The 57,671-nt window shown below is 69.4% G+C and carries 45 protein-coding genes, 1 tRNA gene and 2 pseudogenes (2 of these 48 only partly in view); 27 read left to right on the top strand and 21 right to left on the bottom strand.

Features of this window, described 5'->3' with window-relative positions; all coding sequences use genetic code 11:
- A protein-coding gene (locus ACIRBX_RS12905; protein WP_402296057.1) for an MFS transporter crosses the window boundary here: on the top strand, positions 1 to 58 show its 3' portion. It extends 1,583 nt beyond the left edge of the window; the window shows 58 of its 1,641 coding nt (coding positions 1,584-1,641); its start codon lies beyond the left edge, outside the window; the stop codon is at positions 56 to 58.
- A gap of 66 nt (positions 59 to 124) precedes the next feature.
- Here the strand turns inward: ACIRBX_RS12905 and ACIRBX_RS12900 are convergent, their stop codons facing one another.
- Complete coding sequence (locus ACIRBX_RS12900; protein WP_402296055.1) at positions 125 to 1,588, bottom strand: PQQ-binding-like beta-propeller repeat protein; 1,464 nt, start codon at positions 1,586 to 1,588, stop codon at positions 125 to 127.
- Between the two features lie 142 nt (positions 1,589 to 1,730).
- Positions 1,731 to 4,481, bottom strand: a complete 2,751-nt coding sequence (gene aceE / locus ACIRBX_RS12895; RefSeq protein WP_402296053.1) for a pyruvate dehydrogenase (acetyl-transferring), homodimeric type — start codon at positions 4,479 to 4,481, stop codon at positions 1,731 to 1,733.
- 529 nt (positions 4,482 to 5,010) lie between these two features.
- Between aceE and ACIRBX_RS12890 the strand changes: the two genes are divergently transcribed.
- The 5 genes from ACIRBX_RS12890 to ACIRBX_RS12870 all read left to right on the top strand — a co-directional run bounded on the left by ACIRBX_RS12890 (position 5,011) and on the right by ACIRBX_RS12870 (position 8,821).
- The gene (locus ACIRBX_RS12890; RefSeq protein WP_402296051.1) at positions 5,011 to 5,448 is read left to right on the top strand and encodes a DUF3052 domain-containing protein; all 438 of its coding nucleotides are present in this window, start codon (positions 5,011 to 5,013) and stop codon (positions 5,446 to 5,448) included.
- A 234-nt stretch (positions 5,449 to 5,682) separates the two neighbouring features.
- Entirely contained in the window at positions 5,683 to 6,141 is a 459-nt protein-coding gene (locus ACIRBX_RS12885; protein ID WP_402296049.1) for a peroxiredoxin, read from the top strand.
- Between the two features lie 142 nt (positions 6,142 to 6,283).
- Positions 6,284 to 6,859 (top strand): TerD family protein, encoded by a 576-nt coding sequence (locus ACIRBX_RS12880; RefSeq protein ID WP_402296047.1) that lies wholly within the window; start codon positions 6,284 to 6,286, stop codon positions 6,857 to 6,859.
- A gap of 267 nt (positions 6,860 to 7,126) precedes the next feature.
- A complete protein-coding gene (locus tag ACIRBX_RS12875) occupies positions 7,127 to 7,702 on the top strand; it encodes a TerD family protein (protein ID WP_402296046.1) in 576 nt (191 codons plus the stop codon).
- A 39-nt stretch (positions 7,703 to 7,741) separates the two neighbouring features.
- The gene (locus tag ACIRBX_RS12870) at positions 7,742 to 8,821 is read left to right on the top strand and encodes a DUF475 domain-containing protein (RefSeq protein ID WP_402296044.1); all 1,080 of its coding nucleotides are present in this window, start codon (positions 7,742 to 7,744) and stop codon (positions 8,819 to 8,821) included.
- Positions 8,822 to 8,933: 112 nt separating this feature from the next.
- Here the strand turns inward: ACIRBX_RS12870 and ACIRBX_RS12865 are convergent, their stop codons facing one another.
- Positions 8,934 to 10,022 (bottom strand): DUF2637 domain-containing protein, encoded by a 1,089-nt coding sequence (locus tag ACIRBX_RS12865; protein ID WP_402296042.1) that lies wholly within the window; start codon positions 10,020 to 10,022, stop codon positions 8,934 to 8,936.
- Positions 10,023 to 10,245: 223 nt separating this feature from the next.
- On the opposite strand from ACIRBX_RS12865, the gene ACIRBX_RS12860 reads away from it, so the two are divergent.
- Positions 10,246 to 10,983, top strand: coding sequence for a Tellurium resistance (locus ACIRBX_RS12860; RefSeq protein ID WP_402296041.1), 738 nt, complete (start codon positions 10,246 to 10,248; stop codon positions 10,981 to 10,983).
- A gap of 98 nt (positions 10,984 to 11,081) precedes the next feature.
- Here the strand turns inward: ACIRBX_RS12860 and ACIRBX_RS12855 are convergent, their stop codons facing one another.
- Positions 11,082 to 11,864, bottom strand: a complete 783-nt coding sequence (locus ACIRBX_RS12855) for a TerD family protein (protein ID WP_402296039.1) — start codon at positions 11,862 to 11,864, stop codon at positions 11,082 to 11,084.
- Between the two features lie 310 nt (positions 11,865 to 12,174).
- On the opposite strand from ACIRBX_RS12855, the gene ACIRBX_RS12850 reads away from it, so the two are divergent.
- Genes ACIRBX_RS12850 through ACIRBX_RS12840 form a run of 3 tightly spaced genes read left to right on the top strand, consistent with a single transcriptional unit; the run spans position 12,175 to position 16,848 of the window.
- Positions 12,175 to 13,347, top strand: coding sequence for an HpcH/HpaI aldolase/citrate lyase family protein (locus tag ACIRBX_RS12850; protein ID WP_402296037.1), 1,173 nt, complete (start codon positions 12,175 to 12,177; stop codon positions 13,345 to 13,347).
- A gap of 41 nt (positions 13,348 to 13,388) precedes the next feature.
- A complete protein-coding gene (locus tag ACIRBX_RS12845; RefSeq protein ID WP_402296036.1) occupies positions 13,389 to 15,917 on the top strand; it encodes a phosphoribosyltransferase in 2,529 nt (842 codons plus the stop codon).
- Between the two features lie 28 nt (positions 15,918 to 15,945).
- Positions 15,946 to 16,848, top strand: coding sequence for an HAD family hydrolase (locus ACIRBX_RS12840; protein ID WP_402296034.1), 903 nt, complete (start codon positions 15,946 to 15,948; stop codon positions 16,846 to 16,848).
- A gap of 101 nt (positions 16,849 to 16,949) precedes the next feature.
- Here ACIRBX_RS12840 and ACIRBX_RS12835 read toward each other — a convergent pair whose 3' ends face one another.
- The 6 genes from ACIRBX_RS12835 to ACIRBX_RS12810 form a co-directional block, all read right to left on the bottom strand.
- Positions 16,950 to 17,168, bottom strand: a complete 219-nt coding sequence (locus ACIRBX_RS12835; RefSeq protein WP_402296032.1) for a zinc ribbon domain-containing protein — start codon at positions 17,166 to 17,168, stop codon at positions 16,950 to 16,952.
- A 184-nt stretch (positions 17,169 to 17,352) separates the two neighbouring features.
- Positions 17,353 to 19,899, bottom strand: a complete 2,547-nt coding sequence (gene lanL / locus ACIRBX_RS12830; protein WP_402296030.1) for a class IV lanthionine synthetase LanL — start codon at positions 19,897 to 19,899, stop codon at positions 17,353 to 17,355.
- A gap of 2 nt (positions 19,900 to 19,901) precedes the next feature.
- On the bottom strand, positions 19,902 to 20,069 hold the full coding sequence (locus tag ACIRBX_RS12825; RefSeq protein ID WP_402296029.1) for an SflA family class IV lanthipeptide: 168 nt from the start codon (positions 20,067 to 20,069) through the stop codon (positions 19,902 to 19,904).
- Between the two features lie 207 nt (positions 20,070 to 20,276).
- Entirely contained in the window at positions 20,277 to 21,188 is a 912-nt protein-coding gene (locus tag ACIRBX_RS12820; RefSeq protein WP_402296027.1) for a PIG-L family deacetylase, read from the bottom strand.
- Between the two features lie 224 nt (positions 21,189 to 21,412).
- Positions 21,413 to 21,886 carry a DUF4442 domain-containing protein gene (locus ACIRBX_RS12815; RefSeq protein ID WP_402296026.1) on the bottom strand — a complete coding sequence of 158 codons (474 nt, stop codon included), beginning with the start codon at positions 21,884 to 21,886 and terminating at the stop codon, positions 21,413 to 21,415.
- Positions 21,887 to 21,948: 62 nt separating this feature from the next.
- Positions 21,949 to 23,190, bottom strand: a complete 1,242-nt coding sequence (locus ACIRBX_RS12810) for a hypothetical protein (protein WP_402296025.1) — start codon at positions 23,188 to 23,190, stop codon at positions 21,949 to 21,951.
- A gap of 172 nt (positions 23,191 to 23,362) precedes the next feature.
- On the opposite strand from ACIRBX_RS12810, the gene ACIRBX_RS12805 reads away from it, so the two are divergent.
- Together ACIRBX_RS12805 and ACIRBX_RS12800 are read left to right on the top strand one after the other, a co-directional pair.
- Positions 23,363 to 23,434: transfer RNA gene (locus ACIRBX_RS12805), tRNA-Val, on the top strand.
- Positions 23,435 to 24,189: 755 nt separating this feature from the next.
- Positions 24,190 to 24,984 (top strand): annotated as a pseudogene (locus ACIRBX_RS12800) (IS5 family transposase); the annotation flags it as partial.
- Between the two features lie 39 nt (positions 24,985 to 25,023).
- On the opposite strand, the pseudogene ACIRBX_RS12795 reads toward ACIRBX_RS12800, so the two are convergent.
- From ACIRBX_RS12795 to ACIRBX_RS12770, 6 genes and pseudogenes are all read right to left on the bottom strand, one after another.
- A pseudogene (locus ACIRBX_RS12795) lies at positions 25,024 to 25,833 on the bottom strand (IS5 family transposase).
- Between the two features lie 971 nt (positions 25,834 to 26,804).
- Positions 26,805 to 27,059, bottom strand: coding sequence for a hypothetical protein (locus tag ACIRBX_RS12790; RefSeq protein WP_402296024.1), 255 nt, complete (start codon positions 27,057 to 27,059; stop codon positions 26,805 to 26,807).
- A 291-nt stretch (positions 27,060 to 27,350) separates the two neighbouring features.
- Positions 27,351 to 27,602 carry a hypothetical protein gene (locus tag ACIRBX_RS12785; RefSeq protein WP_402296023.1) on the bottom strand — a complete coding sequence of 84 codons (252 nt, stop codon included), beginning with the start codon at positions 27,600 to 27,602 and terminating at the stop codon, positions 27,351 to 27,353.
- The gene (locus ACIRBX_RS12780) at positions 27,602 to 27,997 is read right to left on the bottom strand and encodes a hypothetical protein (RefSeq protein WP_402296021.1); all 396 of its coding nucleotides are present in this window, start codon (positions 27,995 to 27,997) and stop codon (positions 27,602 to 27,604) included. Before ACIRBX_RS12780 ends, ACIRBX_RS12785 begins: the two co-directional genes overlap by 1 nt.
- Before the next feature lie 134 nt (positions 27,998 to 28,131).
- Positions 28,132 to 29,379, bottom strand: a complete 1,248-nt coding sequence (locus tag ACIRBX_RS12775) for a helix-turn-helix domain-containing protein (RefSeq protein WP_402296020.1) — start codon at positions 29,377 to 29,379, stop codon at positions 28,132 to 28,134.
- A gap of 714 nt (positions 29,380 to 30,093) precedes the next feature.
- Positions 30,094 to 30,732 carry a GntR family transcriptional regulator gene (locus ACIRBX_RS12770; protein ID WP_402296018.1) on the bottom strand — a complete coding sequence of 213 codons (639 nt, stop codon included), beginning with the start codon at positions 30,730 to 30,732 and terminating at the stop codon, positions 30,094 to 30,096.
- 216 nt (positions 30,733 to 30,948) lie between these two features.
- Here ACIRBX_RS12770 and ACIRBX_RS12765 point away from each other — a divergent pair, with 216 nt between their 5' ends.
- From ACIRBX_RS12765 to ACIRBX_RS12735, 7 genes are all read left to right on the top strand, one after another.
- Positions 30,949 to 31,239 (top strand): hypothetical protein, encoded by a 291-nt coding sequence (locus tag ACIRBX_RS12765; protein ID WP_402296016.1) that lies wholly within the window; start codon positions 30,949 to 30,951, stop codon positions 31,237 to 31,239.
- The gene (locus ACIRBX_RS12760; protein WP_402296015.1) at positions 31,236 to 31,433 is read left to right on the top strand and encodes a hypothetical protein; all 198 of its coding nucleotides are present in this window, start codon (positions 31,236 to 31,238) and stop codon (positions 31,431 to 31,433) included. Before ACIRBX_RS12765 ends, ACIRBX_RS12760 begins: the two co-directional genes overlap by 4 nt.
- Positions 31,434 to 31,438: 5 nt before the next feature.
- Complete coding sequence (locus ACIRBX_RS12755) at positions 31,439 to 32,839, top strand: cell division protein FtsK (RefSeq protein ID WP_402296013.1); 1,401 nt, start codon at positions 31,439 to 31,441, stop codon at positions 32,837 to 32,839.
- A 40-nt stretch (positions 32,840 to 32,879) separates the two neighbouring features.
- Positions 32,880 to 33,623 carry a DUF2637 domain-containing protein gene (locus tag ACIRBX_RS12750; protein WP_402296011.1) on the top strand — a complete coding sequence of 248 codons (744 nt, stop codon included), beginning with the start codon at positions 32,880 to 32,882 and terminating at the stop codon, positions 33,621 to 33,623.
- A gap of 141 nt (positions 33,624 to 33,764) precedes the next feature.
- Entirely contained in the window at positions 33,765 to 35,222 is a 1,458-nt protein-coding gene (locus ACIRBX_RS12745; RefSeq protein WP_402296009.1) for a replication initiator, read from the top strand.
- Positions 35,219 to 35,413, top strand: coding sequence for a helix-turn-helix domain-containing protein (locus ACIRBX_RS12740; RefSeq protein WP_402296007.1), 195 nt, complete (start codon positions 35,219 to 35,221; stop codon positions 35,411 to 35,413). The genes ACIRBX_RS12745 and ACIRBX_RS12740 overlap by 4 nt, the downstream gene beginning before the upstream one ends.
- Positions 35,413 to 36,720, top strand: a complete 1,308-nt coding sequence (locus ACIRBX_RS12735; protein ID WP_402296005.1) for a tyrosine-type recombinase/integrase — start codon at positions 35,413 to 35,415, stop codon at positions 36,718 to 36,720. The genes ACIRBX_RS12740 and ACIRBX_RS12735 overlap by 1 nt, the downstream gene beginning before the upstream one ends.
- Positions 36,721 to 36,816: 96 nt before the next feature.
- Here the strand turns inward: ACIRBX_RS12735 and ACIRBX_RS12730 are convergent, their stop codons facing one another.
- Together ACIRBX_RS12730 and ACIRBX_RS12725 are read right to left on the bottom strand one after the other, a co-directional pair.
- A complete protein-coding gene (locus ACIRBX_RS12730) occupies positions 36,817 to 37,278 on the bottom strand; it encodes a hypothetical protein (RefSeq protein ID WP_402296003.1) in 462 nt (153 codons plus the stop codon).
- A gap of 78 nt (positions 37,279 to 37,356) precedes the next feature.
- Entirely contained in the window at positions 37,357 to 44,517 is a 7,161-nt protein-coding gene (locus tag ACIRBX_RS12725; RefSeq protein WP_402296001.1) for a polymorphic toxin-type HINT domain-containing protein, read from the bottom strand.
- Between the two features lie 608 nt (positions 44,518 to 45,125).
- Here ACIRBX_RS12725 and ACIRBX_RS12720 point away from each other — a divergent pair.
- The gene (locus ACIRBX_RS12720; RefSeq protein ID WP_402296000.1) at positions 45,126 to 48,680 is read left to right on the top strand and encodes a ricin-type beta-trefoil lectin domain protein; all 3,555 of its coding nucleotides are present in this window, start codon (positions 45,126 to 45,128) and stop codon (positions 48,678 to 48,680) included.
- Between the two features lie 93 nt (positions 48,681 to 48,773).
- Here the strand turns inward: ACIRBX_RS12720 and ACIRBX_RS12715 are convergent, their stop codons facing one another.
- Complete coding sequence (locus ACIRBX_RS12715) at positions 48,774 to 49,007, bottom strand: hypothetical protein (RefSeq protein WP_402295999.1); 234 nt, start codon at positions 49,005 to 49,007, stop codon at positions 48,774 to 48,776.
- Positions 49,008 to 49,479: 472 nt separating this feature from the next.
- Positions 49,480 to 50,238 (bottom strand): tyrosine-type recombinase/integrase, encoded by a 759-nt coding sequence (locus tag ACIRBX_RS12710; RefSeq protein WP_402295997.1) that lies wholly within the window; start codon positions 50,236 to 50,238, stop codon positions 49,480 to 49,482.
- A 247-nt stretch (positions 50,239 to 50,485) separates the two neighbouring features.
- Between ACIRBX_RS12710 and ACIRBX_RS12705 the strand changes: the two genes are divergently transcribed.
- Both ACIRBX_RS12705 and ACIRBX_RS12700 read left to right on the top strand, forming a co-directional pair.
- Positions 50,486 to 50,857 (top strand): hypothetical protein, encoded by a 372-nt coding sequence (locus ACIRBX_RS12705; protein ID WP_402295996.1) that lies wholly within the window; start codon positions 50,486 to 50,488, stop codon positions 50,855 to 50,857.
- A 176-nt stretch (positions 50,858 to 51,033) separates the two neighbouring features.
- Positions 51,034 to 51,408 carry a hypothetical protein gene (locus ACIRBX_RS12700; RefSeq protein ID WP_402295995.1) on the top strand — a complete coding sequence of 125 codons (375 nt, stop codon included), beginning with the start codon at positions 51,034 to 51,036 and terminating at the stop codon, positions 51,406 to 51,408.
- Here the strand turns inward: ACIRBX_RS12700 and ACIRBX_RS12695 are convergent.
- The gene (locus ACIRBX_RS12695) at positions 51,399 to 51,980 is read right to left on the bottom strand and encodes a hypothetical protein (RefSeq protein ID WP_402295994.1); all 582 of its coding nucleotides are present in this window, start codon (positions 51,978 to 51,980) and stop codon (positions 51,399 to 51,401) included. The two genes, ACIRBX_RS12700 and ACIRBX_RS12695, sit on opposite strands and share 10 nt — an antisense overlap.
- Before the next feature lie 129 nt (positions 51,981 to 52,109).
- On the opposite strand from ACIRBX_RS12695, the gene ACIRBX_RS12690 reads away from it, so the two are divergent.
- From ACIRBX_RS12690 to ACIRBX_RS12670, 5 genes are all read left to right on the top strand, one after another.
- Positions 52,110 to 52,742, top strand: a complete 633-nt coding sequence (locus ACIRBX_RS12690) for an RNA polymerase sigma factor (protein WP_402296472.1) — start codon at positions 52,110 to 52,112, stop codon at positions 52,740 to 52,742.
- Between the two features lie 113 nt (positions 52,743 to 52,855).
- Positions 52,856 to 53,548: a hypothetical protein gene (locus ACIRBX_RS12685; RefSeq protein ID WP_402295992.1), complete on the top strand. Its 693-nt coding sequence runs from the start codon at positions 52,856 to 52,858 to the stop codon at positions 53,546 to 53,548.
- A gap of 370 nt (positions 53,549 to 53,918) precedes the next feature.
- Positions 53,919 to 54,575, top strand: a complete 657-nt coding sequence (locus ACIRBX_RS12680) for a DUF5701 family protein (protein ID WP_402296471.1) — start codon at positions 53,919 to 53,921, stop codon at positions 54,573 to 54,575.
- Between the two features lie 793 nt (positions 54,576 to 55,368).
- Positions 55,369 to 56,745, top strand: a complete 1,377-nt coding sequence (locus ACIRBX_RS12675; RefSeq protein WP_402295991.1) for a discoidin domain-containing protein — start codon at positions 55,369 to 55,371, stop codon at positions 56,743 to 56,745.
- Between the two features lie 2 nt (positions 56,746 to 56,747).
- Positions 56,748 to 57,671 carry the 5' portion of an MFS transporter gene (locus ACIRBX_RS12670; protein WP_402296469.1) on the top strand. It continues 381 nt past the right edge of the window, so 924 of the gene's 1,305 nt are visible here — the first part of the coding sequence; it begins with the start codon at positions 56,748 to 56,750; its stop codon lies beyond the right edge, outside the window.

Raw genomic sequence — 57,671 nt, 5'->3', positions numbered from 1 at the left:
GCTCGGCCTGCTGACCAAGCGGGGCGCCAACGACGCCGGCCCGGCGGTGCACATCTGACCGGGCGTCGGGAACGACGGAGGGGGTGCCACCGGACCGGTGGCACCCCCTCCGTCGTCCTGGGCGTCAGCGCGGCAGGCCGCGCAGCACCGGTACCGAGCTCTCCTCCGCGCCGTACCCGACCAGGGTGCGGGTCGCGGACCGGCCGAGCCAGGCCGTCGCACTGCTGTGACCGGTCGTCAGGATCTGCCGCGAGCGGGTCGCGCCGGTCCGCGGGTCGATCAGCAGCAGCTGGTCGTCGTAGCCGTAGTCGGTCAGCGCCAGCACCCCGTCCGGCCCGGCCCCGACCCCGTAGGCGCCGCTGCCGGCGTCCACCAGCCAGCTCCGCGAGCCGTCGGCCAGCGAGAAGCCGGCCACCGCCTGGCTGACCGACCCGAGCTTCACCGGGGCGATCAGCTGATCCCCCGTCACCACCGCGCGCAGGCCCGGCGCCCCGGCGACCCGGTTGTCCGGGTCGAGGAGCAGCTGGTGCTCCTTGCCGTCGGTCTTGACCACGGCCCGCAGCGCGCCCTGCTCGGTGAACGAGACCACGCCCCGCACCCCGGTGGAGTCCCGCTCCTCGACCCGGAGCACCGGCGGCCGGACGGAGAGGAAGTCCAGGGCGGAGAGCGAGGTCTCGACGCCCAGGTCGGTGCTCCAGGCCTGCTTCCCGTCGGCCGTGCCCAGCGAGCGCAGGGCGGCCCGCCCCGCCGGGTAGCCGCCCGCGCAGTACTCCACCAGCGCCACGGTGGTGCCGGCCGCTGCCACCGCCTGGTTGTCGCAGCCCTTGCCGGCCGGGCTGCTCCACAGCTCGGTGCCGTCGGCGGCCTTCAGCGCCCGCAGCCGCTCCTCCTCGGCGACCAGCACCGTGCCGCCGGCGACGGCCAGTTGGCGGCCCTGCCGGTCCCGGTCGACCGGGTCGGCCAGCTCGACCACCTTGTCGCCCCAGGCCCACTTCCCGGCCGTCAGGTCGACCGCCCGGACGGCCTTGCAGTCGCCCAGCGAGCGGCTCAGCCCGATCGCGGCCACCGTCCCGGCCGGATCGGTGCCGGCCGCGCAGACCGTCTCCCGGGGCGCGGTGGCGAGCGTCCACAGCCGGCCGCCGTCGGTGGCCCGGTAGGCGGTCAGCCCGTCCTCGCGGACCCGGATCACCGTCTCGCCCTGCTGCCAGATCGCCACCGCCCGGCCGGCGCCGGTCTCCGAGGCGCTCCAGGCCGCCCGCAGCTCGGGGCTGGCAGCGTTGTCCTTCAGCGGGGTGAGCACCCAGCCGGCGATGAAGTAGGCGGGCGCGATGCCCAGCGCGGCGCAGAGCGCCGCCACCAGCCAGCCCTTCGGCCCGTCCCCGTGCAGCCCCCGGGCCAGGGTGACCACCAGGCCGGTGACGGCCATCACGACCATCATCCAGCCGAGGCCGAGCACCCAGCCGATCCCGCCGGTCCACGGCTCGGCGGCGCTGCCCCGCCAGAAGTAGACCGTGGCCATCGCGGTGCAGCAGCCCGCCAGCCCGGCCCAGTAGAGCGTGACGGCGTGCGCGGACGTGTATCTGGGCAAGCGGAGTCCCCCGTTCGGACGTGCGAAATTCAGCGCACTCTACCGGGGGTGATCACCCGTCATCGAGGCCCGGGTACGACGGAGGGCCGGACACCCCGTCAGGAGTGTCCGGCCCTCGGTCAGTTCAGCTCACCGGGAGCGGTCAGGCCTCGCCGCCGGCGGAGCCCGGGTCGGCCGCCGCCACGTCGAGCAGCTGGTAGCGGTCGATCGCGTCCTTCAGCGCGGAGCGGTCGATCTTGCCCTGCTTGGCCAGCTCGGTCAGCACGCCCAGCACGATCGACTCGGTGTCGATGTGGAAGAAGCGGCGGGCCGCACCACGGGTGTCGGCGAAGCCGAAGCCGTCGGCGCCCAGCGACTGGTACTGGCCCGGCACCCAGCGGGAGATCTGGTCCGGCACCGCGCGCATCCAGTCGGAGACGGCGACGAACGGGCCCTCGGCGCCCTGGAGCTTCTGCGTCACGTACGGGACGCGCTGCGGCTCCTCGGGGTGCAGCAGGTTGAACTCCTCGGTCTCCACCGCGTCGCGGCGCAGCTCGTTCCAGGAGGTCGCCGACCACACGGACGCCTTGACGTTCCACTGCTCGGCCAGGATCCGCTGGGCCTCCAGGGCCCACGGCACCGCCACGCCGGAGGCGAGGATCTGCGCCGGGATCTGGCCGGCCTCGCCCTCGTTGAGCTTGTAGAGGCCCTTGAGGATGCCGTCCACGTCCACGTTCTCGGGCTCGGCGGGCATCTTGATCGGCTCGTTGTAGACGGTGACGTAGTAGAACACGTCCTCGCCGTGCGGGTGCTCGGCCGTGGTGCCGTACATCCGCTTGATGCCGTCCTGCATGATGTGCGCGATCTCGTACCCGTAGGCCGGGTCGTAGGCCACCACGCCGGGGTTGGTCGAGGCCAGCAGGTGCGAGTGGCCGTCCGCGTGCTGGAGGCCCTCACCGGTCAGCGTGGTGCGGCCCGCGGTGGCGCCGATCACGAAGCCGCGGGACAGCTGGTCGGCCATCTGCCAGAACTGGTCACCGGTCCGCTGGAACCCGAACATCGAGTAGAAGACGTAGACCGGGATCAGCGGCTCGCCGTGCGTCGCGTACGACGAACCGGCGGCGATCAGGGAGGCGGTGCAGCCCGCCTCGGAGATGCCGTCGTGCAGCATCTGGCCGGTCGGGGACTCCTTGTAGGCCAGCAGCAGCTCGCGGTCGACCGACTCGTAGGTCTGGCCGAGCGGGTTGTAGATCTTGGCGGACGGGAAGAGCGAGTCCATGCCGAAGGTGCGGTACTCGTCCGGCGCGATCGGCACGAAGCGGTTGCCGATGCCCTTGTCCCGCATCAGGTCCTTGAGCACCCGGACGAACGCCATGGTGGTGGCGATGGTCTGGTTGCCCGAACCCTTCTTGACCGCCTTGTAGGCGTCGTCGCCCGGGAGCTCCAGCTGACGCGGGCGCACCTTGCGGGTCGGCACGTAGCCGCCCAGCTCGCGGCGCCGGTCATGCATGTACTGGATCTCTTCGGAGTCCTTGCCCGGGTGGTAGTAGGGCGGGTAGCCCTCGTCGAGCTGCTTGTCCGTGATCGGCAGGTGCAGCCGGTCGCGGAAGCGCTTGAGGTCCTCGACCGTGAGCTTCTTCATCTGGTGGGTCGCGTTGCGGCCCTCGAAGTTCGGCCCCAGGGTCCAGCCCTTGACGGTCTGGGCCAGGATCACGGTCGGCTGGCCCTTGTGCTCGCGGGCCGCCTTGTACGCCGCGTAGACCTTGGCGTGGTCGTGGCCGCCGCGACCCAGGTGCTGGATCTGCTGGTCGGTCATGTTCTCGACCATCTGGCGCAGCCGCAGGTCACCGCCGAAGAAGTGCTCGCGGATGTAGCCGCCGGTCTCGGTGGCGTAGGTCTGGAACTGGCCGTCCACCGTGGTGTTCAGCTTGTTCACCAGCGCGCCGTCGCGGTCCTGGGCCAGCAGCGGGTCCCAGCTGCGGTCCCAGATCAGCTTGATGACGTTCCAGCCGGCGCCGCGGAACTGCGACTCCAGCTCCTGGATGATCTTGCCGTTGCCGCGGACCGGGCCGTCCAGGCGCTGCAGGTTGCAGTTCACCACGAAGGTCAGGTTGTCCAGGCCCTCGCGGGCCGCCAGCGAGAGCTGGCCGAGCGACTCGGGCTCGTCCATCTCGCCGTCGCCCAGGAAGGCGTAGACCTGCGAGGACGAGGTGTCCTTGATGCCCCGGTGCTCCAGGTAGCGGTTCATCCGGGCCTGGTAGATCGCACCGAGCGGGCCGAGGCCCATCGAGACGGTGGGGAACTCCCAGAAGTCCGGCATCAGCCGCGGGTGCGGGTAGCTGGAGAGGCCGTACGGGGCCTTGGACTTCTCCTGGCGGAAGGAGTCCAGCTGACGCTCGGTCAGTCGGTCCAGCAGGAACGCCCGGGCGTAGATGCCGGGGGAGGCGTGACCCTGGAAGAAGATCTGGTCGCCGGACTCGCCGTCGGCGTCCTTGCCCCGGAAGAAGTAGTTGAAGCCGACGTCGTAGAGCGACGCGGAGGAGGCGAAGGTGGCGATGTGGCCACCGACGCCGATGCCCGGACGCTGCGCCCGGGAGACCATCACCGCCGCGTTCCAGCGGGTCGCGTTGAGGACCTTGCGCTCGATCTCCTCGTTGCCGGGGAAGAACGGCTCGTCCTTGGTGGCGATGGTGTTGACGTAGTCCGTGCTGCGCATCTCGGGCACGGCGACACGCTTCTCGCGGGCGCGCTCGATCAGACGGAGCATCAGGTAACGGGCGCGCTCGCGTCCCCGCTCGTCGATGGCCGCGTCAAGGGACTCGAGCCACTCCGAGGTCTCCTCGGGGTCGAAGTCCGGGACCTGACTCGGAAGGCCGCCAATGATGATCGGGTTGCGATCTGATCCGGAAGCCACGCTGTTCCTTCACTGTCGGTCGAAACTGAGGTGTGTCGCGCCGCCTCCATCGTGTACCGCGTCTCGGAGATCCGTCATATCTACCGATGGGTAACCGTTCCGCCTGGTCAGCGGTCCGGCCGGATGGCTCGCGAGGCTTCCTTGCCCCTGGTGCGTGCCATCGAGTGGTACGAAGAGGTGGTCCGACCTTGTCCTGAAATCTCTTCCAGGCACCCGGCCGGCCGATGGCGGACGTCCGGGGTGAGGGCCAACAGGAGACTTTACGCCCGCACGGGTGCGTACCCCGAATGACGTTCGTATCTCGGTCACTTTCGCGGTTCGCGCGCCTGTCGTCCCCGCAGCATCCTGGACCCCCGCAGAAAAGGGCAAATCGGTGTGATTCCTGACACTCTCGCCGGGCGTGTTCCCCCCGTAGGCGTCAACCTTTGGGTGGGATGGGCGAGCGGGTACTTGCGCTAACCGCCACTCCCGTGTGGACTACGGCCAAGCCTCGGCATGGATGCCGAGCCGAATACTGGAGGTTATTCCCGTGAGCGCGACCGCGGACCCCGCGGACAAGTCCAACCCGGCGCAGCGACTCGGCTTCGAAGAGGGCCAGATCGTCCAGGAGCTCGGGTACGACGAAGACACTGACCAGGACCTCCGCGAGGGCATCGAGGAGATCACCGGGACGGAGCTCGTCGACGAGGACTACGACGACGTCGCAGACGGCATCCTGCTGTGGCACCGCGAGGAGGACGGCGATCTGACCGACTCCCTCGTCGACGCCCTGGAGTACCTGGCGGAGGGCGGCCTGATCTGGCTGCTCACCCCCAAGACCGGCCGCGACGGGTACGTGAAGCCCGACGAGATCGCCGATGCGGCGCGTACCGCCGGTCTCTCGCAGACCAGCTCGGTGGCCATCGCCAAGGACTGGGCGGGCACCCGCCTGGCCACGCCGAAGGCGGCGAAGCAGGGCAAGCGCTGATCCGGGAAGCCCCGTGACGGGCCCCGCTGGAGGAAGCTCCAGCGGGGCCCGTCCGTTTTCCGTCCCGGCTTGTGCCGACCGACCGGCTCCGTGTTCACCCAGGGCGAAATCCGGGGCCGTCCGGGGAACCGGGGTCACTCGTACGGCGGAACCGTGCCGATCGGGTGCGAGGATGCCGGTTGGCCGCCCCGGTCGGTGCGGCGGCCGTCGATTTCGAACCAGAGGGAGGGCCGGATGGCCATCGAGGTAGGCACCCAGGCTCCGGACTTCGAGCTGAAGAACCAGCACGGCGAGCTGGTGAAGCTCTCCGACTTCCAGGGCGAGAAGAACGTCGTGCTGGTCTTCTACCCGTTCGCCTTCACCGGGGTCTGCACCGGCGAGGTCTGCGCGATCCAGAAGGAGCTGCCGCGCCTGCAGAACGACTCGGTCCAGGTGCTCGCGGTCTCCAACGACTCGCCGTTCACCCTCCGGGTCTTCGCCGAGCAGGAGGGCCTGGAGTACCCGCTGCTGTCGGACTTCTGGCCGCACGGCGAGGTCTCCCGGGCCTACGGCGTCTTCGACGAGACGAAGGGCTGCGCGGTGCGCGGCACCTTCGTGATCGACAAGGCCGGCGTGGTCCGCTGGTCGATCGTCAACGGCCTCCCGGACGCCCGTGACGAGCAGGAGTACCTGGCCGCCGTGGACGCGCTCTGACCGTCCGCCCGCGCTGAACGTCCGGCCCGGTCCGACGCAATGTCGACCGGGCCGGTCCCGTCACTGCCCGGCGGGGGGAACCCGGCACTACGATCGGGCCGTTGGGAGAAGTGAAACACCATCAGCGCATTTGGAGGACCTCGTGGGTGTCAGCCTCAGCAAGGGCGGCAACGTCTCGCTCACCAAGGAGGCGCCCGGTCTGACCGCCGTCATCATCGGCCTCGGCTGGGACGTCCGCACCACCACCGGCACGGACTTCGACCTGGACGCCAGCGCGCTGCTCCTGAACGCCGAGGGCAAGGTCGGCTCGGACGGCAACTTCGTCTTCTTCAACAACCTCAAGAGTGCCGACGGCTCCGTCGAGCACACCGGTGACAACACCACCGGCGAGGGCGAGGGCGACGACGAGCAGATCAAGGTGAACCTGGCGGCCGTCCCGGCCGACGTGCAGCGGATCAACTTCCCGGTCTCGATCTACGACGCCGAGAACCGCCAGCAGAACTTCGGCCAGGTCCGCAACGCCTTCATCCGGGTGGTGAACCAGGCCGGCGGCGCCGAGATCGCCCGCTACGACCTCTCCGAGGACGCCTCCACCGAGACCGCCATGGTCTTCGGCGAGCTGTACCGCAACGGCGCCGAGTGGAAGTTCCGCGCGGTGGGCCAGGGCTACGCCTCCGGCCTGCGCGGCATCGCCCAGGACTTCGGCGTCAACGTCTGACGTCCGCCCGGAACGTCCGGGGTACCTGTGTGACGCCCCGCCAGGGTGAATAGGCTGGAGGCCGGGGTCGCTCGGAGCCGTCGTGCTCCGTTCGGCCCCGGCCTTCGCCGTTGTGGCTGGCGGGGGCTGACACGAGTTCAGCAAGTTCAGCGGGCCGTCAGGGCCCGGAACGGGCTGCGGGGGCGTACACCTGGGGGGTTCACGACCCCTGAGGTGGGGCGTCGCCGCGGCAGTAGCCCCGGTGACGGGGGACTGGGAGGAAGTCCAATGAGTGTCACGCTCGCCAAGGGCGGCAACGTCTCGCTGACCAAGGCCGCGCCGAACCTGACCCAGGTGCTGATCGGCCTGGGCTGGGACGCCCGCTCGACCACGGGTGCCGCCTTCGACCTGGACGCCAGCGCGCTGCTCTGCGCCGGCGGCCGGGTGCCGGACGACAACCACTTCGTCTTCTACAACAACCTGCGCAGCCCCGACGGCTCGGTGGAGCACCAGGGCGACAACCTCACCGGTGACGGTGACGGGGACGACGAGGTCGTGGTGGTGAACCTGGAGCTGGTGCCCGCCACCATCGACAAGGTCGTCTTCGCGGTCTCGATCTACGACGCCGAGACCCGGCTGCAGAACTTCGGCCAGGTCTCCAACGCCTACATCCGGGTGGTGAACACCGCGGACGGTCAGGAGATCGCCCGCTACGACCTCTCCGAGGACGCCTCCACCGAGACGGCGATGATCTTCGGCGAGCTCTACCGCTACCAGGGCGAGTGGAAGTTCCGCGCCGTCGGCCAGGGCTACGCCTCGGGCCTGCGCGGCATCGCGCTGGACTTCGGCGTCAACGTCCAGTAGCCCGCAACCCCGAACCGTTTCGAAAGGCAGTCAACTTCCGTGGTCCTCCGTACATTCGGCTGGTCGTTCGGCATCACCGCCGCCGGCCTGGTCGCCGCCGGCCTGCTCTGGGGGTGGGAGGGCTTCGGCATCGTGCTGATCCTCTCGATCCTGGAGATCTCGCTCTCCTTCGACAACGCGGTGGTCAACGCCACCGTGTTGAAGCGGATGAACCCGTACTGGCAGAAGATCTTCCTGACCGTCGGCATCCTGATCGCGGTCTTCGGCATGCGGCTGGTCTTCCCGCTGCTGGTGGTCGGCCTGACCGCCCACCTCGGCCCGATGACCGTGATCGACCTCGCCCTGAACGAGGGCAAGACCTACGAGGGTCACACCTACGGCCAGTACCTGGAGATGGCCAACCCGGCCATCGCCGCCTTCGGTGGCATCTTCCTGCTGATGATCTTCCTGGACTTCATCCTCGGGGAGAAGGACTTCAACTGGCTGGGCTGGCTGGAGCGTCCGCTGGAGAAGGTGGGCAAGCTGGACGCCTTCTCCTCGCTGATCGCCCTGGTCACCATCGCGCTGGCGGCCAACCTGTTCGCCGGTGACAACGCCGAGACGGTGCTTCTGGCCGGCATCCTTGGCCTCGCCACCTACCTCGCCGTCAACGGCCTCTCCAGCGTCTTCGAGAGCCGCCTGGAGGACGACGCGGAGGCCGAGGAGGAGGCGGAGAAGAGCGGCAAGTCGATCGTCCAGGTCGGCGGCCGGGCGGCGTTCTTCCTGTTCCTCTACCTCGAGGTCCTCGACGCGTCGTTCTCCTTCGACGGTGTGGTCGGCGCCTTCGCCATCACCCAGAACATCTTCATGATCATGCTGGGTCTGGGCATCGGCGCGATGTACATCCGCTCGCTCACCGTCTACCTGGTCCGCAAGGGCACCCTGGACGACTACGTCTACCTGGAGCACGGCGCGCACTACGCGATCGGCGTGCTGGCGGTGATCCTGCTGGTCGGGATCGAGTACCACATCCCGGAGATCGTCACCGGCCTGATCGGCGTCGCGTTCATCGCCGCCGCGTTCGCCTCCTCGGTGTACCGGAACAAGAAGGAGGCGGAGCTGGAAGGCTCCACCGCCTGACCGTCCGGCTGATCCCGCGTCAGCACGCGCGCGTCACCACGTCGAAGGCCCCCGGTCCGTACGGACCGGGGGCCTTCGACGTCACTTCACTGCGCCGCCGCCTGGCGGGGCGTCAGCCGAGCCGCTGCTCGATCGCCCGGAGCTTGCGCTCCAGCGAGTCGAAGGTGTCCAGCTTCGGCATCGAGAGGGTGTCGTCCTCGGTGGTGAGGTCGACGGCGGGGGAGGACTCCACCGCGGCGCGGGGCCGGCGCCCCGCGGTCAGCGCGGCGGGCTCCAGGGCGGACGGGCCGACCTTCGCCATCGGGTCGTCAGCGGAGGGGTCCGCTAGCGCAGGCTCCGTAGCGGCCTGGCCGTCGCCGGCTCCCGAGGTGAGCGCCGGGACCTGCCGGCCGCCCCGGCCGCGGCCGAGCATGCCGCCGGAGGAACGCGAGATGGCCTTCAGCTCGGCGCGCTCGCGCCGGTCCGCGCTGCGGGCACGCACCTTGGCGTCCAGCTTGGCCTGACGCTCCTCGCGCACCTCGTCGACCGCCTCGTCCAGGCTGCGGACGTTCTCCAGCAGCATCAACGACCAGGCGGCGTAGGTCTCACGGGGCGCGCGCAGCCAGCGCACGATGCGGATCTGCGGCAGCGGGCGGGGCACCAGGCCCTGCTCGCGCAGCGCGGCCTTGCGGGTCTGCTTCAGCGCGCGGTCGAACAGGATCGCGGCCGAGATCGACATGCCCGAGAAGAACTCCGGGGCGCCGTCGTGGCCGCCGCCGCGCGGCGCGTGCACCCAGTTGAACCAGGCCGAGGCGATGGCGAACACCCAGACCAGCAGGCGGGAGCCGAGCGCGGCGTCACCGTGGCTGGCCTCGCGGACCGCGAGCACCGAGCAGAACATCGCGGCGCCGTCCAGGCCGAACGGCACCAGGTACTCCCAGCCGCCGGAGAGGCCGAGGTTCTCCTTGCCGAAGCCGACCAGGCCGTGGAAGGAGAGGGCCGCCGCGACGCCCGCGCAGCAGAACAGCAGCACGTACGAGGAGATCCCGTAGACCATCTCCTTGCGGCGGCGGCGCTCCTCGCTGCGCTCCCAGGAGTCGGTGGTGTCGTCGGACTTGGCGTTGTTGTTCTTGAACCGCAGCGCTGCCACCAGCAGCGCCGTGAACAGCAGGGCCGCGCCGCCGACTACGGCCCAGACCAGTTGTATGGAGGAGAGGTTCATCGGGGGCGTGGGCCTCGGCTTCCGCAGGTCGGGTCAGCCGTCCGGACGGGGAAGGTTCACGGACGGCAGGTACACGTGTGCGGGGGAACGATACCGTGCCCAGGAAGCCTGCATGGTACGGGAGGTGACTATCCGTCGGCCACCACGGCGCGCTGGGACTTCCGCCCCCCTGAGTGGGTATCGGTCCGGTAGGTTTGGCTGGCCGCTTCGGGGAGGGACACGGATGGTCTCGTTCTGGGATTACCTGCGCAGGGATCGGAACGGCTTCGACACCGGGAGCCAGTACAAGATCACCCTGACCAAGTCCCAGCCGCAGCACGCCCTCACCGGCCCGGCGGCCACCACCGGCTACCTCTACGTCAACCTGCACTGGACCGCCAGGACGGCGGAGTCCGGCGGTGGTTCGGGCTCCACCCTTCGGCGGCTGTTCAGCCCGAACATCCTGCGGCCGGTCGAGCCGGACGGCTCCCGGCCGCAGCTCAACGTGGACCTCGACCTGGCCTGCATGTACGAACTCGCCGACGGTACGCGGGGGGTGGTGCAGCCGCTCGGCAAGTACTTCGGCGACCTGCAGAAGGCGCCGTACATCAAGCTCAGCGGCGACGACGTCTACGGGGCGCCGTCCGGCGAGTCGATGTACGTGAACCTGGAGAAGAAGGACCAGTTCCGGCGGCTGCTGATCTTCGTCTACATCTACGACGACACCCCGGCCTTCGACCGGACGCACGCCACCGTGACGATCGTGCCGCAGACCGGACCCCGGCTGGAGATCAAGCTGGACGAACGGGCGCCGGCCGCCCGGTCCTGCGCGGTGGTGCTGATCGAGAACACCGGGGACGGGCAGCTGACGGTCCGTCGGGAGGTCCGGTACGTGCACGGCTTCCAGTCGGACCTGGACCGGCTGTACGGCTTCGGGATGCAGTGGCAGCGGGGCTACAAGGCGGACACCCCGCAGGGCTGAGCCGGCCCCGTTCCTGGTTCGGGCGGGGCTTGGCTCTGGCCGTCGTTCAGCGGGGCTGGCCCTGCCTTCTGTTCAGCGAGGCTGGCTCTGCCCTCTGTTCAGCGGGGCTGAAACTGCGGCCCCTGCGGCGGCAGCGCGAACGGCGGCGGGTAGCCGTAGGTCGGCCGGTACGGGGGCGGGGGCGGCGGGGCCTGCGGCTGCGGGGGGTGCTGCTGGACGGGCTGCTGCGGGGACGGCGGCTCGGCCGGGGTCAGGGTGTAGGTCTCCGGCTCCGGGGTGGGGGTGGCGGGGGTGTGCAGCGGCTGGACGGCCGGCGGCTCGGCCGGGGCGTGCGAGGCACCGTCCTCCACCGTGATGCCGTAGTCGGTGGCCAGCCCGACCAGGCCGCTGGCGTAGCCCTGGCCGATGGCACGGAACTTCCAGCCGCCGCCCCGCCGGTAGAGCTCGCCGGCCACCAGGGCGGTGACCTCCTCGACGTCGGTGAGCACGAACTCGGTGAGCGGCGGGGTGCCGGACGGAGCCTCGATGTCGTGCAGCTGGATCCGCAGGTCACCCAGGGCCGAGACCGGGCCGCCCTCGGCCGAGCCCGCCAGCACCACCCGGTCGACGTCCGGGGGCAGCTGGCTCAGCTCCACCTCGACGGTGTCGGCCACCTCCTCGCCGCTGCTCTGCTTGCGCAGGTGGCGGACCAGGCCGCTGGGGTGTCGGGGCTGGTTGTAGAAGACGAAGTCGGCGTCGGTGCGGACCAGCCCGTCGGTCCCGAGCAGCAGTGCGGAGGCGTCCACGTCCGGCGCGCCCGGGCCGGTGGTCCAGCGCAGCACGGCGCGGACGCCGGTGGCCGCCAGCGAGATGTTGGCCCCCTTGGCCATCTGGTGCGTCATGACGGACCATCCTGCCGCTTCCCGACCGTTCGGGACAACGCGGCTGTCAACCCGGGGCCGTTCCGGGACGGGGGCGAGATGTGACGCGGACGGTAATGTTCCGAGAATTCGACGTTTCAGGTGGTCGGGAAGATCGGAATCACCCGTACCATGGGCCGCCTACGGCACGCCGACCCACCGTCGCTTCGGCATCCGGCCTTCCCCGTCCCCCTCGCCCGGCTCCGCGCCGCCCCGCGAACCATCGGGACGGTCCGTCCGTCTATCAGAGAAGCCCACGCCACCGATCCACCGCGCCCCACGGGAGAGCACCATGCGCCACTTCGGCCATCTCGCTGCAGCCGACCGCAGCCGGCTCTTCCTGGAACAGCCCGGGGAATTCCACCGCGACAGCCCCGCCGAGCTCCTCTCCACGGCCCTCGGGGCGACGCTGTACAGCCCGGCCACCCGGCCTGCCCTGGCGGCCGACGTGCGCAAGCAGGCGGCCAAGGGCGTGGTCTCGATGGTGCTCTGCCTGGAGGACGCGATAGCCGACCACGAGGTGGAGCCGGCCGAGGCCAACCTCGTCGCCCAGCTGGCCCGGCTGCACGCCGACGGCGGAGCCGGGCTGCCGCTGCTGTTCGTCCGGGTACGCACCCCCGAGCAGGTCACCGACCTGACCGCGCGGCTCGGCTCGGCCGCCGAGCTGGTCTCCGGCTACGTGCTGCCCAAGTTCACCGAGGAGAGCGGCGGGCCGTTCCTGGAGGCGCTGACCGCCGCCTCGGAGAGTTCGGGGCAGCGGCTGTTCGCGATGCCGGTGCTGGAGTCCCCGGAGCTGGCCCACCTGGAGAGCCGCCGGGACCAGCTGTTCGGCATCGCCCGGCTGCTGGAGAAGCACCGCGAACGGGTGCTGGCCGTCCGGCTCGGCGTCACCGACCTCTGCTCGGCCTACGGCCTGCGCCGCTCGCCCGACCTGACCGCCTACGACGTGGCCCTGGTGGCCGGGGTGATCGGTGACGTGGTGAACGTGCTCGGCCGGGCCGACGGCAGCGGGTACACCGTCACCGGGCCGGTCTGGGAGTACTTCCCGGTGCAGGAGCGGATGTTCAAGCCGCAGCTGCGCCGCACCCCGTTCGTGGAGGCCCAGCCGCCGGCCGAGGCGATCCGCCAGCGGATCATCGAGCACGACCTGGACGGGCTGCTCCGCGAGATCGAACTCGACCGCGCCAACGGCCTGTTGGGCAAGACTTGCATCCACCCCAGCCACGTTCCGGCGGTGCACGCGCTCTCGGTGGTGACCCACGAGGAGTACTCCGACGCGCAGGACATCCTCCAGCAGAGCCTGGGCGGGGGAGGGGTGCTGCGCTCGGCGTATACCAACAAGATGAACGAGGCCAAGCCGCACCGGGCCTGGGCCGAGCGGGTGCTGCTGCGGGCCGAGGTGTTCGGGGTGGCCAGGCCGGAGGTCAGCTTCGCCGAGCTGCTGGGGGCCAGCCTCTGCCCCTGAGCCCTTCGAACCACGGTACGTGCACAACGGAAGCAGGAGTCTTGGCAGTTCAGCAGGGAAATCAGGGAGCGGCGGACGTGTGGTCCGGCGCGTGGGTCACCGAGCGGCTCGGGCTGCGGCTCACCGGCTCGGCCGAACTGCCGGGGCTGATCGGCCTGGCGCTCCGGGAGAACCCCAAGCGGGCCCACCTGCTGGTCTCCCGGGTACTCGGCAAGCACGTGCCGCAGCGGCCCGCCGTGGTGCACGGGGCCGGGCTCGAACTCGGGCGCAGAGTACGGGAGTTGCTGGGCGACAAGGAGGCCGGCTGGGCCGTGGTGCTCGGCTACGCGGAGACCGCGACGGCACTCGGTCACAGCGTGGCCGACGGCCTCGGCGCCCCCTACCTGCACTCCACCCGGCGGCCGGTGGCGGGCGTCGCCCCGGTCGGCGGATTCGAGGAGGAGCACTCGCACGCCACCTCGCACCTGCTGCTGCCGGCCGATCCCGGCTTCCTCGGCGGTGACGGCCCGCTGGTCCTGGTGGACGACGAGTTCTCCACCGGCCGCACCGTGCTGAACACCGTCCGCGCCCTGCACGCCCGCCACCCGCGCGCCCACTACGTGGTGGTGGCGCTGGTGGACCTGCGCACCGAGGCGGACCGGGCCGTGCTGGCCGCCGCCGCCGACGAACTCGGCGCCCGGCTGGACGTGGTGGCCACCGCCTCGGGCGGCGTGGACCTCCCGTCCGACGTACTGGCCCGGGCCGCCGGGCTGATCGCGGCGGCCCCCGCCCCGGTGGTACCCGACCCGGACGGCCCGCAGGCACCGCTGAGCCGGGTCGCGCTGCCCTGGCCGGCCGGGCTGCCGGAGGGCGGCCGACACGGCTTCACGCCCGCCGACGCCGACCGGCTCGCCCGCGTGCTGCCGGACCTGGCCGCCGCCCTGGCGCCCCCGCTGGCCGGGGCCGACCGGGTGCTGGTGCTCGGCTTCGAGGAGCTGATGTACGCGCCGCTGCGGATCGCGGGTGCGCTCGACGACCTGCTGGACGCCGAGGTGCGGTTCTCCACCACCACCCGCTCCCCGGTGCTGGCGGTGGACCACCCCGGCTACGCCATCCGCACCCGCCTGGCCTTCCCCGCCCACGACGACCCGGCCGACGGCCCCGGCGAGAGGTACGCCTACAACGTGGCGCCGGGTGCGGACGGGTCGGGGCGGTTCGACGCCGTGGTGCTGGTGGTCGACGCGCCCGCCGACACCGCCGCACTGGAGCAGGGGCTGCTGGCCCGGCTCCGCCTGGTCACCGACCGGGTGGTGCTGGCCGTGCTGCCCACCGCCGTCCCTGCCACCGCTGGTCCTGCCACCGCCGATCTCGCCGTCCGTCCTTCTGAGAGCGCCTCCATGCACCTCCCCGCCCCGCTGCACGGCCCCGACTTCTCCTCCTACCCCGCCTCCGACGTCCGCTGGCTGCTCAAGGACCTCTCCGAGGTGGTCCTGGAGGCCCCGACCGAGGAGCGCGAGGAGGCGGTGCAGTCCGGTGGCGCGCACTACGCCGAATCGCTGCCGGTCGAGTACCAGCCCAGCCCCGAGTACCAGGAGCTCTACCAGGCGGCGCTGACCGCCTCGGTGGACCGGATCGCGCTCGCGGTCGGCACGGTGGCCGAGCTGCTCCGGATCGAACGGCTGCGCGGCGAGCGGGAGTTGGTGTTCGCCTCGCTGGCCAGGGCGGGCACCCCGGTGGGCATCCTGCTGCGCCGCTGGTTCGCCGCCGTGCACGGTCTGGACACCCCGCACTACGCCGTCTCGATCGTCCGGGGCAAGGGCATCGACCGCACCGCGCTCCGCTACCTCGCGGCCCACCACGACCCGGCCCAGGTGGTCTTCGTGGACGGCTGGACCGGCAAGGGCGCCATCACCCGCGAGCTGGCCGCCGCCCTGGAGGGCACCGGCTTCAACCCCGAACTCGCGGTGCTCGCCGACCCGGGCCGCTGCGTGCGTACCTACGGCACCCGGGACGACTTCCTGATCCCCTCCGCCTGCCTCAACTCGACCGTCTCCGGCCTCATCTCGCGCACCGTGCTGCGCGACGACCTGATCGGCCCGGACGACTTCCACGGCGCCAAGTACTACCGCGAGCTGGCCGGCGCGGACGTCTCGGCCGACTTCGTGGCGGCGGTGGCCGACCGTTTCGGGGCCGTCCGGGAGGCCGCCGAGGCCGCCGCGCAGCTCCTCGCCTCCGAGGCCGGCGCGGCGGACCGTGCCCCGGACTGGGCCGGCTGGGCCGGGATGGAGCGGATCAGCACCGAGTACGGCATCGGCAGCGTCAACCTGGTCAAGCCCGGGGTCGGCGAGACCACCCGGGTGCTGCTGCGCCGGGTGCCCTGGCGCATCCTGGCCCGCCGCGGCGCCGGCGCCGACCTGGAGCACGTCCGCCTGTTGGCGGCCCAACGGGGCGTCCCCGTCGAGGAGGTGGACGACCTCCCGTACACCTGCGTCGGCCTGATCCACCCCCGCTACACCCGAGGCGCGACCGGCGCCGACGGCACGGCCGTGCAGGCTTCGGAGCAGCCTGACGCGGTACAGGCTGCGCGGTAAGGGCCGCGCACCGATGACTGGAGCACTGATGAACCGTCCGTTCCTGGTCGCCAGCGACCTGGACCGCACCCTGATCTACTCCAACCGGGCCCTGGCCCTGGACGTGCCGGACCGGCTCGCCCCCCGGCTGCTCTCGGTGGAGGTGCACGACGGCAAGGCGCTCTCCTTCATGACCGAGCAGGCCGCCGAGCTGCTGGTCCAGCTGGTGCAGGAGGCGGTCTTCGTCCCCGCCACCACCCGCACCCGGGCCCAGTACGAGCGGGTCAACCTGCCCGGCCCGACGCCCGGTTGGGTGCCCTCGTACGCGATCTGCGCCAACGGCGGGCAGCTGCTGGTCGGCGGCGTGCCGGACAAGGACTGGCAGGCCGAGGTCAAGTCCCGTCTGGAGGCCGGGAGTTCACCGCTGGCGGAGGTGGTCGAGCACCTGGCGCTGGCCGCCGACCCGGAGTGGACCCACAAGCGGCGGGTGGCCGACGGTCTGTTCGCCTACCTGGTGGTCGAGCGGGCCCAGCTGCCGGCGGGGTGGCTGGCCGAGCTGACCGGCTGGTGCGCCGAGCGCGGCTGGTCGGTCTCGCTCCAGGGCCGCAAGGTCTACGCGGTGCCCACCCCGCTCAGCAAGAGCTCCGCCCTGGCGGAGGTCGAGCGCCGGGTCGGCGCGGCCACCGTGCTCTCGGCCGGTGACTCGCTGCTGGACGCCGACCTGCTGCTCGCCGCCGAGCAGGGTTGGCGGCCCGGCCACGGCGAGCTGGCCGACAGCGGCTGGACCGGGCCGGGCGTCACCGCGCTCACCCAGGTGGGGGTGGCGGCGGGGGAGGAGATCGTCCGTCAGTTCCTCAGCACCGTGCGGAGTGCTGCCAGTGCCAGTGCCAGTGCCGGTGCCGGTACCGGTGTCGGCACCGGCTCCGGAGTCGAGGCCGAGACGCGGGCCTGAGCCCCTGGCCTCCGTGCCGTGGGGTCCGTGCTGTCCGCCGGTCCGGCCGGGCGTGGGTGCTCGCGGCTCCGGCTGCTCCTGGCGGGTCCGGGCGCGTCCGGTCAGCCGCAGCAGCCACCACCGCAGCAGCCTCCGCCGCCACCGGCGGGCTGCTGCGGGGCGCCACCGCCCGCACCGCCGGTGACGGCGACGGCGGAGAGCAGCTTGACGGTGTCCGGGTGGCCCTGGGGGCAGACCGCCGGGTCGTTGGACTGGGCCATCGGGCGGCTGAGTTCGAAGGTGTCACCGCAGGAGCGGCAGCGGAAGTCGTAACGAGGCATGGCGGCAGCGTACCGGCCGTTCTGCCCCGGGCTCGCCGTCCGGCGACCCGCCGACCTGGTCCGTCTGTCCGGGCCCGCCCGCTGGCCCCTCCCGGTGCGCCCGGGGAAGCGGCCCCGGTGCCGAGCGGGCATCGCTCCTCGGCCTCGGGTCGGACGGGCCCGCCGACCAGTCCGGTCGGTGCGGTCAGCCCGGGAGGCCGAGGCGGGGGCCGCCGTGGTCGTGGAGCCGCCGGAAGAACCCGAGCACCCCGGCGGAGCCGCCGGCCCAGGTGGCGCTGGCCCCGGTCAGCCCGGCATCAGGGAAGACCGGGCGGGACGGGGTGCCGCCGCTGCGGCTCAGGATGATCGAGGCGACCGTCCCGGCAGCCTCCCGGAACTCGTCGTCCCCGGCCCCGCACAGGTCCACCAGCAACTCGCCCACCCCGGCCAGCCCGCAGCACTGGTTGACCAGCGGCATGCGCGGTGCCAGCGCCACGCAGCTGCGGGCGGCCTGCTGAGCGAGCGTCAGGTACCCGGGCTCGTCCAGGTGCCCGGCGGCCCGGGCCAGCACCGCCCCGATCCCGGCCAGGCCCCGGCACCACGAGCCGTAGCGGCGGGTCGCCCCCGGGGCGGCGGCAGCCGCGATGAGGCCGGGCGTGACGGTGGCCAGCTCGGCGCAGGCGCGGCGGGCCCGGGCGTCGGCGTCCGGGTCGGCGCTCACCCGGGCGTACTCCAGCAGGAAGGCTGTGACCCCGGCGTCGCCGTGCGCCAGGCCTCGGCGCAGTGCGGCGTCCCCGGGCCGGTCGGTGTCCGGGGGAGTCAGCCGGGCCCGGCCGGAGGCGAGCAGTGCGGCGCAGGTGTCGGCGACGGCCCGGTGTCCCCCGTCCGGGTCGAGGCGGTCGAGCAGCAGGCGGGCGGTGCCGATGCCGGCCACGCCCTCGATCAGGTCGGCCTCCGGCGGCCCGCCGTCCGGGCCGGTCGCGGGGACGGCGGGCCGGTCGCCCCACCACGTCCACGCCTCCGTCACCCCCGTTGCGCTCGCCGAGGTGAGGAACAGCCCGACACCGGTCAGTCCCGAGTGGAACGACGGCGACAGCCTGCTGCTCGCAGCTTGCCGTGCCGTCCACTCCGCCAACGAGCCCACCGCGCCGCGCACTTCGGGCCGGTGCAGGTGATGCAGCAGCTCCAGGCCGAGCCCCGAACTGCCGCCGTAGAGGTCGATCGGGGTGGGGACGTTCGTCCGGGCGGCGAGCACCGGGTCCACGATCCGCTCCGCCTCGGCGACGCAGTAGGCGACCGTGTGCTCGATGATCTCCGCCACCTGCCCGTCCCCGAGCCGGGGTCCAGGACGGGTGGCCGCCGTGCCGGGCGCCGGCACACCGGCCACCCCGCGCCGTAGCCGCTCCGCCCCGGTGGCCCGCACGGTCGGCTCCGGGTCGGTCAACTCGCCGATCACGGTGCGGAGCCCGTGGTGTTCCGCGCCGGGGAGGGCCCAGGCCAGACCGGTCAGGGTGCGTTCCCGGTTGACGGTCCGGTCGGGGTCGACCAGCACCGGGTCCAGGCCGGTGGCCGCGAAGCCGAGGGTCATCCCGAGCGCGTAGAGGTCGTCGGCCGCTCCGTTCGCGGGCCCGTGTGGCCGGTCCGTCCGGGTGGGAGTGCCGTAGCCCGGGGTGCCGCCCTCCGGGCCGGTGCCGTGCAGGCTGCTGATCCCGAAGTCGACCAGGTGGCAGCGGCCTTCGGCGTCCAGCACCACGTTGTCCGGCTTGAGGTCGCGGACCACCACGCCCCGGCGGTGGGCCTGGTCCAGGACGCGCAGCAGCTCCATCCCCAACTGCAAGGCCCCGCCGTGCTGGTGGCCGCTGCCCCGGTACGGGCCACGCCGCTGCACCTCCCGCCGCAGGTCCCGGTCTCCGCAGCTGTCGATCACCAGGTACTCGTCGCTCCGGTGGCGGAAGTAGTCGACCGCGCGCGGTACTCCGGGCACGCCGTCCAGTGCCGTCAGCACCCGGTGTTCGTGCCGCAGGCGGTCCCGGGCGTCCGCGCCGGACTCCTCCTCGCCGACGAAGGCCCGGGCCTGCTTGACCACCACCGGCCGGCCGGTGGCCAGGTCGTCGGCGCGGTAGACGTTGCCCTGCGGTTTGCGGGCGATGCCGGCCGTGACCCGGTACCGTCCGCCGCCGAACCCGCTTGCGGCGTCCGCCCGTTCGGCCTTCCCTCGCCGCTGCTCGAAGGGGTCCTCGGCCCAGGGCGGGCAGCGGAACGCGGAGCCGGCCAGGCCGTCGAAGAGCCGGCCGTCGGGGCCGGTCATCACCGACTCCAGTCGACCGCTCCGACCGGTCCGGTACTCGCCGGTGAAGGGGCCGTAGCGGTAGTAGACGGGGGCCTGCGGATCGACCCGCCGGTCGCTGACGATCTGCGGGCCCTCCCGGCCCCGTAGGACCTCGACCAGCTCGTCGGCGAGTGCCGTGAGAGCGCCGGGCGCCGGATAGACGGTCACCGCCTTGCCGACCGAACCAGCGCTCCGTGCACCGGAGTTGATCTCGCGCAGAGTCTCCGGGTCCTTGGCCCACTTGGCGTGGCAGACGTACCGCAGCAGCACCGGCCGGATCAGGGCGGTCACCGCGTCGAGCTCGCCGGGCCGGGCCGAGACGTGCAGCTTCCAGCCGTGGTCCACCGCCGGCATCCGCGGATCCGTCAGGTACGACCAGAGGTCGTCCGAGGAGGTGCGGCGGCCGGCGGTGGACCCGGCCACTGTCAGGAGTTCCAGTCGCAGGCGAAGCGGGTGGTGGCGGTCACCCACGGGTCCGCGAGACAGGCCGTGGCCTCGTGCTCGCTGCGGTCGTCGTCCTCGAACCGCAGGAGCTCGTCGTCGACCAGCAGCGGCCCTGCGTCGCGGACTTCGGTGATCACGGCAGTGGACATGTGACGCCTCCAGGTCTTGTCGTGCGCGCCCTCGCGACGCCGCCGGTCGCGGCCGTCGCGGACCGCCGGCCGGGTGGGGCCGGGGTCCTGATCCTGAAAGGTAGGTACGAATAGTGCACCTGACAAGGGGTCAGGTCACAACTGCCTCACGGAAGCGTCACGTTGATGAAGGAAGGGTGTGGTCCGTTTGGGTCGCTCCGGACCGCGTCAGCGCAGGCCGGCGAACAGGTCGTCCTCCGGCAGCGACGTTCCGGTGGTGTCCTTGACCCGCACGAAGGTCTCGATCCCCATCAGCTCGGTGAACCTCTCCTTCCCCATCTTGAGGAAGAAGATGTTCTCGCCCTGGCTGGCGTGCGCGGCGAGCGAGTCGAACTTCTGGCCGCCGAACTCCCGGGTGTCCACCCACACCTGGATCTCGTCGTCCGGCAGCCCGATCTCCGGCAGCTCCGCAGGCTCCCGCACCGCCGCCTGCGTCCCCTGGGTGGACTCCACCGGCTCGGCGGCCTCTGCCGTCTCGGTCGCCGCCTCAGCCGTCTCCTCCGCCGGCTCGTCCCACTCCTCGCCCAGCTCGCGCATCACCTCGCCGAACTTCGCGAAGCCGGAGCGTGGCATGGTGGTCCAGTACACCTTCGAGGCCAGTCCGGTCAGCTCCAGCGCGGCCATGGTGATCCGGTGCGCCTGGATGTGGTCGGGGTGGCCGTAGAAGCCGTTCTCGTCGTACGTCACCACCACGTCCGGCTGGTACTCGCGCATCAGCTCGGCGAGCCGGGCCGCACCCTCCTCCACCGGAGTGCCCCAGAACGCGCCGGGCGCCTCGTTGTTCGGCCAGCCCATCATCCCGGAGTCCGCGTACCGCAGCAGCTCCAGGTGGCTGATGTTCAACACCTCGCAGCTGGCCCGGAGTTCCTCCTCCCGGACGGCCGCCACGGCCGCCGGGTCGTGGCCGGGCTCGCCCGGCTTCACGCCGCCGGGGCCGTCGCCGCAGCCGCCGTCGGTACAGGTGACGAGCACCGTGCGGATGCCCTCCGCCGCGTACCGCGCCAGCACACCCCCCGTCCCGGTGGCCTCGTCGTCGGGGTGGGCGTGCACAGCCATCAGGGTCAACGGCCGGTTGGTCATGGGAATCGTCCTTCGGTCCTCGGGCACAAGATCTCTCGGACCGAGTCTGCGTCATCCGACTGTCAGACGGCACGCAATATGGTGACGGGCGGCCGAAGTCCCGGACCTCCCCGCAAGCGGAGCGCCCTCCCGCACATCGGTGGGCGCTGCCGCACATCGGAGGGTGCTGCCGCGCAACAGAGGTCGCCGCCGCAGATCGGCGGGCGCTGCCGCCGTCGTGGGTCTCAGGCCTCGCGGCGCTTCTGCCGGACGTATACCTGCTTGCGCAGCCGGGCCACCACGGTGCCGTCCGCCGCCAGCACCTCGGTGTCGAACCAGACCAGCGCCTTCTTGCCCTCCGCCGTCAGCTCCCTGATCTCGGCGATCCGGTCCTCGCTGAGCACGAACTCGGCGAACACGTCCCCGCGCCCCGGCGAGACGAAGTCGATGGTCGCGGCGGCGTCCCAGACCACGTACTCCCGGCCCAGGTTCTGCATCACCAGCAGCATCCAGAACGGGTCGGTCATCGCGAAGATCGACCCGCCGAAGTGGGTGCCGACCCAGTTCCGGTTGAACCAGCGCAGCCGGAGGCGGACCTTGGCGGAGCGGTAGTCGTCGGAGACCGCCAGGACCCGGATGCCGGCGAACAGGAAGGGCGGCCAGAAGTTGATGCCGCGTCGGAAGGTGGTGGCGCTGATGCTGCCGCGCTTACGTGCCATGGGGCGACTCTAGCAAGGAAGTTACCAGCCAGTAATGTGACGGCCGCCACTCCGCCCGTGGCTCAGGCGTGCGTGCCCCGGATCATCGCCACCACCCCGGCCGCACTCTCCTTCACCCCGGCCAGCTCGGTCAGGAAGTGCCAGTAGTCCGGGTGCCGCCCCGACTCCTCCAGCGCGGCCACCGCTCGGTCCAGCCGCGCCACGGCCGCGTCCAGCGGAGCCGCGTGCCGGGGGTCCGGCGTCTGCCGCCCCGCCATCGCCAGCCGCTGCGCGTCCCGGATCGCGAACCGGGCCTGTTCGATCTCCCGCTGCGGATCGTGCGCGACCTCCTTCAGCTGTCGCACCCGCCCGTGCACCGCCGCGATCCGCCCGTCGGCCTCGTCCAGCACCGCCCGGACGGTGCCGATCGCCCCGGTCGCGTCCGGCCAGCGCTGCTCGTCCCGTGCCCCGGTCGCCTCGGTCAGCTTGGCCCGGGCCGTCCGCACCGCCTCCTCCGCCTGCTCCGGCACCTGCTGGAGGTCCTGCCAGCACGCCGCACTGAACCCGCGCCGCAGCTCGCTCAGCGCCGGCTCCACCGTCCCGGCCTTGGTCTCCAGCGCCTGGATCCTGGTACGCAGGCTCCCCACCCGCCGGTCGATCTCCCGCGCCTTCTCCGGCAACTGCTCGGCCGCGATCCGCACCGCGTCCGCCCGCAACCGCACGTCCTCGGCCCGCTGCAGCGTCGGCTCCACCCCGTGCCGGCCGGCGCCCTCGTTCAGCTTCGTCAACTCCGGCGCCAACTGTGCCAGTCGGGCCGCCAGGTCGTCCGCCTTCAACCCCGCCGTCCGCACCTGCTCCAGCGCGGTGGTCGCCCCCAGCAGCGCCTGCTTCGCCTGCGCCACGGCCGGCGTCACCCGCATCAGCCGGCTCTCCGCCTGGTCGATCACCGGCTGCAACCGCGCCATGAACGCCGTCAGCTCGCCCTTGGTCCCGTTCAGCTGCTGCTCGGCCCGGCTCAACCCCTGCCGCGCCTGCTCGGCCCGCGCTCCGTCCAGCTCCTCGTCGTCCAGGTCCTGCGCGTCCAGCGCCCCCAGGTACGCCACGGTGACCTCGTTCACCCGGGCCCCGAGCTGCTGGAACTCCGCCACCGCCTGACGCGCCGTCCGCTCGTCCCCGGCCGCCTTCACCGTCTCCACCGCCAGCTCGGCCTCCCGCTGGGTGGAGTCCAGCTCGTAGAACGCCTGCTGCGCCGCATCCCGAGCCGCCCTGGCCGCATCCCGCCGGCCGTCGCCCCGCCGCCACCAGCCGCCTCCGGCCACGCTCACGCCACGCTCCCTGCTGCCCCGTCCACTGCACTCCGGCCCATTCTCGCCGATCACCCGCCGATCCAGGCACCCCCTGCCATCCCATACCCCGGAACCCTGCGGCGGACCACGCCCCGGAGCAGGTACTCTTGTCCCTCGTCGTACGCCGCCCTGCGGTGGCGCCACGCGACGGGGGCGCATAGCTCAGCGGTAGAGCGCCGCCCTTACAAGGCGGATGTCGGCGGTTCGAAACCGTCTGCGCCCACGTAAAGATGCAGGTCAGGGGCCCTTTCACCCTTCCGGTGGAAGGGCTTCTGGTGTTGCAGCACGCATTTGGCACGCATCGGTGACGCGAAACTTCCTTGAGCGGTTGTCACTTGCTTGAGAGGCGGACGTCTCGCAGGTCATAGCAGTTCTGGCGATGAGGTCTGCGTTCTCCAGCACGCGATCAGCACGCACTATTCAGACCGGTCGGATTTGCACGATCGCAGTCTGGAGCTAGGCGGCTGCATCCAGTGACGTCGGCGTCTGGATAGAGGTGACTCGTCGGGCAAGGCGAGCTTGAGCATGCGCGAGGGCTTGGCATCGACTTCGGAAGGCTGGCCAGCACTGCTTCGTGGCCTCCCTGTTGCCCCGGCAGCTCACTGAAAGTGACAAGTGGCGGGCGAATGCTCACTTGGGCCGCCACTGAGGCGAGGCGACCACCGGGAGCACTCTTGGCCGGCGCGATATCGGCCTGTGGTGGTACTGATCGATCTATGAGGGCCAACGCCGCGAGTTCTCATCATGGACCACTGGGGGCGGTGTAGGTGATCGCGAGGTCTCCGGCGGAGGCCGCAGCCAGGGCCACGATCTTCCAGATGGCGATGGGGCTGTTTGCTTGGGGACCGTCGTACGTTCCGTTGAGTAGGTCTACGGTTAGGACCTTGGACTTGCCGTCCGTCGCCTTACTGATCATTTCAAAATGAGTTCGGTTTGGGGGCTTGGCAGTTGAGGTGACCAGGCAGCAGAGTGCTGCCCGTGTCGGATGATCTTGTACCTGATGACTTGTGGGAGCGGGTGGCTCCGCTGCTTCCATCGCGCCCGCCGCGCCGTCACCGCTACCCCGGGCGGTTGCCGGCGGATGACCGTGCCGCGCTTCGCGGCATCGTGTACGTGCTGTGCAAGGGCGTGAGTTGGCGGGACGTGCCCGCGGAGCGGACCGGGTGCAGTGGCGTGACGGCCTGGCGGCGCTTGCGGGACTGGACCGAGGCCGGGGTGTGGCCTCGTCTGCACGAAGTGCTTCTCGCCGAACTGCGGGCCGCAGGGTTGTTGGAGATGGACGACGCAGCGATCGACGGCTCGCACGTCAGGGCCCTCAAAGGGGGGCTCACACCGGACCTTCGCCGGTCGACCGGGGCCGACCGGGCAGCAAGCACCACCTGATCGTCGACCGGCACGGCACCCCACTCGCCATCACGCTCACCGGCGGGAACCGTCACGACGTCACCCAGCTGGCCGCTCCTGGATGCGATCCCGCTCGTCCGGGGCCTGAGCGGACGGCCACGACAGCGGCCGCGCAGGCTCTTCGCCGACCGGGGCTACGACTACGACAAGTACCGCCGACTGCTGTGGAAGCGCGGCATCAAGCCGATGATCGCCCGCCGCGGTGTGGCCCACGGCTCCGGACTCGGCAAGACCCGTTGGGTCGTTGAGCGGAGCTTCGCCTGGCTGCACCAGTTCAAGCGCCTGCGGATCCGCTACGAGATAGACGCCGACCTCCACCTGAGCCTGCTTCAACTCGCCTGCGGCGTCATCTGCCTGAGGAAGCTCCGAACCTCATTCGGAAACGATCAGTTAGAGCTTGTAACACGATCACGGCTTCGGGTTGTTGAGTCGTCTCCAGCAGATGAGGGCTGATGCGAGTGAGATGAGTGAGTCGTGGAGGTCGAGGCGTCGTTCCCAGCGGGTGGCGAGGCGCTTGAACTGGTGGAGCAGGGCGAAGGTCTGCTCCACCACGTAGCGGAGCTTGCCGAGGCCGCGGATGTCGGGCTCGCCCACGTCGGGAGATGACGGGCAGGATCCGACGGCGGATCAGCTCGCGTCGGACATGTCGGCTGTCGTAACCCTTGTCCCCGAAAAGGGACTTGGGCCGTTTGCGCGGCCGTCCGGGTTGGCCCGAGACAGGTGGGACCCCGTCGACGAGGGTGAGGGCCTGGGTGATGTGAGGGACGTTGCCGCCGGTGGTGATGACCTTGAACGGGGTGCCGTTGCCGTCGCAGATCAGGTGGTGCTTGCTGCCCGACGTTCCGCGGTCGACCGGCGACGGGCCAACCTCGGCACCCCCCCCCTTTTCGCGTGGACGTGGGAGGCGTCCACGCAGGCGCGCGTCCAGTCGATCCGTCGAGCCGCGTTCAGCTCGGCGAGCAGTATCCGGTGAACCTGGTCGAACACCCCTGCTTCCGTCCACCGGCACAGCCGGCGCCAGCACGTCTGACCCGAACCGAAGCCCAGCTCCAGCGGGAGCTGCTGCCAGGTGATACCGATGAACAGCACGAACAGGACGCCCTGCAGACACAACCGGTCGTCCACCGGCCGAGGCCCCGGCGACCGCTCCGGCCACGTCGGCAGGACCGGCTCGATCAGAGACCACAACTCGTCATCGACCACCCACGGCGCACTCACACACCACCAACGGATGAATCGTCGCACCGGACACGGCCCACCAGCCCACATCCACAAGATCCTGTTACGAGCTCTTGGTGCGCTTCGCCTGGGCGGCGATCACGGTGACGCCCACCGGGTCGCGCCGGACCGCGACGGCGTCGAGTCCGTTGTCGCGGGAGTTCTGCCTCCAGCCGCACCCGTTCCCGACGCTGTTGCTCCTGGGTAGTGAACCCGCCCCCCTGCGCGTATCGCCAGCAGTTGTACCGCAGGAATCAAGGTCCGTCAGCACCGACAACAAGGCGAGTTCAACCTGAGTACTGCCGTCAAGACGGCTGGAGGCCCCGCCGAATATGCTCAGCGGGGCCTCCAGGTTAATCCACAGTGAAGTGGCTAAAATTTCGCGCCTCGCCTCGATGCGCGTGAGATGCGGATGGGCTAGGTGATGCCATTTTGACCATACGCCAATCCCGGCGAGTCTGATTTTAAATATTGAAGCTAAGGTCGGCCCCTGTATGCTTCCCAGGCCATCCAATGCAGCAGTTGATCTCTAATCTTGGCTTTGGCTGCCGGAAGTGATTTAAGGTCGGCTTCCGACACGTCAAGCCTATAGAAGCTGCATTGAGGCCTCGTCCCGTCATCTAGATCCATGGAATGCGGGAATTCAATAACGAGGCACATCCAGCTAGCTTCAGGCGAAGACTCCGGGAGGTACGGGATGATGATAAAGGTCTCCCCAGTCTCCAGATCCAAGCCATCCCCCTTCCTGCTAAACCCTCGCGCTTGAGCCACTTCCGCCAGTGCGGCGACCCTCTCGCGCGATGCGACCATGACCGACCTGGGGACTGGCCAGCCAAGCCAGGACTGTACGCGACTCAAGCTACCCATCCAATTCCGCACGCTACAACACCTCAACTAATTCTGAATCCCGCCAGAATCATGGCACATGCCAGAAGCCGCCCAGCTATAGGGCCGGGCGGCTTCTGGATTCCTTATGGTACGACCAAGATCTCCCTGTCAGGCGTGAACAGAGGATGCTCCGGTTTGCCCATTCGCCGTAGGGCCTCAGCTATTCGGTGATTGCCATTAAGAACTTCTCCGTCGCCGAGGATGATGCTTCCTCCGATCCCATCTGGATTATTCATCGAGTCCAACAGGCGATGATCATCCATGCCATGCGTGTCTGCAAGTTTGTCGGCATCGCCCAGGTCCGGCAACTCAAAGTCCTTGAGGTCCCCCAGCTTCATGGGGACACGCTTGGCCCTCATCGCCTCGTCAGCCAGTTGCGCTTTAGACTTGAAAAGGTTACCAAAAAAGCCACCGCCGCCAGGACAATTATGCACCAGCACCGGCGTCGTCCCGGCGAGTACATAGTACGTGTGCTACGCGACCCCTCTCCACCTGCTTTTTCGCAGGTCAAAGGTGATTTGACGGTCCGTCGGCGTCCGTAGATGTGCGCCGAAGTCCGTGGTTGTTGCCGTCTCTACTGCCGTCAGAGGTGTAGACCAGTCGTGCTGGTGTCGGCCGCGCGCGTGATCCTACTGCCAGGCTCCGGGCTCGGCGCGGACGATGGTGCGTGTGGTTTGCTCGTACGACTGGTGACCGGTCTGGGCGCAGTGTCCGGCGATCCAGCGCGTCAGCTCCTCGGGGGTGTGCAGCTCGCCGGACGCGGCAGCGCAGTCCCGTTCTTCGCCGGTGACGCAGAGCGCCTCGAAGGTCGGCAGCGCCATGGGGTCGGTCACGGTGGTCACGTGGTACTCGCGGAAGCGGTAGCGGGTGGTCTTGCCCATCAGCGTTCCCCCTGCCCGCCAAGGAGGCTGGCGTTCGCAGGTTCACCCTCCTCCTGCGGCGCCGGGATGCGCTCTCCGCGCGACTCGGCGACCCTGAGCGCGTCCGACAGGGCCTCGGCCAGCCGACATGCGAGCCAGCGGTACTCGACGGCCGACTGTGCCTTGACTCCGGGGGTCAGGATGCCCCGGGCGTACTCCAGCAGCTCCTGGCCCATGCCGAGCTGCACGGTTTCGATGCCGTCGGCGAGCGTCGAGATGTAGCCCTCGCCGTCGGTGCTCAGGTAGCAGGGGCGCCCGTCCTCGGTGGTCCATGGCAGCAGGCGGGGTCCCGCCATGCCCGACGCCGCTTCGTGCAACTCCCTGCGACGCAGATGGTCCGCGTCGCTCCTCGGCATGCCCACAGTGGATCCCCGGCCTCAGTCGCTGGAACAGGACACGGCGACCGTAACGAGCTGACTTGCCGTCAATCCACGGACCCAGCAGGGCAGATCGCAACGCAAGGTCCGCGAATTGCCACGCTACGTAGCAGCTATCCGACCACGCCTAGGTAGCCGGCCATCTCGCGCATGTCGCTGGTCAGCGTGCGCTTGCGCTTGCTCAGGATCTCCTGCATCGTCTCGGCCGCCGAGTTCTGGTGCCTCAGCCACTCGGGGGCGGCTTCCCGAGCGCGGGTCAGCTCGTCCATGGCCGCCGACAGGTCTCCGGTTCGCGTGTGGGCGCGCGCCATGTCCAGGGTGAAGCGGTTCCCGTCATTCGTGCTGGGCCTGCCCAGTCGCTTCCACGCCTTCGGCGACAGCTCGACCTCCTCGCCCGCCTTGCGCACCACCGCGCGGGCGTCCCCGACGACCATGGAGTCTTCGAGTGCCTTGATGGCAGCGGTCACCGGTCCGAAGACGGACCAGTGCCGGGAGACGTTGCGGTGCGCCGTGCCGACGGCGGTTGCCGCCACCCGCGCCGCCCTGCGGTACTCCTTGGCCTCGTCCGGGCGGTTGTTGCGTGCCGCCGCGGCTGCGGCCTCCATGGCCAGACCGCCCCACACCGCGTAGTGGTCGGGCTCGGCACCGGTGATCTTCGGCTCCACCACGTCCATGCTCTGGGCGGCGATCCGCTCCGCCTCCTCCAACCGGCCCTGCCGCACCAGCAGCCAGCACATGCAACCGACTCCGGAACCGGCCGCGAGCAGGTCCCCGCCCTCCCGCGCGTCCGTGATAGCGCCTCGCAGGGCCGTGTAGGCGATGTCGTACTGCCTCACCTGCGTGAGATACGTGCCGGCCAGGCGCAACGCCTCGGCGCGGGCGAGCAGGGCTTGGTGGTGCTCTTCGCCGCTGTCGTAGTGGGCGACGGCCCGCGCGGCGTCCCGCAACAGGCCGGGCAGTTGGGCGGCGACGCTCTTGTAGCTGTCGGCGAAGTACAGCACCCGCGCGTCTCGAACCGTTCGCGCGTAGGCGCGCAGGTTCGGTTCCTCGCCCACGGCCTGGGCGTCCTGGTCGACGAGCCCCACCGCCGGGGTGAGCGCGGCGCGAAGCTGGATGAGGTTGAGCCGGTTCGGCTCCTCCGCCCGTCCCACGGGCTCCGGTGCGTCGGAGGCGACGAGTGCCGTCGTGGGGATGCCCAGAGCGCGGGCCAGAGCGTGAAGCGTCTCCATGCGGACCGTTCCACCTTGCTCAACCTTCCGGACGGTCGCCGGGGACAGGCCCGCCGCGTGGGCAAGCTCTTCCTGGCTCATCCCGGCGCGGCGCCGGTACTTCCGTACGTTGTCCGCGAGTTCCATCGCCATCTGCTCACCACCTCCAGCGCCACGGTACGCCGGGTGGGCGAACTGACCGGGCTCTCTGGGCAGATACCCACCCGGGACGGTGACCCACCGCCACACGCGGCGCCGGAGCCTCCGGCAGGCTGCGGGCCTGAGCGGGACGGGTCCCTCGTCGGTCGGGCAGCTCCGCCGGACCAGGGTTCTCCGGGGGCCGCCAAGGCTCACCAGGTGACGCTTGCGCTCGGCCTTGGCGGCCCTCGGGGGTTCCTGGTACGCCTTCGGGAACCGGCCGGCGAGGGGCACGACCCGCGACCCACAACCATTCACCACGACGGCGCCGCAGCGGCGCTCGGCCCGCTGGTCCCTCGGAGGGAGGGCAAGGGTTGAAGCAGAGCCTTGTTGCCCACGGCCGCTCTCGCTGGTGTTGCGCGCCCGGACAGGCGGGGCCGCCGCTGAGCGGGGCGGAGACAGGAGCGGGCGACGGCCCCGCCTGTCCGGAGCGCGCGCGGCCCGCGACAGCGGGCCGCCTTGATCCAGTAAAGAAACTTGATCCAGTAAAGAAACTTGATCCAGTAAAGAAACTTGTAACAGCTCCGGCTCTACACCGCTCTGCCGATCTTCGTCACCACCGCGAACACGCCTGGAGCCGCTGCGCGCGGCTGGCAACTTCTCGGGATGGGGTGCTCTCCCACTCGTCCGGCGAGCGCACGGCGGAGGTTCTGGCGGCGGCGGGGGCCCTCATTGAGGTGTGTGCGGTTCTTGGGCCTGACGTTCCCGAGCCTCCCGCCGGTGCAGCAGTTCCTCTGTGAGCTGGCGGGCCGTGTCCTGGGCCTTCTGGTAGATCTCCTCAAGGCGTCGGAGTTCGCCGGTCAGGGCAACCGCCTGCTGGGTCAGCTCGTCCTCGGTCAGCTCCCTGATCCGCTCGGCCGTCGTCTGCTCGGGGACCGGCTTGTCCTCAGCGGCCTCCACGGGGCTCTCCGGCTTCGGGCGCGGCTGCCCCTGGACGAGGTAGGCGGGCTCCGGGCGCCCGGCGTGGATGAACTCCTGGCTGAATCCCAAGTTGTGCATGATCTCATCCATGACTTCCGTCATGAACGGCGTCTTCTTGACAACTTCCTTACCGGGCTTGGCCTTTGCACCAGCACGCTGACGTACGTAGCTTCCCCGGCTCTGGACCGAGTAGATCAGCCCTTCGTTCTTGAGTACGCGCAGGGCGCTCTGGATGGTCGAGCTGGCCAGTCCGTACTTCTCTTGCAGCTCTCGCGCCGTCGGGAGCTTGTCCCCAGGGGCAAGCCGACCTTCAAGGATCTCCTTGCGCAGGGCAGCGGCGGCCTGCATATACGGGGGCCGGGAGTCCTCTTCAAACGGCAACGTCATGCCTCCGAGGGTAGCGGGGACCTAGCACAGATGACACACGGACCGGGCTTGTCCCGGCTGTAGCGACACCAACGCTTGTTCCATATGTATCGCTTGTTGCGCTTGTTTCAGTTGTGCGGCTAGGGTTCTGGCAGGTCGAACAAGCGACCCCCGAACAAGGGAACTGCCATGGCTATGACCAGGATTCGCGTCGGACTGCTGCCCTCGGCTGTCTGCATGACGGGCACCGACGCGACACCGAAGATCAAGGACCCGCAGACCGGCGAGATCGCGACCGACCGCGAGACGGGCGAGCCCCTGTTCACGGTCACGGTGATGCTCATGGAGGAGGGGCGCGCGGAGATCATGAAGCTCACCGTTGCCCAGTCCGGTCTCCCCGAGGGGCTGAAGCCGGGCGTCATGGTGCGGCCGGTGGACCTGTTCGCCACGCCGTGGGCGCGGCTCTTCAACGGTCAGCTTTCGGAGGGCATCGCCTACCGGGTGGGCCGCCTGGAGACGGTCAAGTGACCGTCACTGTAAGGCAGTCGGCGTACTCCCTGCCTGCTCCGGTCGGCGCCGACGGCCGGTTCTCCCCGGGCTTGATCGATGAGGTCGCCGCCGTCCTGGTGGCGCTGGGGTATCCGGCAATCGGCCGCATGGACCGCTTCGACCCGGAGGCGGCGCTCCTCGGGTTCATCTACGACGTGAAAGGCATGAAGTGAAGCACATGAACGAGATCGCCCCGGTCCTGATCGGGGCGGTCCTCGCCCTGGCTGCCCTGTGGGCCGTGGTGGCCATCGTCCGCTACCTGCGGGTCGATCGTGAGACCCGGGCGAGCATCCGTCAGGGGATGCGCATCCGGTTCGGGTGGGAGCGCCTCGCCAAGATGGCGGGCCTGTCGGTGACGGACAAGACGCCGACGTTCCTCGCCGAGCTGGTCAGCCGTGAGGGAGAGACGCCCAAGCCCCGGGTCCTGGTCCCTCGGATCAAGGTGAAGCCGGACCGGTTCGGGGTGGTGGTGCGGGCCAAGTGCCTGCCGAAGGTCGGGCTGGAGGAGTTCCAGCGCTCGGCGCGCTTCCTCGCCGACGCCTGGCGCTGCACGCGGGTATCCGTGCTGCCAGACGGTCCCGGGCAGGTGGTGATCCGGGCCGTGCGCCTGGACCCGCTCACAACGCCGACTGAGCACGTGCCCACGGGCGCGGTGCCGGGGAGCCTGGACACGTGGGGGCTCGGACTGGACGAGTACGCCGAAGACGTTAGCCTGCCCCTGGCGAACGTTCCCGGGGTGACCGTGGCCGGCCTGCCCGGCTTCGGCAAGACGTCGCTGATCAACAAGCTCATCTGCGACCTGGCGCCCTCCGACGCGGTTCAGTTCGCCGTGGCGGACGGCAAGGTCTCCACCGCCCACGAAGGGGACTACGCCGATCTGACTCCCCGCCTGTTCGCCTTCGCGGGTGACGACCTGGCCGAAGCCAACGACCTGTTCAAGCGCATGGTGAAGCTGCGGCGGGGCCGTTCCTCGTCCATCCGCGACGTGCTGGGCGTGAAGAACATGTGGCACGTCGGGCCGTCCCGCATCTGGCCGCTGACGATCCTGATCATCGACGAAGCGCACACCTACTTCCGCGAGTACAAGGGCAACGACGCCGAGACGAAGAAGCTGGCTGCCCTGTCGGCGGAGAACGCCCGGCTCGTCGAGGACCTGGTGAAGAAGGGACGCAGCGTCGGAATCATGGTCATCCTGGCCACCCAGAAGGCGACCGGCGACGCGATCCCGACGTTCATCCGGGACGTGTGCCCGCTGGGGCTGTCCTTCGCGCAGAAGACTGCGGAAGCCTCCGTGGCCGCACTCGGCGACGACATCCGCAACTGGCCGGACGCGAACCCGGTCAATCTCCAGGACCCGGCCTACGTCGGGGTGGCCTCTATGGGGGTGCAGGGCCGTCCGGGCTTCACCCGCGTGCGCACCCCGTACGTGTCCGACGCCGACGCGGCCCGGATCGCCGACGACACCGCCCACCTGACCGAGGACCCGGCCGCATACCTCAACGTGCGTCAGGGCCCGGTCGACTGGAAACCCGCCTTCATGGACGCCGACGCCGACGCCCTCATGACCGACGCGGCCTGACCTTCCTGTAACTCCCCATCAAGAAAGGAGAGTTGGCCTGATGACTGAAGACCGCCTCACACAGCGCACCGTGACCGTGGTCATGGCGGTCATCGCTCTGCTGGCGTTCGTGTTCTCCTTCGGCAACGTCTGGGCACTGGCCCTGCGCCTGGGAGTGCCCCACCCGGTCGCGCCGCTGATCGCCCCCATGGTTGACCTGTCCGTGGTCGGGCTCCTCGTCGGCCTGCGCTTCCTGTCCCTGCGCGGCGTCCCACAGGAGGAGCTGAGGGCGGCAACCCGCCTGATGCACCTGTGCGGCCTGCTGACCCTGGCCCTCAACGTCGCCGAGCCCCTGGCGGCCGGACACTACGGCCGCGCCGCTGTCGATGCGGTCGCGCCGCTGCTACTGCTCGGCTGGGGCCAGGTCGGCCCTCAGTTCCTCCGCCACTTCCACACCCTGACCGCCCCGACCCCGGCAGAAGCCCCCGCCCCCGCCCCGGCCTTGAAGCCCCTGCCGGAAGCCCCGCCGCTCGACGCCGAGCCGGAACCCGTCTCCGCGCCGGCCCCGGCTGTGATCACCGCTTCCGAGCCCGCGTCTGCTCTCGTGCCCCCTCCTCTGCCGGTCAAGGCGACGGTGACCGCCTCGCTCCCGACCGTCCCTGAGGCCCTGCTGAACGCCGCCCGGCGCATCGCCGAGACGCACCACGCCGAACAGGGCGAGCACATCACGCCCGGTCAGCTGAAGGCCCGCCTGGGCGTCACGCTGCCGCTGGCCACCGCCGCACACGCTCAGCTCTCCGCCTGAGCCCCGCCGGCCCATTTCCCCACCTGACCGACCCCGCCCGACCGGGCTCGGTTCGCCATGCCCCGAGCAGCCTCAACACGCCTACATCCCGGCCATGTTGCTGCTCGGGGCGCTCACCTCCGCACGAAAGGACCCGCCCCCATGACTCCGCTGCTGGACCTGCGCCACATCGTCAGCCCCACCGTGCGGGACCTGGTCGAACTGGTCAACCTCGACAACTTCGACCGCCTCCGCGAACAGATCGAACGGCTCGGCGGCTGCACCGAACCCGTACGCCTCATCGGCCACACCGCCACCGTGGACACCGCCACCGGTGAAGTCCTGCGCTCCTACAGCACCACCGACGAACCCACCGGACGCCTGCTGACCGCCTGCGGCAACCGCCGTGCCTCGCGCTGCCCCTCCTGCTCCCGCGTCTACGCCGCCGACACCTTCCAACTGATCCGCGCGGGCCTGACCGGCGGCAAGACCGTCCCCGAGAGCGTGCGCACGCACCCCCGCGTCTTCGCCACCCTGACCGCCCCGTCCTTCGGCCCGGTCCACAACCGCGCCACCACCGCCAACGGCAGCGTCCGCCCCTGCCGATGCGGCAAGCTCCACGACGCCGCTGACGCGCTGCTCGGCACCCCGCTGGACCCGAAAACCTACGACTACTGCGGCGCGGTGCTGTTCAACGCGCACGCCTCGGACCTGTGGCGACGCTTCACGATCTACCTGCGCCGCGAGATCGCCGCTGCCCTCGACATGACGCAAAAGGCCCTGCGCGAAGAGCTTCGAGTGTCCTTCGCCAAGGTCGCCGAGTACCAGAAGCGCGGCCTGGTCCACTACCACGCCGTGATCCGCTTCGACGGCCCGGAAGGCAGCAGCGAGCCCCCGCCCGGACACGCGACCGCCGAAGTCCTCACCTGTGCCATCAAGGCCGCTGCCGAGCGCGTCACCCTGACCATCACCTCTGACGCCGTGGGGGAGCGCGAACTCACCTGGGGCGAGCAGATCGACATCCGCGAGATCGCCGCCTTCGGCACCGACGCCGAACTCACCGATCAGGCCGTCGCCGCCTACGTGGCCAAGTACGCCACCAAGTCCGCCAACGCCTCCGGCACCCTGGACCGCGCCCTGTTCTGCCGCCCCTGCCAGGGACGCGGGATGGCCCCGTCCGCTCAGACCGGCGTGCCCGTCGAATGCCGGACCTGCGCGGGTACCGGCCAGTCCTGTCCCCTGCCCCACCTCGCCGTCGAACAGCACGTGCGGCAGATGATCCGCACCTGCTGGGACCTCGGCCAGCGCCCGGAGTTCGCCGGCCTCAAGCTCTGGAAGTGGGCGCACATGCTCGGCTTCCGGGGCCACTTCTCCACCAAGTCCCGCTGCTACTCGGTCACCCTCGGCGCCCTGCGCGACGCCCGCCGCGCCTGGCGCACCGAACAGGCCCGCGCACGCGCCGACCTGCCCGACCTGGACCCGAGCACGACCCTCGTCGTCGGCCACTGGACCTACCACGGCTCGGGCTACAGCCCCGGCGAAGAACTCCTCGCCGCCGCCGTCCGGCACAACCGCGCCCACGAACGGCAGTTCAGGCACGAAGGCGAGGACCGCCCATGACCCCGCCCACGTCAGCGGAACTGCTGACGGTCCCCCAGGTCATGGCCCGCCTCCAACTTGGCCGCTCAGCCGTCTACGACCTCATCCGCACCCGGCAACTCGGCTCGATCACCCTCGGCCGCTCCCGCCGCATCCCGACTCACGCCCTCACCGACTTCATCCGCACCCGACTGGAACAGGACGCCGCCTGATGACCACACCCCGCGACACCCCCGCCTCCCGCCGAATCCGCGCCAACGGAGACGGCACCGTCTACCAGCGCAAGGACGGACGCTGGGAAGCCGCTGGCTACGTCCTGGCCGTCGGCGACACCCGCAAACGCGTCCGCGTCTACGGCAACACCCGCAAAGAGGCCCTGGCCAAACTCACCGAGAAGATCGCCACCAGCAACCGCGGCGTCCCCACCCCCTCCGCGCAGGGCAGCGTCGCAGCGTTCCTCACCTACTGGCTGGAGACCGTCGCCGTCCACCGGCTCCGCGAGAACACCCACACCCGCTACACCGCCTGCACCCGCCTCTACCTCATCCCCGGCCTCGGTAAGAAGAAGCTCTCCAAGCTCACCGCCAAGGACGTCCGCACCTGGCTCGACCAACTCCGTACCACCTGCCAGTGCTGCGCACGCGGCCTCGACACCGCCCGCGACCAGCCGCAGTGCTGCGCCGCCGGGCAGTGCTGCTCCAAGCGCCTCTCCCCGCTCACCCTCGCCTACGTCCACTCCGTGCTCAAGTCCGCCCTGGAGCACGCCGTCCGCGAAGAGGAGATCCCCCGCAACGTCGCCCGCAACGTCCGCATGGGCACACCCCGCCCCCGCCGCTTCGAACCCCTCACCACCGAGGAGGCGCGCGCGTTCCTCGCCGCCACCCACGGCCACCGGCTGCACGCGCTGTTCGAACTCGCCCTACGCACCGGACTCCGCAAGGGCGAACTCCTCGGCCTGCGCTGGGAAGACCTCGACCTGGCCGACGGAACCGCCAGCATCCGCCGCACCCTCCAACGCACCAACTCCGGCGGCCTGACCGCCCTGCCCACCAAGACCCAGAGCTCCGAGCGGCGCATCGCCCTGCCCACGCCATGCCTGCGCTCCCTCGAACAGCACCGCGACCAGCAGCGCCAGGAACGCGAAGCAGCAGGCACCGGCTGGAAGGACAGCGGCTACGTTTTCACCCGGCCCAACGGAGCCCCCATCGAAGGAGCCACCCTCACCCGGCACTTCACCGCCCTGCTCCGCCGGGCCAGGCTCCGCCGCATCCGCTTCCACGACCTCCGACACTCGGCGGCGACCCTCCTCCTGGAACAGGGCGTCGAACTCGTCGTCATCAAGGAACTCCTCGGCCATGCCCACATCGGGGTGACGGCGACGGTGTACGCCCACGTCCGACTCCGCCTTCAGCGCGACGCCATCGACCTCCTCGGGCGCGCCCTACGCAACCCCGACGAGACCGCCACCCGCCCCGACGACGGCGACGAACCGCCACTTCGTGCAGCACCCGTCCGCTGACGTTGCCGTCAACTACTGCCGTCAGACACCCCAGAGGCCCCACTGGAATTAAATCCGGTGGGGCCTCCTGACAGTCGGAGATCCATAGTGCTCTAGTTAAACTTGCTCTTGCCAGATCTCAAAATCACGTGGTGTCTTTACGGCGAGAAGGCTCATAACTGGAGCCCGATCCACAGAATTCAGCCAGCCTTCGAACGGCACTTCACCATCAGGAAACCACCACTCCGAATGGCTGGCAACAGACTCAAGATCGCCATCCATGGGGTACCTGAACTCAAATTGCACCTGAACGTAGGACTCGTGTTCACCGGATGCGTCAACGACTTCAAGTTGTCGAACAATACCGAGGGCGAAAGTGGGCTCTGGGAACCAGTTTGCCTTACCGTACTGGAAGAGATACCCATCAGCGTCGGGGAGTTCTGGCACCTCAAACTCGACCGCCGAAAATCGCCTCACTAGCTGGGTCAACCCCGGGAGTGACGGGTCGAGACTGTCCATCCCTTCGACAAGTCGACGCGCGATACCCTCCGCCGCATCTACCTGCTGCTTCCTGGACATGATCACCTTTCAGATCGTGTGGAACGCGCTCTGACTGGTGCCCGCCTGCCAACTCCTTGACAGGCGGGCACTGTCGACCTATGGCCAGTAGCCACCTAGCAGTTGTTGCCTGACGTGTTCTATGACGTCAAGCGCTTCACTCCTATTTCTAGCCCCGCTCATCAAGTCATTCACGTAGCCGTAATATTCATTTGTGTGAATCCTTGAGTGAACCGATAGCCCGTTTGGATTGGGTGATGAGCTGCCCCGCGGCAGCCAGACGCCATTCTCGGCATCGTTTACGCCGATTCCAAATCTGTCCAGCTGCGCCCTGGCGGGCGCGGCCTTTGGTGAATTCCCTGCAACGATGTGATGCGGGGAGTGAGGCGTTGCCGGCTCCAAGTCGCCAGCAGCGTTAAGGGCATTCCTGAGCTTGGTGGCACATCCCGCATCTGCATTGTGCACCAGGACCGGCGTGGTTCCGGCGAGTACATAGTACGTGTGAAGGTCAGCGACCGTGAGGTTGTGGGCCGTGGTTTCTTTGGTGTGAAATTTGAGCGCGGCGATTTTGGCGGATGCGCCGGTGGGTGTCAGTACTTCCTGACCGATGCGGAGGTCGGCGGCGTCGACCCAGTTGTTTAGGGATGGCACCCAGAACGGGTGATGGTCCGTCGCTTCGAGGGTTCCCTCTCCGTCAGGCGTGTTGATGGTGATCCCGACAAGATTCTTGCTGCCAGAGCCGGTGATCGTGTCAGTGACTGGCTCTTCTGCGGTCTCGCCTGTCTGGGGATCTGTAGCCAGGACCAGGTCGCCGGCCTGGAGATCCTCGATGGCCTTGGCCGTTCCGTCGGCCATGAGTACGAGGGTGCCGGCCGTGAAGCTATTGCAGGGTAGCTTCAGCCACTTGGGTCCTCGCCCTCCGGAGTAAAGTTCTGCGGCCAGGATCAGCGAGTTTGCTGTTGCTTCTCCGGGGCGGCCGTTCGAGTATCCGTCATAGATTTCCACTCCGCTATCGACGGCCCCGAGTATGATTTTGGAGCCGAATTCTGGATTCTGGGGGCTCATGCTCCATTGGATGATGGCAGCCTGCTTGCAGCCTTCCATCGATCCTGATAGGCATTGCCCGGCCGAGGAGGTGACGGCGCCTGCGAGCTGCTTTCCGCTGTTGTACGTCTCTACGGCCGCATTCTTGAAGCCGCCGATCATTCCCTTGAGGAAGTTCTTGGCCCCGGATCCTTCTTTGTTATTCTGGGGCTTTCCATTGCCGTTGCTTTTGGCGACTGCCTGCTCTTGGGCTTCGCTTTGGTTGGCCCACTTTTGGCAGTCTTCGGTGGTGCAGGCTGAGCTGTTGTCGATTTCGTACTTGAGACCGCTGGGGTCGCTGAGGTTGACCGGGTTGTTGTTGCTGTAGGCGTAGGCATTCCACTGTTGTGGATCAGCTGGGTCGATGATGGGGTCGGGGCTGATGAACCGGCCGGTCTTCGGCTGGTACTGGCGGGCGCCGAGGTTGGTAAGTCCGGTCTGGTTGTCCTGGGTACCGCCGACGAAGCCCTTGGTACCGGCCCATTGACCGGAGGTGGGTTGGGTGCCGCGGGGGTTTCCGAAGGGGTCGGCGGGGCGGCGGGTGGCGGTTTGGTTGGCGTCGGTGTTGATTTGGACGCCGTTGGTGCCGTGTGGGTCGGCTGCTTGGATGACGACGTTTCCGCCGCTGATGGCGGAGGTGACCCGGGTGTAGGTGAGCCCGCTTCCGGCGGGGATGGACCGGGTGTTGGTCAGGGTGCCGGTGGTGGTGTCGAGGGTGAGTTCGTCGGTGGGCAGGTTGAGGGTGGTCTTGCCAGGGTTGCGGCGGATGAGTTGGTTGCCGGCCGCGTCGTAGAGGTAGGTCGTGGTGCCGCTCGCTCCGGTGGAGCTGATGGTGTCGAGCTTGCCCTCGCGGTTCCAGGTGAGTGTCGCCGTACCGCTGGTGTCTGTGATGGCGGTGGTGTTGCCTGCGGCGTCGTACTGGTAGCCGATGGCCTTGGTCCCCGCCGGCCCGGTGGTGGTGGAGGTGAGCAGGGCGTGGGGCCCGCCGGTTCCGCCGCCGGTGTTGGGGGCACTGCTGGGGGTGTTGGGGGTCTTGGTGGGCCTGAAGGTCTGGGTGGTGGTGCTGTCCTTGAGGCTGTTGCCGGTGATGTCGTGCTGGATGCGGCTGGTGCGGTTTCCGGAGGCGTCGTAGGTGTAGGTGTCCCAGTAGGGGGCCGGGCCGCCGATGGTTCGCCCGCCTGGGCCAACGATGCCGGGGCTGTTGGCGTTCTTGCAGCCGCCGATGCCGGGGACGGTCGTGGAACTGCCGGTGCCGTGAACGGCCCCGGAGGAGTCGGTCCAGTTGTCTGTGGTGGAGATGCCCGCTGTGTCGGTCCAGGCGCCGGTCAACCGGCCCAGGTGGTCGTAGGTGAAGCACTGGGTGTCGGTTGCCGAGGCGTCTTGGATGTTCGTGACGGAGGTGATGCGGCCCGACGGGGTGTAGGTGTAGGTGGTCTGGTCAACGGAGGTGGTTCCGACCTGGCGGTCCAGGAGGGAGTTGATGACCCGTCCGGTGGCCCAGTCATATTGCTGGGTTGAGACGACCTGGGTGCCGTAATCGCCGACCGTTGTCCGCACAGGGCGCGCGAGGGCGTCGTAGTCGACCTGGGCGACGACGGGCTGGTCGAGGCTGGCGGATCCGATGAGCAAGCCGGTGTTGCTGCGGCCATATGTGATGGCTTCTGCTGGGAGCCCGCCGGCCGCAGGAATGCTGGTTTCGGTGACGGCGCCGAGGACTGGGCTGTACGCGTTGGTGGTGGTGTAGGTGCCTGCGAGGGCGCCTTCCACGGGCGGGATGGTGATGGAGGTACCGAGCGGCCGGTAGGCGGTGTCGTAGCCGGTCACAGCCGTGGTGTAGGCCGCGCCCCCGCTGCCGCCGATGTAGCGGGTGGAGGAGGTGGGTTGGCCCTTGGCCAGGGTGTCGTAGGTGTAGGAAGTCAGTTGGTTGGCGGGTGTGACGGTACCGCTGTACGTGCCGGTCCTACGGTCGAGCCGGTCGTAGGTGAACGCGACGGTGTTTCCCTTGGCATCGACTGTGTGATCGATGCGCGAGTCGACGTCGTAGAACACCTGGCCCACGCCGGTGTCCGGGTCCGATTTCGAGACCTCGCGCCCGCGCAGGTCGTAGGTGGTGGTCCAGGTGTTACCGCTGCTGTCGGTACGGGAAGCGGGCTGGCCGCTGGGCGTGTACGCGTAGGTGGTGACGTCCGCGTCGGCGGGGTTGCCGGTCGCGGTGGGGGTGCGGTACTGCCACAGGGCAGAGGTCCGGCCTCGTGCGTCGGTCACGGTCGAGGCGGGCATGCCGCCGCTGGGCGGGGTGGTGTCGGTGCGGTCGGCACCGGGATAGGCGGTGGTGGCGGCCCACTGGAAGTTGCCGTTGGAGCGGAACTCCGCTCGCACGACGCGCCCGTTGCCGTCGTAGGTGTTCCATGTCTGGCCCGGGACCTGACCGTCGGCGGTCGGTACGAAGATCGACGTGGTGGGGAATGACTTCGGCTCGTAATAGGCGGAGGAGGTCTTGATGACCCAACCGTGTGTGTCGTAGACCGTGTCGGTGATCAGACGCCCGGTCGGCCGGACGTCACTGGTGCGCTGGCTCTGGCGGGCCCGGCCCAGACCGTCGTAGATGTCGACGTTGACCGCGTACGTGGCCGCGTCGTCGTTGAGCAACTCGGTCGTGACGGCGGACGGCCCTGCAGTGCCCTTGAGCGCGTAGGTGAACCTCCGGTTGGGCAGCTGCGAGGTCGGGCGATCCGGTGCCCAGACGGCAGTGAGCCGCCCGAGGGCGTCGTACTGCCCGGTGGTGACACGGCCGTTGACGTCAGTGCTGGTCAGTGCGGACCCGCGTGCTGGGTCGAGCGTGGTGGTGGCCGTCCAGCCGTCTCCCATGGGACCGGTGGTCTGTACTCGGGTCGCCAGTGCGCCGGAAGCAGGGGTGATGGCGATCTTGGTCGTCGCCGGAGTGATCGACGGACCGTTCAGTTGCGTGCCGGTGCTGTTGTAGGTGGAGCCGTCGGTGGTCGTTGTGGTCAGACTGCGACCGTAGACGTCGAACGTCGCGCTGCCGGCATGGACGTAGACCGGGTTGCCGTTCTGGTCGAAGCGGTCCAGGACATGGTTGCCGGTCGGGTCGCCGGTCGTAGCGGACTGTCCGAAGGGCTTGCCGTCGTACAGCGTGCGGCCACCGCCCAGGGTGTTGGTCGAGGATGCCGAGCCGGTGCAAGGTCCCTGGAACTTGGTCTGTTCCGAAACGAGCGTGAGCAACTGCGGGTTGCCGCTGGTCGCGTAGCCGGTGGTGGTGCAGACCTCGGGGGTGGCGGTGGTGCCGTCGCCCTTGTCGTCCACCTTGACGACGCGGTTGCCCTTGGCCGGCTCGCTGGTTGTGACCGTGGTGGTCGTGCGCCAGCTGCCGTCCGCGAGTTTGGCTTTCGAGATGGCGGTGGTCTCGGAGTCCGGCAGCCAGGCGAAGATCTGCGGTGCGCCTGCCTTCTGGGCCTGGGTCGCGGACCTCTGCTGACCGTTGTAGCTGCTTCCGGAGATTGCCGTGACCGTGCCGCCGGCCTTGTCGAAGGTTTCGGTTGCGACGACGCGGCCGGCGAGCTGGGCACTGTCGGTCACGGTGCCGCCGAGTGGGTTGGGAACCTCGGCGACGGTGCGCAGCGTCTTGCCGTCGGCGAGGTAGTCGCCGACCATCCCCCGCAGGTAGGTGACCTTCTGTTGGGTCTTGGGAGCCTCGCTGCTGTCGCCGCTGCCGGTGGTGGTGGTCACCGACTGGTAGCCGCGGAACTGGCTCCAGGTACGGGTCTTTGGGTCGGTGAACTCGGCGTCGTTGCGGTGCCAGGCCGCGCCGCCGTTGTAGGTGTACTCGGTGACCTTGGAGACGTTGGGGGAGCTGACAAGGTCCTGTTCGACGACGGTTTTGACCAGGGGCTTGTCGAACCAGTCGTTGACCGGGTCGGGTGAGGACTGGCCGGTCGGGTACCACTTGACGGGCAGGCAGGCCATCGAGTTGTTGTCCTCGGAAGCCGGCATGCGGTTGTTGACCCGGGAGCACTCGGAGTTCGTGTAGATGACGTTGATGCGCCCGCCCATCTCGGTCGTGATGCTCTGGATGCGCGGACGCATGAACATCTTTTCGGCCGGGACGAGGCCGTCGACACGATTGGCCCGCATCTTGTACTCGAACTGGACCGGGGGCAGGTTCTTGACCTCAGCCTGGCCGTTGCTCGGAACCCGCTGAATCGAGTCGAGTTGCAGGAGACGGCTGGTGCTGTCCCCCGGATCGGCGAGCTGCTGGTTGAGGTTCCAGGTGTCGACGGTCCGGTAGGCGGAGTCGACCAGGACCTGGGTGGTGATCGCGGTCAGGCGCTTCGTGCTGAAGAACGTCGGTGCGGAGTTGACGCAGGTAGTGTCGGTGCAGATCTGGTCAATGGGAGTGTCGGGCCAGGCTGCGGCGTTGGCCGCGGTGCGCTGCGACTCGGCGCAGGTGATCGCCCCACTGGGCATGCAACGTTCCGCGACGGTGAACATGATCTTGGCTGCCGGCTTGACGCCGCCCTTCGCGGCCTTCTGCTCGTCGAGACGCTGGCCGTAGGCGATCTCCTTGAGGTAGCCGGCCCGCTGGTAGTCCGTAAGGGTGCCGTTGCCGCCGCTCTGGATTTTGCCGCGCTTGTACTTGTTGCCCTCAGCGGCGTACCGGTAGGTGATCAGGTTGCCGTGGGTGTCGATGACGTGGTCGAGCTGCCAGCGCCACGCCATCTGGCACCAGGAGTTCTTCCCGCTGCTGGCGTCGTAGCAGGGGTCGCCGTTGTTGGGTGAGTACACCGGAGCGGTGAGAACGGAGTTGGCGGCCGGGTCGGAGGCATCGCCGCCTGGCAGGTGATTGAGTCCGAAGTAGTACTGGATGCCGTCCGGGGTGGTGATCCGCCAGTACTCCATGCCCTGGTAGGCGATGTCGCCTGCGCTCTTGGGAGCGCCCGTGAGCTGCTCGACCTTGGTGCCGTCGTCGCTCTCCAGGTGCCAGATGCCGGTTGCGTCGTCGCGAACGATGGCGCCGGAGTGACCGCTCAGGGAGAGGGCGGCGTTCTGACCGCCCCAGCACTGGTCAGGCGAGCCGGTGATACCGGCCTTGTCGCAGGACTTGTAGGACCGCTCGATGAAACCGGGCTCGTATCCCCATCCGTCACCGATCCAGGACGGCTGCGCGTTCGACGCCGACGTCTTGCCATCCACGTCGGCGGAGCTGTAGCCGAGCGTGACGGACGGGGCCGCGCCACCGAGCGAAGGCGGCGCCTGGATCGGGTAGCCGTAAGTGAAGTTGCCCGCGTTCGACCCGGAGGTCCAGGACGATGACGGGGAAAGGGACGTCGCCTTGTAGTCGCCCATGGGCCCGGAGGGCGAAGGCGCGGCGGCAAGTACCACCGAGCCGCCGCTGGGCCCCTCTGCGGCGGCAGCGACCGTCCGCGAGGGCACCGAAGCCGTGCTGAATGACGCCTTCACAGCGCCGTTGTGCTGCTGCGGAGCCTGGGCAGGGGGCAGCGTGACCTCAGCAGTGATCTCGCCGTACCCGTTGCTCTTCGCGGCAATCGGCATCTGCGTCCGGCACCCGGGCACGTCCGGAGTGGTCAGCGCACAGGACGGCAAGGCCACGAGCGCGGCCCGCTCGGACCAGCCGGCTGCCTGCAGGGCTTTCAGGTCCAGGGTGACGCTCGCCGTGCGCTCCACACTGTCAGCGGGAGCCTCGGCATTGCTCAGGACAACGAGCGGACCGATGACACCTGCGGCCCTGCCCTTGTCCTGTGCCGTGACCTGAACAGTTACCTCGCGGGCTGCTTCCCCCGTGCTCGCGCCGGGCGCGACCCTCACGGCCAGGTCCCCGGCCTTCGTACCGGTCGCGCCGCCAGAGGCGTGATACGCGCCGCCGCCGGTGGCGGCGCGCGCGGCCTTCGCCTCCAGGCTGTCCGCACCCAGGGTCACCGTAGTGGTGCCTGTGACCAGCGGGGCAGCGGGCTCGGGCTTCCAGACCGGAGCGCTGACCACTGCGGTGGGTGCTGGCCGTTGGACGTCCCGCCCCTCGACCGAGACGGTTTGGTTGCCCAGTGGTGTGTGCGGGGGAGTCCAGACCTTCCCCTTCGGGGCGGGGACGGTCAACGCCACCGCCGGTGGCGCGGTTACCCCAGTCATTGCCAGCGCGACCATCGCCGCCACCGCAGGCGATCGCCACCGGCCTCCTGACAGCCTTCCAGCCCGTATTCGGGCAGGCCGAATCATCGTCACATCTCCTCATGATTTATCGACACGGCACCACAGGAGCAGAGCCATGCCACGGTCGGCGTGACGATATGTGAAGCATCTGACACGAAGTCAGCTGCCAGTGTGTCGCAGGCGAGATGTTTATGAAGTCTTGATAATTCCAATCCGTCATGTATCCAGACAGATCGGGGCAAGGAGGTGGTGGGTTTGACGCGGCCATGGATCAGGACACATCGTTCCTCTCCGAACAGCGATGCACAGAGTGTCTTTCGATCGGGAGGGGTCAACCTAGAGCCATGGCCGTCATGTCACGCATATCACGAACAGTAACAATTTCACCGAATTTGCCATTTGTGTACCACCGCCCCCTCCGCTTCGCCGCGCTTGCGACCAGCTTTGCCCTCGGTCTTGGCCTGCTCTCCGGGCCCTCCGCGTCGGCCGCTGCCCCACCCCCTGCGTTGACTGCCACCGACCCCGCTCACGGACCTGCGGGTGGGGTGGCGGCACCCGCTCCGTCCACGCCTGCTCCGCCACGCACGTCTGAGCAACAAGCGATGCTGGATGCGATTGCCAGAGCCAAGTCGACTGGAAAGCCGGTTACCGTCGAGTTGTCGACCAGCGAGGTCTCCTCGACCATCGCCAACCCCGACGGCACCCTGACCACCACTGCAAACGCACAGGTCGTACGGACGAAGCACAGCGGCACCTGGGCCGACATCGACACGAGTCTGCGAGCCAACGCCGACGGATCCCTCAGCCCGGCTGTGTCGACGGCCGGGCTGAGGTTCTCGGGCGGCGGCACCGGCCCAATGGCCACCCTCACCACCAGCGACGGCAAGAGCCTGTCGGTCGGCGCCCCGTTCCCGCTGCCCAAACCCATTCTGAACGGGGCGAACGCCACCTACAGTGACGTCCTACCCGGTGTCGACCTGCAGCTGACCGCCCTGTCCCCAGGTGGGTGGCGCGACGTGCTCATCGTCCGCACCCGCGAGGCCGCCGAGAGCCCGGCACTCAAGTCCCTCACCTTCCCAATGTCGGCGAACGGCCTCTCGGTGGCAGCCGACGCGAGCGGCGCGATCACCGTCACCGACGCGAGCGGAACGGCGCGCTTCCGCGCCCCCGCGCCGCTGCAGTGGGACTCCACCAAGCCCGCCGGCGACACCGGCGCACAGCGGGCCTCCCGCTCAGCGGCCCACCTCCTGCTCGCCGACACTGAGTCCGCGGCTGCACCCTTCGAGGGCAGCGGGGGCGCGCCCTCGACCGCCGAGCATCCGGGCGACGGCGCGAACGTCGCCGCCATGGCCACCAAGATCACTCCCACTGCGATGGAGCTCACCCCGGACCAGAGCGCGCTCGGCGAGGGTACCGGCCCCTGGTATCTCGACCCGTCGCTGATCGCCGCCACCAGTTCCGTCCAGGGGGCGGCGGATGTCCAGGAGAACTACAAGACGTCCGAGAACTTCAACAAGAAATCCAACCTGGCCACTGGCTACTGCGGCTATCACAGCACCGACCCGAAGCTGGACTGCGGAATCGAGGGCCGCCAGCGCGCCTACTTCCAGTTCGGCATCAACCCGGTCCTTTACACCAAGCCGAATGGCGCGGGCAGTGCGCCCACCATCTTCCGCTCCACGCTCAATGCGCAGGTCACCGGTGCTTCGAGCTCCGGGACGAACACACCGTTCGTGGTGTACTCCGCGCCGAGCCCGATCCATGAGCACACCAGCTGGAACAACCAGCCGTGCGGCACCAACGGCAACGTCGTCATGGAGAACTGCCCTGCGGTCAACGGTCAGTGGCTCACCGGGACCGGCCCGCTGGCCATTGATGTCACCGACATGATGAAGCAGGTAATCGCCGGGCAGCGGCCCTCGTGGACCGTGGCGATCGCGCCGCAAGGCAACGAGTACGAGAAGCTCTACCGGCACTACATCGCCAACAACCCTTCGATCACCACGACCTACGACATCACCCCGACCATCTGGTACCCGCGGACCTCACCCGCGCCCGGCTTCGCCGGCAACAACACCACCGCCGAGTGCACCTCCGGCGGCACCAATCCCTGGGACAACCCGGGCTGGGTCGGCAGCAACCAGAACATCTACCTCACCGCCAACAGCTGGTCTCCCGCCGGGCAGCCGCTCTACACCGGCTACCAGATGTGGGACGACAACGACCCCAACTTCAGCGCCGTACCGGGTGCATGGGGCGGAAGCTACAACGACCCCGGTCCCACGGTCGGCGTCGGCTCACTGTCCGATGGCCATCAGTACGGCTGGCTCGCCCGCTCCACCGACGAACTCCTCACCTCACCCTCCAGCGCCTGGTGCTACTTCCGGGTCGACAGGACCAACCCCCGCGTCAGCATCAGCTCCACCGACTTCCCACCCTCCGGCACACCCAACCCGAGCCCGGCCAAGTACATGAACGACTGGGGCCGGTTCTGGATCAACGGCGAGGACCCAGCACCCGGCGCAGGTCTGCGAGCCTCCGGCATCGCCTGCCTGCGGATCAGCACGGACCCGACCCCTGTCGTCGGCTGGCGCTGCGGCCAGAACGACACCATCGCGCCCGGGCAGCCCTACGACTTCCAACCGCGACGCTGGGGCACCAACACCCTGTACGCATGGGCCATGGACAACGCCGGCAACTACAGCCAACCGGCCATCTACAACTTCTACGTTCCGTGGAAGCCCGGCACCCAGCCGCTGTTCGGTGACGTCACCAACGACCAGCAACCGGACATCGTCCTCACCGACAAGAACGGTGACCTGAGGATCATCGGCGGCACCATCGACCCGATGAACTCCCTGGTTGCCCCCGCCGCGGCCGCACCCGGCAATCTCCAGTACGGCGCGACCTGGAAGGACTACCAGATCAGCCACCACGGCGCCCTGCTCGCCGGCCAAGCCGTCGACCAGCTCGTCGTCCACTACACGGGGTCCTCGGACGAGCTGAGGAAGGTGCTCTACGTCATCCCCAACGACGGCACCGGGCGGTTCGACCAGACCACCCCCCTCGCCCCGGCCCGGCCCACCAGCTGCAAGGTCTACGGCACGACCACGCCGTGCCCCGGCTACAACAGCAGTGCCGGCTGGAGCAACGTCTCGCAGGTGATCGCCTTCGGCACACCCAAGGGCGAGGCCGTCGGCCCCAAGGCCGGCGACCCGACGAAGACGGTCTTCACCACCCAGACGTCCATCATGACCCTGGAGAACAACGAGCTCTACGTCTTCACCCCCGTCGGCAACCTCCTCGGCAACGCCACGCTGATCCCCACCGTCTCCGGCAGCTGGAGCGACTTCGAACTCCTGAACCCGGGTGCGGCCAACGGGGCAACCACCAACCCGTCCACAAAGGCGACTGCTAACCAGACGACCCTCTGGGCACGCAACCGCACCAACGGCAGCATCTACGCCTACCCGCTGGCCTGGAACGCCGACGGCACGGTCGACTACTCGGCACTCGGCAGGCCCAACGCCGGCAAGCTGATCCTCGACGCCGGACTACTCCCGAACAACCACCCGCGCATCGGCGCCGGTGACCTCAACAACGACGGCCGCCCCGACCTCTGGACCGTCGACAACACCAACGCCATCGCCGTCTTCCCCGGCAAGAGCACCGACGGGACGGCGAACAAGGTCGACGCTTTCGACACCTGGCAGCTCGTCGGCTACGCCGACTCCAGTGTCTCCGTCCACCCCAACAGCGTGAGCTGGCAGTGCCTTGACGCCCTCGGCGGCCCCCACGAGGGAGCCGAGACCGCCATCTACGGCTGCTGGCAGACCGCCAACCAGCGGTTCAGCTTCGCCACTGACGGCACCATCCGGGCTGGAAGCTACTGCCTGTCCACCAAGGACAACTCCCTCACCAACGGCACCCGCATCATCCTCACCACCTGCACCGGCAGCGCCGGCCAGAAGTGGGGTATGCGACCCGATGGCCGGATTTATTTGCCCGCCACCGTCGACCCCATCGGCAGCCCTGGCGGCAAGTGCCTCGAACTTCCCGGCTGGGCGACCGACCAGGGCACCCGCCTCGGCATCTGGGACTGCCCCGGACTCCAGGCCAACCAACAGTGGACCCTCCAGCCCGAACGCAATCCGTAACCAACCGACCTTGACCATGTAGGACATGTAGCAGCAGGGCAGGGAGCCTGGACAACAGGCTCCCTGCCCTGCTGCTACGAGCTCGTTACACGATCACTGTGTCGGCTTGTTGAGCTTGCGCCAGCAGATGAGGGCGGACGCCAGTGAGACGAGTGAGTCGTGGAGGTCGAGGCGACGTTCCCAGCGGGTGGCCAGGCGCTTGAGCGGGTGGAGCAAGGCGAAGGCCTGCTCCACCACATAGCGGAGCGTGCCGAGGTCGCAGATGTCCGGCTCGCCACGTCGGGAGATGACCGGCAGGATCCGACGTCTGGTCAGCTCCCGCCTCACGTGCCAGCTGTCGTAACCCTTGTCTCCAAGAACGGACTTGGGCCGCTTCCTCCTTGGTTACGTTCCGTAATAGTCGGGGTGGGTGAGGGGGCGCTGCCGCCCGCAGGTCGACAGTGATGTCCCGCCCTGTTTGGTGTCTGCGAGGAGTCGATGGGGCAGCGGTGCTTGCAGGGCTGCCGAGTGGCTGAGCAGCGAGGTGGCCGACGACGACTAGAAGGCCTGCTGACCACTTCGCAGCACGGAATCGGCACACATGAGGGCGAGAAAACCGGAGAGGTAACGATAGTCACCAAGAGCGACTGTCGCAGGTCAGACGGCCTTCCAGTCATATTCATGCAGGTCAGAGGCCTACTCGGCGAAAACTTACAAGGCGGATGTCGGCGGTTCGAAACCGTCTGCGCCCACATCGTTGGACCAGGGACGAAGCCCCGGACCGAGTGCGGTCCGGGGCTTCTGACATCAGAAACCGACATCAACCGCGCTTGTTCAGCAGCCGGTCCATGTTGGCGAGCGCCTCCCGCTGCGAGTCCTGCGTCACGTGGGTGTAGACGTTCATCGTGAGCCCGATCTGGCTGTGGCCGAGGATCTCCATCACCACGCGGGGCGAGACTCCGCAGGCGACGAGGAGCGTGGCCGTGCCGTGGCGCGCGTCGTGCATCCGGACCACTGGCACGCGAGCCTCGGCGGCGATCCGGCGAAAGGAGCGGTAGACATTCGTCGGCTCGACTGTCCGGCCGGACCGGGTGGTGAAGATGTGCCCGGTCTCTGTCCACTTGTCGCCGGCCGCCCTGCGGGCCTCGGCCTGCTGGAGCCGCTGCCAGCGCAGGGCGACGACGGCGATCCGGGGGAGCGGGATCGGCCGGCGCTTCCCGTTCTTCGTGGTGCCGGTGTACAACTCCCCACCGACGTGCTGCACCTGCTCGCGGACGACCAGGGACCGGCCGGCGAGATCCACGTCCGACCAGCGCAGGCCCACGATTTCGCCACGGCGCATGCCAAGCGTGATCGCCAGCGCGAACGCCGCGTACAGCCGGTCCTTACGGGCGGAGCCGAGGAAGGCCAGGGTCTCGTCCAGTGTCCAGAGCTGCGACTCACGGCTGACCACGGTGGGCGGCGGCACCATCATTCCGACGTTGCGGCTGACCAGCTCGTCCCGGGTGGCGGCGGTCAGCGCGGTGCGGAGCACCTTGTGGGCCTCCTTGGCGGTGGCCGCGCTGGACAGCTTGGTCACCTTAGAACTCGTAACACGATCTTGGTATGTCGGACTGGCCAAACGATCATTGGCGCTTGCTGCTGATGGCTGGTCACCGGAACCCCAGCCGTGACAGGATCTCGGAGCAACATCACCCCTTGCCAGAGGCCAGAACAACGTGCTGGAGGGGTGGCGCAGCGGTGGACTATGGCGCTGTCAGGCGGAGGCAGGGTTGTACATACGGTTCCAGGCAACGGTCCCCAACCGGCGTGGGACCTTCCCCGGTGTGTTTGCGTTGGTGAACGGCCTGGCTGCGGACGGAAGGCTCACTTCCGAGCAGGAGTCCTTCAGGCGGTCGAGTTACGACTGGTACGACGCGAACCTCGCGAACCCCTCCCTGGTCGACCCCATGGTTTACGACCGCGAACTCAACTTCGGCGCGGAGGCATGGTTCAAGGCGTCCGCCGTCGAACACGTTGAGCAGGTCAGCGGGCATTTGGAGATCCTCGGGATGTACCAGGTGGGGTGCGAGTCGATCTGGTCATCGGACCCAGGAGAGGTCATCTATGAAGACGATCACCAAGTGGTCGTCGTACCGTATGGCCTCCGCCAACAGCAACCTGCCGACGCAGCTGCGAACTCACCTACTCCTCGCTGAGGACACGATCACGAGGGCGGGCGCTTGAGGCGTCGTCGGCAGATGAGTGCGCAGGCGAGTGAGACGAGCCCCAGTTGAGGAGGACCGCTGGGGCTCTTCGGCGCCGGGGGATGAACAGCTTGCTTCTACGGTGGTGAAGTGTCGTTGGGCGGCTGGCCGTCTGGTAGACAGGCGGCGTGGCTGCGTTCATGGCGTTCTTCGACGGTTCGACCACTGCGTGGAGGATCGACGTTGGGGCGCTGAGTGCTGGGATCGCAGAGCTCTGGGGAGAGCTGGAGGTCGACCCGGCGCGGCGGGGTGAGGTGTGCGCGTTCAGGTGGAGCTGCCGTAGTGGTGAGAGGCCGGCAGAGGTGTTGATGGCTGAGGACGGTACCGGCCTGTACTTGGATGCTCCGCTGTCGGAGGCCGTGCGGGTTGCCTGCCTGCTCCGCCGGTTCGTGCCCGAGGCCGTCGAGTTGGTGTTCTGCGACGAGGGCTACTGCTTCGATGTTCGAGTGCGGCCGGAGGCCAGCGCTGCTGAGCTCATGGCCGAGGTTGAGGTTCAGTGCTGAAGTGCCGGGCGGGGGCCGGCGAACTCGTGGAGGGTCTGTTCGTAGTGGCCGGCGAACTGGATGCGGGTGATGGCGGTGAGGGGGAACTTCGACGGCTTGTCGTGCCAGCGGGCGTCCGGGTCGAGTTCGTGGAGGCGGACGGTCTTGCGGCCGATGCGGAGGACGGCGCCGATCCAGAGGGCGCCGGGGGTGTCGCGTTCGGTCTCCAGGCCGACCAGGTGGTGGCGGGTGGAGGCGGAGAGCAGGAGGGCGGGGAGGGCGGTGAGGTCCACGTCGGTTCTCGGGGTGGGCCACTGGCCGCGTCGTCGTAGGGCTCGGATGGTGAGGGAGTCCTCGTCGCCGGTGCGCTTGACCTTGCTGATGTCGGGCGTCGGTACCGCGGTGAAGCCGTCGAGCCGGAAGTCATGGCAGGGGGTGAGCAGGGTCCAGGCCGCGTTCGTGGCGAGGACGAAGCCCTCGATGGGTTCGGTGTCCTCGATGGTGCGGTGGATGCGGACGAGGTGGTGGGTCCGGGTCGCGTCGGTCAGTTTGCGGAGGACGGTGTCGGGGTGGTGCGGTCGGGTCTTCGACATGGCGTCATGGTGGCCGGGCAGGGGCGCTGGTGACGATCCGTTTTCCGGGAGGAGTGTGGCGCGCGTCACGGGAACCCGGTGGGGTGGCGTACCAGAGGGATGGGTGTGGACTATTCGGATCCAGCAGAGATGCGAAGGCGGGTGCGGGCCGGGGACCGGGACGCGTTCGGCCGGCTCTTCGACGCGTACGCGCGCTCGGTGTACAACCACGTCTACCGGCTGACCGGGGATTGGTCGGCGGCGGAGGACGTGATGTCGCTGACCTTCCTGGAAGCCTGGCGGCAGCACGGGAGGGTCAGCGCGGAGGGAGGTTCGCTGCGGCCGTGGCTGCTCGGGATCGCCACCAATCTGGTGAGCAATCAGCGGCGGGCCGCGCGGCGGCACCGGGAGGTGCTGGCCCAACTGCCGCCGGTGGTGGAGGGAGTGCCGGACTTCGCCGAGGAGGCGGTGGGGCGGCTCGACGATGCGGCGCGGATCGCGGGGGTGCAGGCCGCGTTGGCGAAGTTGCGGCGGCCGGAGCGCGAGGTGCTGGCGCTGTGCGTGTGGGCGGGGCTGGACTACCAGGAGGCCGCGGAGGCGCTCGGGGTGCCGGTGGGGACGGTCCGCTCCAGGCTGTCGCGGGCTCGCGGCAAGTTGCACCGGCTCACCGAGGCGGCGGCGCGCAGGTCTCCGTCGGATTCGCGGGAACTCGTCCGCGCCGCACGCCAGATGAAGAGTGAGCCCGCAACCGCGAGCCTGTCCCCGAAGGAGGCAAACCAGTGAACGCCGACCAGCGGCCGGAGCCGGTGGAGCGCGCCGAACTGCTCGGGCGCGTGCCCGCGCCGGCCGAGCGCGATCTCCCGTCGGGACGTCATGCCCTACACCGGGAGCTCTTGATGAGCCGGATCGACCTCGAAACCTCCACCACGCACACCACCCCGGCCGGTCGGCCCCGGCTGCGGCGGCGCCTGGCGTTCACGCTGGCCGGAGCCGTCGCCGTGGGGGCGGTGGTCGGCGGCGTGACGTTCTACGACCGGCTGACCGGCGTCGGTGGGGGCGGGGGCCCGCTGGGTGCCGCCGAGATCGTGAGCTGGACTGCCAAGCCGACCACCGTGGACACCACGACCGGCCAGGGGGCCAAGACCCTGAAGTGGTGTCTGAAGTCGATGGACGCCCAAGGGGGTGCCGACAAGGTCACCACTGCGGACCTGCGGGGCAAGGTCACGTCCATGGTGGTGACCAGTGGCGCCACCACCGCCCTCTGCTACGTCGGCCCGAACGGTGTGGGCGGCTTCTCCGAGGTGGTCGATGAGGTGCCGGTGCTCGCCAAGGACGCCATCGTCTACAACACCGGCGGCTCCCACGGCAATGGTGACCAGATCTTCAACTACGCCGCCGGTTTCGTCGGTTCCGACGTCAAGGCGATCACCATGACCGCCCAGGGGCGGACCTTCGAGGTCACGGTCGAGAACGGCCGCTGGACCGCCTGGTGGCCGGGCACGGAGAACAACCGCAGGGGCTCGGTCGACACCGCCACCCTCACCCTCGCGGACGGCAGCACCCGCTCCGTTCCCCGCAGCTCGATGTAGATGCGTCAGGGGCAGTGCGCCACTGCCGCCGACCACCCCTCCCGCCCGGACGTCGTGCGGGGTCGGGTCGGCGGGCGCGGGCGGTGGTGCGGGCCGCCGACCAGGTGAGGGCGGTGACCACCGGACGAAGGGCCTGTCGAGGGGAAGCGGCGGGCCCTTCGCCCGCCCGGCACCAGGGGCTTCGGGGCAGCACGGCGGCTCCGAAGGCGAGGGGTGGACGGGTGGGCACAGGCATGGTGACGGGGTGTCAGGGGCGGCTGAAGGCGAGTGGGGCCGCGGGAACCGGCGGGGGTGGTGGGTCGTTGGGGGAGCGGCCAGTCGAATCGTGTACTGAGGAGTGCCCTTGCCCGAGCTGTCGGCTCGTTTCGCCATGACCGCCCTGCCTTCGCTTCCCGCCCAGGCGGAGCGCCTGATCGAGCTCGGGGTGCACACCCTCGCCGGGCTGTCCGAGGGGGAGGTGCGGAAGTACGCCGAGGCGGCGGGGAGTGCGGAGGCGCTGCTCGTCGTGCACCCGGATCGGGTGCCGGCCTCGGCGCTGGTGCCGCTGCTCAGCCGCAAGGGGAGGCCGGGGTTCGTGGTGGTCGACATGGCGGACGTGGACCAGTTCGCTCCGACCGGGGTCGAACTGCCGGACGGGCCGCTGTACTTGGTGACCGCGCCGGACCGGGGGGACCACCTGGCGAACTGGACCCCGGAGGAGGCGCTGCCGGTCATCACGGCGGAAGGGCGCAGCCCGCTGGTGCTGACGGAGGGGATCCACTGGCTGTTGCAGCAGCCGGAGGTGCTGGAGCGGAACCTGTGCTTCATGACGATCGCCTCGCGGCTGCCCAAGCCGAAGGGCGGCTTCGACGCCCGTACTCCGGCGATCTGGATCAGCAACGGCACCGGCCGGGACGGCCGGGAGCGGCGGGACGCGCCGAAGGTGGGCTGGTGCTGGTGGGGGAACCGGCACACCTGGCTGGGCATCGCCTCGGCGGCTGGTCGGACCGGTGGTGAGGGCGGTGGCGACCGTCTCCGAACGGTTTGATGCGGGCTTTAACCGGGCTGTGGTGGAGTCGAGTTGAGCCGGTCCCGAGGAGGGGCCGGTGGGACGGGCGGTGGCCCGTCGGCGGCAGGGGTGCGTGGGGACGCAGGGGACCCGGCCGGTCGCAGTGCGGTGTGTCGGATGCGAGGAGGCAGGAGGAGGTCGTCAGGAAGGGCCGCCCGCAGGGAACGGGCGGTAGGTCCCTCCCGCGTGGGGCGGTGAGGGAAGTGGGACGGATGACGGCGGCGGTACCGGCTGTGGGGGCCGGGCGTCGCGATCGGAACGGCCCGGGTGGTGCATGGGGGCGCCGCCCGGGCCGTGCTGTTGCCGCAGGGCGGTGGCGGGCGGGGGTGGGCGGTGGCGGGCGGGGGTGGGAGACCGCAACCCAGCGGGCCCATGCGGGCGACAGACGGGCTCGGGCGGGTGGCGGCGAAGCCAGCGTGACGACGCGGCGGCATCCGGGTGAACGTTCCGACCAGCGGGTTTCGCCCTTGGGGCGTAAGGGAATTGGGCGCCCGGCGGGGCTGACGGTGTCTCGGCGAAGTGGCAGCGCAACGGGCCGTCCGAAGACTGGTAGGAAACTTTCCTTTCTACTACGCTGCCGACGGCGGCTTGGCGCGGCGTCCGTGACCGACGGGACGTGACGCGCTCAGTGGGAGAGCTCTGGCCCGGCCGCTGCGGTGGTGTGTGTGCGGTCGCCGCTTCCCGGCCCGTGGGTCCGACGACACGATCCGACGACCCGAGGCGCCGGTGTACCAGCTCTCCTACGTTCTTTCCAAGGTCAGGGAGTCCAGCGATGCGTCTGGGTGGCTCGGTAAGGCCGGTTCACATCGGAGTGTTCGCCGCGGTGTTGGCACTGCTCGGCGGACTGTTGTTCAGCTGGCCCGGCAGGGCCGGGGCGGCGGCGGATCCGGTGATCTCGAAGGGGAAGGCGGCCACGGCCTCCTCCACGGAGGGGTCCTCGTACGCGGCCGGCAAGGCGTTCGACGGCAGCACGTCGACGCGGTGGGCGAGCGAGGAGGGCAAGGACCCGCAGTGGCTGCGGGTGGACCTCGGGGCGAGCAACAACGTCTCGCGGGTGAAGCTGAGTTGGGAGTCCGCGTACGCGAAGGCGTACCGCCTGGAGGTGTCGGCGGACGGCACCACCTGGACCAAGCTGGCGAGCGAGACGGCCGGCAACGGCGGCACCGACGACTGGACCGGGCTGTCCGGCAAGGGCCGCTACGTCCGGATGTACGGCACGGCGCGCGGCACGAGCTACGGCTACTCGCTGTTCGAGATGGAGGTGTACGGGACCCCGGACGGCGGCACCACGCCGACCCCGACCCCGACCCCGACGCCGTCGCCGAGCCCGTCGACCAGCCAGCCGGCCGGCGCGTTCACCGTGGTGGCGGCGGGTGACATCGCGGCGCAGTGCACCGCGAGCGACAGCAGCTGCGCGCACCCGAAGACCGCCAAGCTGGCCCAGCAGATCAACCCGAAGTTCTACATCACGATGGGCGACAACCAGTACGACGACGCCCGTCTGCAGGACTTCAAGAACTACTACGACAAGACCTGGGGCGCCTTCAAGTCGAAGACCCGTCCCGTCCCCGGCAACCACGAGACCTACGACCCGGCCGGTTCGCTCTCCGGCTACAAGTCGTACTTCGGCTCGATCGCCTACCCGCAGGGCAAGAGCTACTACAGCTACGACGAGGGCAACTGGCACTTCCTGGCGCTGGACTCCAACGCCTTCGACCAGAGCGCCCAGATCGACTGGCTGAAGGCCGACCTGGCGGCCAACAGCAAGAAGTGCATCGCCGCCTACTTCCACCACCCGCTGTACTCCTCGGGCGGCCACGGCAACGACCCGGTCTCCAAGCCGGTCTGGAAGATCCTCTACGGTGCCAAGGCCGACGTGATCCTGAACGGCCACGACCACCACTACGAGCGCTTCGCCCCGCAGGACCCGGAGGGCAAGGCGGTCGCGGACGGCATCGTGGAGATCGTCGGCGGCATGGGCGGCGCCGAGCCGTACCCGATCGAGCAGATCCAGCCGAACAGCGAGAAGCGGATCAGCGGCGACTACGGCGTGCTGAAGATGGACTTCACCGACTCCGGCTACAGCTGGACCTACGTCGGGACCGACAACAAGGTCAAGGACACCAGCCCGAAGTACAGCTGCCACTGATGATGTACCTGGCCACCACCGGCCGGAGCACGGACGCGCCGCCCCGCCCCGTCGGGGTGGGGCGGCGCGTCCCCGGTACGGTCGTCGCGCTCGGGGCGGTCAGCCTGGTCACCGACGTCTCCTCGGAGATGGTCACCGCCGTGCTGCCGCTCTACCTGGTGCTGGGGCTCGGCCTCTCACCCCTCCAATTCGGCTTCCTGGACGGCCTGTTCAACGGGGCCACAGCGCTGGTGCGGCTGCTCGGCGGGAAGCTGGCGGACCGCGGCGGCGGTCGGCACAAGGCCGTCGCCGGGGCCGGCTACCTGCTCTCGGCGCTCTCCCGGCTGGGACTGCTGCTGGCCGGTGGGGCGGCCGGCGGGATCGCCGCCGCGATGGCAACGGACCGGCTGGGCAAGGGAGTCCGCACCGCCCCCCGGGACGCGATGATCACCCTCAGCGCACCGCCGGAGGTACTCGGCCGGGCCTTCGGGGTGCACCGGGCGATGGACACCACGGGGGCCCTGCTCGGACCGCTGGTCGCGTTCGCGGTGCTCTGGGTGACGGCGGACGCCTACGATGCGGTGTTCGTGGTCAGCTTCGCCACCGGACTGCTCGGGGTGCTGCTGCTGGTGCTGTTCGTGCCGGCCGGAGTGCCCGGCCAACTACCCTCCACCGCACTGGACTTCGAGCGGAAGGCCGTGCAGAGGAAGGCGGAGCCGAAGGCCGGGGTGCTCCGCGATCCGGCGTTCCGTCGGGTGGTGGTCGCCGCCGCGCTGCTCGGGGCCGCGACCATCGGGGACTCCTTCCTCTACCTGCTGCTCCAGCGCGGGCTGGACCTGGAGCCCGCGCTCTTCCCGCTGCTGCCGCTCGGTGCGGCGGCGGGCTACCTGCTGCTGGCCGTCCCGGCCGGCCGGCTCGCGGACCGGATCGGCCGCCGGGCGCCGCTG

Source organism: Kitasatospora sp. NPDC096147 (assembly GCF_044763225.1).
GTDB lineage: Bacteria > Actinomycetota > Actinomycetes > Streptomycetales > Streptomycetaceae > Kitasatospora.
The sequence above is the reverse complement of the archived record's forward strand: the minus strand, read 5'-3'. Positions and strand labels throughout refer to the sequence as shown.

Coding starts and splice junctions, on each gene's coding strand:
- ACIRBX_RS12885 (WP_402296049.1), top strand. CDS start 5,683: ATGGCCATCGAGGTAGGCACCCAGGCTCCGGACTTCGAGCTGAAGAAC.
- ACIRBX_RS12875 (WP_402296046.1), top strand. CDS start 7,127: ATGAGTGTCACGCTCGCCAAGGGCGGCAACGTCTCGCTGACCAAGGCC.
- ACIRBX_RS12865 (WP_402296042.1), bottom strand. CDS start 10,022: ATGAACCTCTCCTCCATACAACTGGTCTGGGCCGTAGTCGGCGGCGCG.
- ACIRBX_RS12860 (WP_402296041.1), top strand. CDS start 10,246: ATGGTCTCGTTCTGGGATTACCTGCGCAGGGATCGGAACGGCTTCGAC.
- ACIRBX_RS12855 (WP_402296039.1), bottom strand. CDS start 11,864: ATGACGCACCAGATGGCCAAGGGGGCCAACATCTCGCTGGCGGCCACC.
- ACIRBX_RS12850 (WP_402296037.1), top strand. CDS start 12,175: ATGCGCCACTTCGGCCATCTCGCTGCAGCCGACCGCAGCCGGCTCTTC.
- ACIRBX_RS12840 (WP_402296034.1), top strand. CDS start 15,946: ATGAACCGTCCGTTCCTGGTCGCCAGCGACCTGGACCGCACCCTGATC.
- ACIRBX_RS12835 (WP_402296032.1), bottom strand. CDS start 17,168: ATGCCTCGTTACGACTTCCGCTGCCGCTCCTGCGGTGACACCTTCGAA.
- ACIRBX_RS12825 (WP_402296029.1), bottom strand. CDS start 20,069: ATGTCCACTGCCGTGATCACCGAAGTCCGCGACGCAGGGCCGCTGCTG.
- ACIRBX_RS12820 (WP_402296027.1), bottom strand. CDS start 21,188: ATGACCAACCGGCCGTTGACCCTGATGGCTGTGCACGCCCACCCCGAC.
- ACIRBX_RS12815 (WP_402296026.1), bottom strand. CDS start 21,886: ATGGCACGTAAGCGCGGCAGCATCAGCGCCACCACCTTCCGACGCGGC.
- ACIRBX_RS12790 (WP_402296024.1), bottom strand. CDS start 27,059: ATGAAGCTGGGGGACCTCAAGGACTTTGAGTTGCCGGACCTGGGCGAT.
- ACIRBX_RS12785 (WP_402296023.1), bottom strand. CDS start 27,602: ATGGGCAAGACCACCCGCTACCGCTTCCGCGAGTACCACGTGACCACC.
- ACIRBX_RS12780 (WP_402296021.1), bottom strand. CDS start 27,997: ATGCCGAGGAGCGACGCGGACCATCTGCGTCGCAGGGAGTTGCACGAA.
- ACIRBX_RS12775 (WP_402296020.1), bottom strand. CDS start 29,379: ATGGCGATGGAACTCGCGGACAACGTACGGAAGTACCGGCGCCGCGCC.
- ACIRBX_RS12770 (WP_402296018.1), bottom strand. CDS start 30,732: ATGACGTTGCCGTTTGAAGAGGACTCCCGGCCCCCGTATATGCAGGCC.
- ACIRBX_RS12765 (WP_402296016.1), top strand. CDS start 30,949: ATGACGGGCACCGACGCGACACCGAAGATCAAGGACCCGCAGACCGGC.
- ACIRBX_RS12755 (WP_402296013.1), top strand. CDS start 31,439: ATGAACGAGATCGCCCCGGTCCTGATCGGGGCGGTCCTCGCCCTGGCT.
- ACIRBX_RS12750 (WP_402296011.1), top strand. CDS start 32,880: ATGACTGAAGACCGCCTCACACAGCGCACCGTGACCGTGGTCATGGCG.
- ACIRBX_RS12745 (WP_402296009.1), top strand. CDS start 33,765: ATGACTCCGCTGCTGGACCTGCGCCACATCGTCAGCCCCACCGTGCGG.
- ACIRBX_RS12740 (WP_402296007.1), top strand. CDS start 35,219: ATGACCCCGCCCACGTCAGCGGAACTGCTGACGGTCCCCCAGGTCATG.
- ACIRBX_RS12735 (WP_402296005.1), top strand. CDS start 35,413: ATGACCACACCCCGCGACACCCCCGCCTCCCGCCGAATCCGCGCCAAC.
- ACIRBX_RS12730 (WP_402296003.1), bottom strand. CDS start 37,278: ATGTCCAGGAAGCAGCAGGTAGATGCGGCGGAGGGTATCGCGCGTCGA.
- ACIRBX_RS12725 (WP_402296001.1), bottom strand. CDS start 44,517: ATGGTCGCGCTGGCAATGACTGGGGTAACCGCGCCACCGGCGGTGGCG.
- ACIRBX_RS12720 (WP_402296000.1), top strand. CDS start 45,126: ATGCTGGATGCGATTGCCAGAGCCAAGTCGACTGGAAAGCCGGTTACC.
- ACIRBX_RS12695 (WP_402295994.1), bottom strand. CDS start 51,980: ATGTCGAAGACCCGACCGCACCACCCCGACACCGTCCTCCGCAAACTG.
- ACIRBX_RS12690 (WP_402296472.1), top strand. CDS start 52,110: ATGCGAAGGCGGGTGCGGGCCGGGGACCGGGACGCGTTCGGCCGGCTC.
- ACIRBX_RS12685 (WP_402295992.1), top strand. CDS start 52,856: ATGAGCCGGATCGACCTCGAAACCTCCACCACGCACACCACCCCGGCC.
- ACIRBX_RS12680 (WP_402296471.1), top strand. CDS start 53,919: ATGACCGCCCTGCCTTCGCTTCCCGCCCAGGCGGAGCGCCTGATCGAG.
- ACIRBX_RS12675 (WP_402295991.1), top strand. CDS start 55,369: ATGCGTCTGGGTGGCTCGGTAAGGCCGGTTCACATCGGAGTGTTCGCC.